We start from the raw sequence: 56,601 nt of genomic DNA, 5'->3' as shown, positions 1-56,601 counted from the left end.
ATTTGATCAATGGGGCCTCCGGGGGCCGCTTGAACGATCATGAAGTTAAGCAGCATGATGCCGAACAGAGTCGGAATCATCAGTAGCAGTCGGCGTAAGGTGTAGCGTGCCACAGTGCGCTCCATGAGTAAGTGCAGGCCATGAAAAACGGCTAGCCAAGCGTTAGTGTAGATAAGCCATTAGTTAATAAGCAGTCTCAGGTTTTCAACGGCGACGATTACGACGCTGCAACGCTGCTTCACGTTCGGCATCTACCCACCAAGCGTCTAGATCCATGGCATAAGCTGGAAACGGCTCTGGATAGCCAAATTTATCCCACACGGCAATCCGTGTCTCGCCTGAATGATAATGAGGGATGACATAAAAGCCCCAACGCAGTACTCGATCAAGCGCTTTTGCAATGGTGTCCAGCGTTTCGCGGTCGTTAGCACGAATGAGCTGCTCCACTAGTGCATCAACAGCAGGGTGGGCAAGAGCCATGCGATTACGACTTTGTGGCGCCTCTGCGGCAGCACTGGTCCAGTAGTCGCGCTGCTCATTACCAGGGTTGTTAGACTGCGGGAAGTGGCTGATGACCATATCGTAATCGTAGCTGCGTACCCGGTTAAGATACTGATTGATATCGACAATGCGTAGCGACGTTTGAACCCCAAGACGCGCCATATTGCGCAGCATGGGTTGCACAACACGCTCAAGTCCTGAGTCGTATAGCAGTACTTCTAGTGTAAGAGGTCGGCCTGTCTCGCTGTTCACTAGCACACCATTTTCTATGCGATAGCCAGCATCACGCAGCAGATCAAGCGCAAGCCGCAAACGCTCACGTAGGTCGGTAGGGTGTTCGATGGGCAGCGGGTCAGTGAATAGTCGTTCTGAATGATGGGAGTCAATCAACGCTTCACGGAACGGTTCGAGCAGCGCAAGCTCTTCCTCTGACGGTGTTCCAATCGCTTCCATTTCAGAGTTTTGAAAGAAACTTTCCGTGCGCCGATAGGTATCATAGAAAATGTTAGTGTTAAGCCAGGGAAAATCGAACGTAAGGCTCAGTGCTTCTCGGACCCTTGGGTCTTGAAATTTTTCTTTACGTAAGTTGAAGACAAACGCCTGCATCATGGATGGGTTAACATCGGGTACAGTAATTCGCTTTATCAAACCGTCACGATAAGCTGGGAAATTATAGCCAATCGCCCAAGTGGCGGCGCGTGCATCTGTCCGATAGTCGGTAAGTCCTGCTTTGAAGGCTTCCCAAGCAATATCCCGGTCACGGTAATACTCGTACACAACACGGTCAATATTGTAACGGCCAACATTGACGGGTAAGTGCTTACCCCAATAGTTGTCATCTCGCTGATAGACAATGCGCCGCCCAGGATCTACTTCGCTAATGCGATAAGGCCCAGACCCCGGGTGAGCCTCTAAGGTGGGAGACGTGAAATCGCGCGGTTCCCAGTAGTGGCGAGGTAAAATAGGGAGTTGTGCAACAATCAGTGGCAACTCACGTGATTCTGTGTCGTTAAATTCAAAACGGACCAAATGATCGTTTAAGGCGACAACTCTCTCGACACCTGAATAGTAGCTGCTGTAGAAGGGGTTACCTTCTTCACGTAACAAATTTAGAGAGAATACTACGTCATAGGCAGTTACTGGTTCACCGTCCTGAAAGCGTGCCTCTGGACGCAAATCAAACTCTATCCACTGGCGATCTGGGGCTAAGCGAACGCCTTCAGCCAGCAGACCGTACAAACTGAAGGGCTCGCCAGGATTACTCGCCATCAGCGAGTCGTAAATCTGAAAAATGCCGGTAACAGGCGTGCCACGAATAATAAACGGGTTGGTAGAGTCGAAGCTGCCGCCCACAGCGGTATGTGTAATTGTTCCACCCTTGGGGGCGGAAGGGTTCACGTGGGGGAAGTAGGCAAAGTCGGGAGGAAGCTGTGGGCTATTGTAAAGAGATAGCCCGTGCACAGTCTCAACGGGTGTAGAAGTGTTGTTGTCGGCGACGTTTTCAGAAGCCAACAGCGACAGGCTTAGCAGCAAGCCGCTGGTTAACAAAAGTGCTTTGGTAAACAACACACTACGTAGCATTGGTAACTTCCTGTAACAACAAAGGCTTAGTAGTTGAGTCTTGGTAGTTGAGTCTTAGTAGCCTAGTCTTAATAACTGGCCTTAGAAACTGAGGCGCAGCTGATAAGACAATGTTATGGCGATGATAATAACTGAGACATAGCCACAAAAGACTAATAAAGACTACTTTTAAACCTAGTTAACAAAGCCTGGTTGGTTTCCCCATGTTACCGTCCTGAAAGCGACAGCAGTTGGCCTGGCTTCAGAGCCTCTGGGCGTTCGATAGCATTCCATCTGATTAAGTCTTGCTGAGCGACATTATAGCGGGCTGCAATCACAGAAAGGTTATCGCCACTTTCAACGCGGTGAACGTCAGGCGTGTTGGTCGATGCTAATGAGGTGCTGCTTGATTGCGAAAGCTGAGCTAATACCTGAGTGTCAACTTCTTCAGGCACAAGTAACGTCTGCGCGCTGCGTGGGTCAAGGCTGCCATTTAGCAGGCCAGGGTTTAGCTCGGCCAGCGCGGTTTGGCTGACATCAAGAAGCTGAGAGGCTTGCGCTAGGCTAACTGGTTGCTCCAGCTGAACTTTGGCAAAAGCGGGATCAGGGTGAATGTCGGGCAGTGCAACGCCATACTGTTCTGGATCATTGATGATCGTCGCAATTGCTTTAAGTTTAGGAACATAATGCATCGTTTCGTGGGGTAGGGATAGTTCCCAGTAGTCGCCTGCAAGGCCTTGGCCCTGAGCTTGGCGTTGCGCACGGTTAACGGTGCCAGCACCGGCGTTGTAAGCGGCCAGCGAGAGCATCAGGTCGCCCTCGTACCACTCATCAGCCTGCATTTCCAGGTAATCAAGCGCTGCTGCAGTAGACGTTACTACGTCTAAACGACCATCGTAATTGCCGTTGCGAACCAAGCCTAATGCATCTCCTGTACCTGGCATGAACTGCCAAAGCCCAGCGGCTCCTCGATGGCTTCGGGCGCTTGGATCGAAAGAACTCTCAACAAACGGAATCAGTGCAATTTCACCAGGAAGACCGCGTTCGGTTACTTGCTGGGTTATCCAAGCAAGCCAGGGCGTCGCGCGCTCAGTGATAGCGGCAATATTTTGCGGGCTGGAACGATAGTGCTCTATCCATTTATCGACACGTGCTTGCGCATCGGCAGGTAACTGTTTTTCCTGCCACTGGAAGCTGTCACGTAGTGTGCTCCACGCATCTTGGGGTTGCAGTTCTAGTGCTTCCCAGAAGTGATGCTGAAAGGCAGTGGGGCGGAAGTTGGGTGAAGCAGGCGCGTCCATAAGGGCGCTTTCAGATTGGTATGCTTCGGTAGTAGAGGCTTGAGAGCTGGCCGCTGCGGCTAAAAATAGGCTCACAATAACAGTGCTTCCAGCGCTTAGTAATAAGCGCTGGCGAATCGTTCGATAAGTCATAGTCGGTTCGTTTTACTCGATAGCGTTTTTAAAAACGGTTCTTCCACTCACGTAACGTGGAGAACGTGGCGAGATCATCATCATTGGCCCCTTGGGTACCTACTGCTTGACGCACACTATTGGTGCTCACGCGCAAGTAGGGGTTGATCTTCAGCTCGCGTCCTATCGTGCTGGGTAAGGTAGGTCGGTCTAATGCCCGAGCCTTCTCACACTCCTGCAATGCATATTTAACGTCTTCGTTATCAGGGTCTGCAGCACGAGCAAAGGTTAGATTCGCTTGCGTATATTCATGCGCTGCAAAGACCAGCGTATCCTCTGGGAGTTCCGCTAATGTTTGAAGAGATGCAAACATTTGCTCTGGCGACCCTTCAAACAGCCGACCACATCCACCACAAAATAGGGTGTCGCCGCAGAAAAGTAGCGCAGGAATGCCTGGGGTGAAGTAGCTCACATGATCTAATGTATGCCCTGGCGTTGCTATAACTTCAAACAGACGGCCCATGATACGTACTTCATCGCCATGTCCTACCTGTTCATCAATGCCTTCAATGGTCGGGTTGGAGGGGCCAATCACCCGGGGCGAGAAGCGTTTAATCAGCTCTGCAAGGCCACCGGTATGATCATGATGATGGTGAGTGATTAAAATCGTATCAAGCGTTAAGGATTCTCGCTCAAGAAGCTCAATCACAGGCGTTGCTTCACCGGGATCCACCACGCAAACGCTTTGACTGGTATCCTGTCTTAATAGCCAAATGTAGTTATCGCTAAGTGCGGGAATCGGTGTCACGCTCATCATGGGCGAGATCCTTTGAAGTTCAAAATAGACGCTTAATGAAACGCTTTTCTGTGCGCCAATGCTGGCGCTCAAAACGTTAAAAAGCAGTTACTGTGGAGGGAAGCGCTGTTCATGTCAACTTCGTCAATGGCAACCCGGCTCGCCCAGCAGATGGCAGAAAGCCAAGCGTACTGGCAAACAGAAGCAGGCCGTTCGCTATGGGAAACGCAGCGAGCGTGTTTGGGGCCGCTGGTTGAAGGGCGCAAAGGTGGCCACAGTTTAGAGATGAGCATGGGGCCCACATTGATGACGATGTCGGCCATTCCGCATGTCATTCGCTGGTCGCCGACGAGAGCAGCGGCAGAGTCCTCGTCTACGTTAGTCTGTCCACCAGATCACCTTGCCTTACCAGATCGCAGTTTGGAGGTGGTGGTTATTCATCACTGGCTAGAGCATCTGTCAGACGCCCATCATGTCTTACAAGAAGCCGCTCGGGTAACATCAGACAATGGTGTGTTAGTGCTTTTTGGGTTTAACCCAATCGGATTGAACGGGTTAACCCAGCGTTGGCGTAAGCAGCAGGCAAACTACCCCTGGAGCGGCCAGTGGCGTACTGCTAGTCGTTTGCGTGACTGGTTGGCATTTGTCGATTTTGACGTGGAACGCGTAGACTATTGCTGCTTTCGGGGGCCGATGAGCACCACCTGTGGAGAGCGCTGGGAAGCATTGGGACGTAGGCACAATTTACCGTTGGGTGAAAGTTATATGATTCAAGCGCAGCGGCGGCAGCGTCATGCGCCGATAGAGCGTCTTAAATTTGGGTTGCGCGCACCGGTTACATCCTCCTCTTTGGGAGCCACACGAACCGGTGTTTCTGCGCGATACCACTCAGGTCAACGTCGTTTAGAAAAGGATAGTGAAAGTGAGTAAGCAAGCAACCGATGGGTTGCCTCGCGTTACGGTGTATACCGATGGGGCCTGCCGAGGAAATCCAGGCCCAGGCGGCTGGGGAGTTGTGCTGTCAAGCGGGCAGCACGAGAAGACATTAAAAGGCTTTGAAGCAGATACCACCAATAACCGCATGGAGTTAATAGCGGCGATTATGGCATTGCGTACCTTGAACAAGCCTTGTGAAGTAGCTCTCTGGACTGATTCTCAGTATGTGCGCCAGGGAATTACTCAATGGATTCATAATTGGATTAAGCGAGGCTGGAAGACAGCGGCCAAACAACCGGTTAAAAACGCTGAGCTTTGGAAGACTCTCCACGAGGAAACGCAGCGACATCGTGTCGAGTGGCATTGGGTGAAGGGGCATAGCGGGCACCCCGGCAATGAGCGCGCCGATGCGTTGGCCAACGAAGCTATTGATGAGCATAACAGGAGAGCAGCATGCGCCAAGTAATCTTGGATACTGAAACAACTGGTATTGACCCAAAAGATGGCCACCGATTAGTGGAAATTGGCGCCGTCGAAATGATCAACCGGCGGTTTACAGGGCGCTCCTATCATCAATATATCAATCCTGAACGGCATATTGATGCTGAAGTCGTGGCGGTTCACGGTATTGATGACGCCAAGGTGGCTAATGAGCCGGTGTTTGCCGATATAGCGGATGACTTCTGGGCATTTATAGCAGGGGCCGAGCTGGTGATTCATAACGCCCCCTTTGATGTGGGGTTTATTGATCATGAGTTAACCATGTTAAACCAGCGGCGACGGTCACCCGCATTAGGCCCTGTTAGTGAGCATTGCCGTATTCTTGATACGCTGGTGATGGCCCGTCAGATGCACCCCGGCCAGCGTAATAGCCTCGATGCGTTATGCAAGCGCTACGATATTGATAATGGCCATCGTGTGTTGCACGGCGCATTGCTTGATGCTGAGATCTTAGCCGACGTCTATCTGGCGATGACCGGCGGACAAACGGCGCTGACGCTTGATTCAGAATCATCGTCCGGTGAGCAGCAAAGTAATCAAGCCAATGAAGGGCTATCGGTACAGCGTTTAGCGCTGACGCCAGGGCAGTTGAGGGTCGTCCGGCCTAGTGAAGAAGAGCGCGCAGCCCACCAAGCTAAGTGCCAAGCACATCAGTTACATTGGTTCGAGGGTGGTTTGACTGAAGGTAATCGTGGCGATGCTTAGACGTGAAATTCCTCATTATGCGCGAGAAGGTCGTGTTATTCGTGTGTCCCGAAGTCATCTAGCGCCAGCACCGATGGCTGAAAGCGGCGAGTTGACGCCGTTACAACCGACTCAACCATGGGATGAACGGATGCAGCCGCTGTGCTATTGGCACGATGAGCCGGTGGCGCTCTTTGTGGAAAGTAAGCCGGGTGAGGACTGGATAGATGGACGACAGTGGCTAGGGGAGTTGCCTGCTTCCTGGTTTAGCCTGCTATCGACGGCACTTCAAGTCGGTGCTTGGTTAGAGAACCATCGTTTTTGTGGGCGTTGCGGCGAGAAGGCCACCAAGTTGGAAGCTGAGTTTGCTATGCACTGCCATGCTTGCGGGCATCGCAACTATCCGCGTATTTCTCCCTGCATTATTACGCTAGTCACCAGTGGAGAGGCGATGTTGTTAGCACGAAGCCCAAGATTTCCACCCGGACGTTACTCGACGCTTGCGGGCTTTATTGAGCCTGGAGAGTCTGCTGAAGAAGCGGTGCATCGTGAGATATACGAAGAGGTAGGCGTGCATGTGGAAAAGCTTCGTTATCATCAAAGCCAAGCGTGGCCATTTCCGCATTCGCTAATGTTTGGTTTTTTTGCCGAAGCGACGACGCGGCGCATTCATATTGATGGTGTGGAAATTAGCGATGCCGCTTGGTTTTCGCCAAGGCAATTGCCTTCGCTGCCGCCACCGTACTCTATTTCACGTGAACTTATCGAAACACATCTCGCCCGCTGGCGGTAACAGCACGCGGGCGAGGATGGGCGTTATTTGCTGGGAAACAGGCTGGTCAGTTTAGTGGCCAGCATGACATTGCCAGTCGCTTTTAGCTTACCTGTCATGAAGGCTGTCATACCATTGATATCGCCACTCATAATGCCTTTTAGCGTATCTGTGGTCATGCTTAGGCTGACTGATGGGTCATCATGTTCTCCTTCGTGTACACCTAGTGTTCCATCTTGAATATTCAGGTAATGGCTGCCTGCATCAGAAAAATGGAATTGAAACACCTCATTCATGCCCTTGGCGGCTTCTGGGCTGAAGCGGGATTGCAGCTTATCTAACGTATTCGATGACATAATAAATTCTCAAAAATTATTTGGTCGTTAGCCCAGCGTAGGCAAGGCGTTAGGTGAGGTTCTCACAATGCGACAAACGAGGTTATTTTAAACAAGTGTTTTAATCAAGCGAGTTTGTCAATCTTAATGACTTAAACCGTCATTTGGCAAAACGTTAATCGGTATAAACGTTTAAAAACAGTGACAGGAGAGAACGTATGAGTGAGTGGTTGATAGAGATGGGCACATTTTTGATTCAAACCGTCTTGCTAATGGCGATTGTTGGCATGGTGCTGGCAATAGTGTTACGCAATAAAGAGAGTGAAGAACATAGCCTTAAACTGACCGTAGAGTCTCTCAACGACCAGCGACGCTCACGTGACCGCAAACTGCGTGTTACCACCACCGAACATGGCGCGCGCAAAAAATTGGTAAAAGCGTTTCGCCAGGAAGAGAAGGCAAAACACAAAGCTGCTAAGCAAGGTAAAGGAAAAGCTCAGGCTGTCCAGAAGGTATGGGTATTGGATTTTCACGGTGATCTTAAAGCATCACAAACTGAGAAATTTGCTCAGGAAGTGTCTGCCATTATTGATGTTGCCGCTGCGGAAGATGAAGTTGTTGTGCGATTAGAGTCAGCGGGCGGGCTTGTTCATGCCTATGGGTTAGCGGCAGCACAGCTTGATCGGCTTCAAACTGCAGGCTTAACTACCACCGTGTGCATCGACAAAGTTGCTGCTAGCGGTGGTTATATGATGGCGTGTACAGCTAACCATATCAAAGCTGCACCTTTTGCTGTGATTGGTTCTATTGGCGTGGTGGCGCAGGTGCCTAACATTCATCGACTACTGAAACGCAATGATATTGATGTTGAGCTACTGACAGCTGGTAAGTACAAGCGGACCCTGACAGTGTTGGGGAAAAACACCGAAGAGGGCCGCGAAAAATTCATAGACGACTTAGAAAATACCCACCGGTTGTTTAAACAGTACGTTTCTCAACATCGGCCGGAAATGGATATTGATGCGTTAGCAACAGGCGAAATCTGGTATGGCAGTGAAGCATTAGAACAAAAGTTAACAGATAGCGTAGGCACCAGCGAAGCATATTTGGTGGAGCGCATGGCACAAGCCCACGTGTATAGCGTGAGGCTTGAGCCACCAAAAACTTTCAGCCGCAAGGTCGGGTTGGCTGTATCAGCAGGTATTGAGCAAGCCATTGTGAAAGGACTTGGTTTAATCGAAGCGGCGGGTTGGCAGCGTCGATAGTGGTTAGCCAACATTAGCAACTTATGTTGATAAATGCATAACGGTTAAGCAGCGTAGTGATGCGCCAGGGTGTCAATAATTGCCTTGGCGCTTTCGCTGCTTAACGAGTAGTAAATAGTTTGCGATTCACGGCGGGTATCGACCAACTGATCGCGGCGCAAAATAGCTAAGTGTTGGCTTAATGCTGACTGGCTAAGCGCAAGTTCCTGGTTAATTTGAGTAACTGAGAGTTCTTTTTCAGCCAGAAGGCAGAGTATTTGAAGGCGTTTTTCATTTGCTAAGGCTTTCAACAGATTGGTACCCGCCTCAATGGCGTGACAATCATGTTCTAGCAAACGAGCAGCGGCGCTAGTAGAAGCAGACATGAGAATCTCCTTGCCCACGCTGTTATGACAGCGTTGTTATAGGTTTATTTAGGCATCGTCGCGTCGCGAGGATCAGTTGTTGAATGATCAGTAATTTAGCGGAGTTTGTCCAAACGCTGCTTTAACGATCTATCAATGGTAGTGAAGCTCTTTTTTGTCGACAATGTTGCTGGGCATATAGCGCTTTAGTCGCGATTTATCCCATAGTATGAGGGTATGAAGGCCATTTACTTTATAAAGTGTCAACAATTGGCTACTTTCACTGACACAATAAAAGGCATGTCGACCATGAGCCTCCAACAAAAGAGCTATCAAGAGACCTATCAGCAATCGATTGAGCATCCCGAAATGTTCTGGGCTGAGCAGGCCCAGCGTCTACCTTGGTACAAATTCCCCTCCACCATCCTTAGCTACGACGATCAGCAGCATGCGCGTTGGTTTGGAGATGGCGAGTTAAATATTTGTTATGCGGCGATTGATTATCACGTAGAACAAGGCAGGGGCGAGCAGCCAGCCATTTTCTGGGACTCTCCCGTTACTCAATCGAAACAAACCATTACTTATCAGGCGCTGCGTGATCGCGTTGCGCATTTTGCTGGTGGGCTTTCTCGTCTGGGTGTGACGAAAGGCGACCGAGTCGTCATTTATATGCCGATGGTGCCAGAGGCGCTCATTGCCATGTATGCCTGTGCTCGCTTGGGGGCAGTACATTCGGTGGTTTTTGGTGGATTCGCACCCCACGAGCTAGCTGTGCGTATTGAGGATGCTGAGCCAAAAGTAGTGATCGCTGCTTCTTGTGGCATTGAAGTAGATAAAGTCCTTCCCTATAAGCCTATTGTTGACCAGGCTATTGCGCTTAGTAGTTTTAAGCCGGATGCCTGTGTTGTTTTTCAGCGTGATGCTCATCGCGCGGAACTTCACGAAGGCGATCATGATTGGCAGGCGTTGGTAGCGGATGCTCCTTTTGCTGATTGTGTGCCCGTAAAAGCGACCGACCCACTTTATGTTCTATATACCTCTGGGACGACCGGCAAACCTAAGGGGGTAATGCGCGATACCGGTGGCTATGCCGTGGCGTTAGCCTACTCAATGGAAGCAATTTATGCCTTAAATCCTGGCGATGTGATGTTCACAGCGTCAGATGTAGGTTGGGTGGTAGGGCACTCTTATATTGTGTATGCGCCGCTATTAAGAGGGTGTACTACTGTAGTGTACGAGGGAAAACCTGTTAGAACACCGGATGCTGGTGGTTTTTGGCGGTTAATTGACGAGTACAAAGTAAAAAGCTTTTTCACTGCCCCTACGGCCTTCCGGGCGATCAAAAAAGAGGATCCTGATGCGAAGCTCTTGGCTAATTATGACATCAGCAGCCTTGAGCACTTATATGTAGCAGGCGAGCGTTTAGATCCTCCAACCTTTCATTGGCTTGATGATTTGTTAGATGTGCCGGTGATTGATCATTGGTGGCAAACAGAAACGGGCTGGCCGATTGCGGCAAACTTGCCTGGTATTGAATCTGCGCCTACTAAAGCGGGCTCGGCTACTTTTCCAGTACCTGGCTTTAATGTACAAATTTTGGATCGTGATGGTGAAGAAACAGCGTCAATGCATCAGGGCAGTGTGGTTATAAAACAACCACTTCCACCTGGCTGTCTCACTGGTATTTGGCGTGATCCTCAGCGTTTTCATAGTGCCTATATGGCTGCCTATCCAGGTTATTATCTCACTGGCGATGGTGGCTACTTTGATGAAGAGGGGTATTTGTTCATCATGGGTAGAACCGATGACGTGATCAACGTTGCTGGGCATCGTCTTTCTACCGGCGAAATGGAAGAGATCGTCGGTGCGCACCCTGCAGTGGCTGAGTGTGCTGTGATTGGTATTCATGATGAGCTAAAAGGTCAACTGCCTATTGGGCTGGTGATTACCAAAGATGGTTTCGATGGCGATGAAGCGATGCTGGAAGAAGAGCTTATCAGCCGCGTGCGAGAACACATTGGGCCAATTGCTTGCTTTAAGCAGGTGTTGGTCGTCAATCGATTGCCTAAAACCCGTTCTGGTAAAATATTGCGTAAGTTGCTGCGTAATATTGCTGACGGTAAATCGTTCGGTATTCCTTCAACCATTGATGATCCGACCAGCTTAGAAGATGTGCATGCCGCGATGCGTGATCGCTCTGTCGGGGCAGCGGATCAAGCTAAGTCGCTAGACGCTTAGGTTAAAACATAGCTAATAGCGTGATGAATGGAGTCGCCCAGGCAGGTGGGCGACTTTAATTACCCAACGGAAGGCGTATAATGCGCGCCCCAGTGGCGTTAACCGCGCTTAAATGAGGGTTCCCTAACCCCTCGGACTTGCAAAAAAAGGCCAACCTGCATGTTTGCATTAACCGACACCCAGCACCGCCGTTGCCTCCTGGTAATGGTTGCATTTCATATTGGTATAATTGCCGCCAGTAATTATCTGGTTCAGTTGCCATTTACCTTGTTTGGTTTTCATACCACTTGGGGCGCGTTCAGTTTCCCCTTTATTTTCCTGGCAACTGACTTAACGGTTCGTTTGTTCGGTAAAGGGCCTGCTCGCTCCATTATATTGCGCGTTATGTTTCCAGCGCTGGTGATTTCCTACGTTGTTTCGGTAATTTTTCCGCGGGGAAGTTTTGCCGGTATCGAAGCCTTAGGTGAGTGGAACTTATTTGTTGCCCGTATTGCGTTAGCTAGCTTCCTTGCTTACGTGCTAGGCCAGTTACTCGATGTTCAAGTGTTTGATCGGCTGCGTCAGTGGGCGTGGTGGGTAGCTCCCGTGTGTTCTACCGTGCTAGGCAACCTAGCGGATACGTTTGCTTTCTTTTCTACCGCGTTTTACAACAGTCCAGACCCTTTTATGGCGGAACATTGGGTAGAAATAGCAGTGGTTGACTACGCCATTAAGCTCGGCATTAGTCTCTTGTTCTTCCTGCCATTATATGGCTTGTTGCTCGCGTGGTTAACGCGTCGACTAGTGGTGTGGACAGGGCAAACTGACGCATCGCCCCGGACCGCATAATGGCTAGGTTGAGCGACCAAGCATAAAAATCAAGCGTAACGACTGAGGAGCCTGCATGACTGATGATGCCCGTGTTGATCTTTATATTATCGATTTGCCCGACGAATCAGGTAGCGACGATCAACTACCTATTGTGGTGATCCACGGTTTATTGGGTAGTGCCGATAACTGGCGTTCGCATTTAAAGGTTTGGCAGCGCAGTAGGCGGGTCATTGCTGTGGATCTTCGTAACCACGGCCGTTCACCTCATGCAGAAGGTATGAGCTATACCGCTATGAGCCAAGATGTGTTGGCGGCGCTCGATAAGCTTGGGATCGAACGCGCGCATGTACTGGGTCACTCCATGGGCGGGAAGGTGGCTATTACGCTGGCGCGTATGAACCCTGAACGCTGTGCGTCACTGATGGTGGCAGATATCGCCCCGGTAGCTTATCAGCATGGCCACGACGATGTATTTGCTGCACTCGAACGGGTAAAAGCGGGTAAGCCCACTAATCGCCGTGAAGCTGACGCCTTGTTGGCTGAGCATGTCGACTCCCGTCCAACTCGACTGTTTCTTGCCACCAATTTAGTGCGCAATGAGCAAGGTGAGATGGAGGTGCGGGTTGGGTTAGATGAAATTCAACGTGGTTATGAAGCGATTATTGGCAAACCTGATGGTGACCGCGCTTTTGAAGGGCCGACACTGGTACTTAAAGGCGCTGATTCGCACTACGTGGCTGATGATATGTTGCCAGCGCTGCGCGAAGTACTGCCCCGCGCAAGAGTAGTGGCACTTAAAAACGCTGGGCATTGGCTTCACGCTGATCAGCCAGAGGCGTTTCAGCAAGCCGTTGATACGTTTATTGCTGCCCACTCGTAGCGGGGGCAGGCAAAGTTAGAGCGGCGATATTGTCAGGTTGTGTCGCTCTGGTTCACGTAAAAAGCGGTTTAGAATGCGATAGGTATCTACATCAAATTTGGCAGCGACGCCTTTTAGCCCAAGGGCACGCTGTTTGGTTGTGGCGCTGCCTAAATAGCACCAGTGGTCGATTACATGATGGCTGGTTGGGCCGTTTTTACGGCTTTTCTCGCGAATAATAATGCGGCCTGGCCAAGGCCATGTGTTGACTTGAAAAGATGCTAGTGCTTCTTGGGCGCGCTGTGAGTGGCTTTCAAGGGGCTCCTGTCCACAGCAGGCGCCTCTACATTTGCCTAACTGGTTAGCAAAACACCGTCCTGTTCCTTTATCTATTCTTAGCACTTGCGGGCAAAGCTGATGTGTTTCGGCAATACTGCGTAGCGCAGCTTTAGCTTCTTTGGCGCTGCGAAACAGCCCAAACAGCTTTCCCGACTGAGGCTGGCTGATCGCCTTGCCGCTGACCAGCGTTGGGCAAGGTTGGTCAGTTGGCCAGTACCATGTTTTTAAATGCCCCTGACGGCGCAGTTGGCGATTCATAATCGGCATCAGCTCTTTAACCAGTTCAGCTTCTCTTAGCTGGGCGCTTAAGTCGCCAGCGGTTTCCTCCCATTCAATATGCTGTATTTGCTGGACAAGGCGCATTTCTTTGTCGTCTTGGTGGTCGCGTTGGAAATGGCCAAGAACTCGGCTGCGTAAATTAATGCTTTTGCCAACGTACAGCGGAAGGCGGTTGTGGCCATAAAACAAATAAACCCCAGGCGAGGCAGGCAGCCCAGTTAGCTGTTCGCTGGCTAAGTGGGCGGGTAGGCTGCGGTGGCGTTGTTCATCAGCAAGGGCGGCTTGCCAACTGGCAGCGTCAAATTGCTGCTGCCAGACTTTCCACAGCTGCCAAAGGGCAGTGGCATCATCCTCTGCTCGGTGCTGGCGGGCTTGATGAATATTGAAGTGAGCCAATAAGCTTCGGAGATTGTGCTTAGGCAGTTCAGGCATTAAACGGCGGGAAATGCGCAGTGTGCAGCGCAGCTGCGGCTGGTAGTTGATACCGACACGTTTGAATTCGTTGCGCAAAAAGCTGGCGTCAAATCGCGCATTGTGGGCTACCAAGCAATCTTCACCAAGCCATTCGCGCAAGCTGGGAGCAATGGTATAAAACGAGGGTGCATCAATTAGCATGTCATCATAAATGCCGGTGAGTTGGCAGATGTGAGAGGGCACGCTAGTGCCAGGATTAATCAGGCTGACCCAGCGATCCGTTATGTGACCGTCCACTACCTTGAAGGCCGCAATTTCGGTTATTCGATCCCTCGTCGCACGAGTGCCTGTTGTCTCGATATCAATAAAAATCAGCGGCATATTTCTCATTGTGCATATGCATTGTGCTTTCGTCAGCGTATATCGATCAACGCATGGGGGTTAACGGCCAGTCGTGATATCGGCAGTGCCGTTTCGGTAATACCTGACTGTTGAAGATAGCGCTCGAAAGCTGCATAACGCCGGGCATCAAGTGCTGCCGGACTAATGGCTATACGTCGCATTAGATCGTCCCAGGCGGCTTCGTTAATTGCATTATCCAGTACAGGGTGGCTGCTAATTAGCAGTGACCACGCGGCTTCTGGGTTTTCAATAATCCAATTGCTGGCTTCTTCCAGGGCAATAAGTACCCTTGACCAAGTGGCTGCTCGTCTTGTGACTGTGTCGCTATTTGCCAGCAGTATCAAGCCGTCATGACGTGGCACATCAATATCGTGATAACGCACGGTGTGGGTGACAATGCCCTCTGACGCCAGTTGTTGTGGCAGCGTGAGATAAAAGCCATCGGCAATGGCATTAACGCGCCCTTCGCGTAGGGCACTGGCAGCATCGAAATGGACACTTTCAGGCGGGTTAAAATCGTCGATTTGGCGAAGTGAGGTAGGCACCAGTTGATCCACTAGCACATCACGCCCTTCGCGGGTAGAAAAGCCATAGTGCAAGCCTGCAAGTTGGTCGGTAGTTTCATTTGTTGGGACATCTCCCGCCACGATGACAGCATTTAGCGGTGTCTCAATCAGCGTTCCTATGCGGGTAATAGCAGCGCCATCGTGAGCGTGTAAATGCAACAACGGCTGGCGCGTTAACGCCAGATCGACCTCTCCCGCAGTCAATAGCTTGATCGCAATGGAGGGGTCTGCAGGCGTTAATAATTCAAGCTCGAGACCTTGGGCAGCAAACAAACCGCGCTGCTTTGCCACAATTAAGGCAGCGTGTTGCGGGCTAACATACCAATCTAGCATTAAAAGGAGCTGCTTTAAGGGCGGTGGGTCCAATGGCGGAGGTGGTGCAAGAGCCATACTGGGCGCCTCTTCCTGTTGTTCTCCTTGTTCTCCTTGTTCTCCTTGTTCTCCTTGTTCGCCTATTTCCGCTGCTGTTTCATTGTCAGAGTGTGTCCACAGCTCAGGGGGCAGAGATATTTCGCCATCAAGCGTTAATGGTTCACTGTTATTAACCGACTCGTTTTCTGTGTTTGCGTAAGTGGCTGAAATTGAAAATAATAAAAAGAAGCTCAATGTAATAAATACTAGTGAACGGACACGCCAAAAAGCGTTCAACATAACCTTAACTCCCCATGGTATGACGGCGGAGTTTAGCGTTGAGGTGAAGGATCTGGCTAGCCCCCGTAAGCGACAAGCCTAACAAGCTCAGTAAATTTTACGGTGGCATGCAATAATAGAACGGCATTGATGGTGAGATGGAGAGACATGGACGCAATTTACACGTTCTTCTTAGTAGGCGGTTCCTTGATGGCGCTCAGTATTCTTGCGAGTCGCCTTTCCTCCATGATGGGTGTTCCGCTACTACTGATTTTCCTAGGGCTTGGCATGCTAGCGGGGGAAGAGGGCCTGCTAGGAGTCGAGTTTGACGATTACTCCATGGCGTTCACGATTGGTCATCTGGCGCTTGCCATGATTTTGCTAGATGGCGGCCTTCGTACCCGATTAAAAACCTTTCGCGTCGGCTTTAGGCCAGCACTCTCATTAGCCACCTTTGGCGTCTTTATCACCAGCGCTATTGTTGGTGTTATTGCTATGTGGGTGTTTGATCTCTCTTTAGCGCAAGGGTTACTTGTTGGTGCGATTGTCGGTTCTACCGATGCTGCAGCCGTGTTCTCAATGTTGAGTGGCCGTGGGGTCAACCTTAACGAGCGGGTAGGGGCCACGCTCGAAATTGAATCGGGTACCAACGACCCGATGGCTATTTTCCTTACGCTGATGTTGGTCGAACTGTTGGTTGGTGATATTGGCGGCATTGCTGAAACACTGCTGTTCTTCATTTCCCAGTTTGGTATTGGTTTAGTGGTTGGTATTGGCGGTGGCTGGCTAAGCGCTAAGCTGCTGCGTTGGTTAGATCTAGCCCCCGGTCTTTATGCCATGCTAGCGCTGGCGCTTGGGTTTAGTGTATTTGGATTAACCAGTGTGCTTGGTGGCAGCGGCTTCCTAGCAATTTATTTAGCAGGGTTGATGATTGGTAATCAGCCTGGGCGGCACCTTAACTTTATTCTTCCGGTACACGATGGATTGGCCTGGTTGAGCCAGATTGGTTTATTCCTGGTGTTGGGCTTACTCGTTACGCCAAGCCAGCTCTGGGAAGTGGCCTTGCCAGCAGGGCTAGTCGCGCTAGCTCTGATTTTTGTTGCACGGCCGCTGGCGGTATTGATCACCATTAAGCCGTTTTTCAAATTCCGCTGGCGAGAGACTTTCTTTATTGCCTGGGTTGGTTTGCGCGGTGCGGTGCCTATCGTGCTGGCTATCTTCCCTTTAATCGGCGGGGTAGAGAATGCGTCGTTGTACTTTAACGTGGCGTTCGCGGTGGTACTTATGTCGCTGCTTATCCAGGGCGGCTCGCTAACCTTTATGGCGCGGTGGTTAAAAGTAGAAGTGCCTATAGGCACGACGCCAAATCGCCGAGGTCCTCTTGGCATACTGCCAGATAACGATTTTGAGATGTTTGTCTATGTGGTCGAAAATGAAGACTTAGAAGACGTTCCCATTCGGCTACTGCGTTTCCCCTCAGGCGCGTTGATTTCGGCACTATTTCGCAACCACGTTATGCTCCACCCGAAAGGAAGCACGCGACTGAAGTTAAATGACGTCATTTGCGTTATTGGCCGTACTGAAGATCTCGTCGCGCTTAATCGCTTATTTAATGGAGATGCAAAGCTCAAACAAGAGCGAGCCTTCTTCGGCACCTTCACTTTAGATGGCGAGGCGCAAATGCAAGATATTGCCCAAGCCTATGGTTTAACCTTAAGCCCAGGCGAGCAAGACATGACGCTTGCAGAATTTATCTCGCTACGTGTCGGCGGTCACCCTGTGGTTGGTGACGATGTCGACTGGCATGGCATTCACTGGGTGGTAAGTGAAATGGAAGGCGGGAACATTACCCGTGTCGGCTTAAGGCTCTACTAATTAACCGTAAAGGCGTTGACTTCCAAGGGAAAGCTGTTATTATACGCACCCATAAGCCGGAGGGATGGCAGAGCGGTTGAATGCACCGGTCTTGAAAACCGGCATAGGTTAATAGCCTATCCAGGGTTCGAATCCCTGTCCCTCCGCCAAGTATTACGAATAAGCCGCTGATTTCAGCGGCTTTTTTGTGTCTGTAATTTAGCCATTGCTGTGAAACATCGAAGGTGCTCGGTTGGCGGCACAGATGTGTATGATAGTACCCATTAATTTTCACTAAATTTGGGGAAGCCTCCGTGAACACGGAAAGTCACTCTCAGCTTGCTACTTTGATCTAGTCGGTCGCTGCCCTATTACGCGGCGATTGACCTAAGCCCCGCGCAAGTTAGCAACCACAGCATGGGCGGCATCTTTGAAGAACTGATTCGCAAGTTCGCCGAAAGCTCCAACGAAACCGCCGGGGAGTACTTCACGCCTCGCGATATCGTCCACCTGACGACCTCACTAGTGCTGACAGGCCAGGAAGAAAAGCTCAAGCCCAATAGCATTGTTACCGTGTATGACCCAACGGCGGGCACTGGCGGGTCTCTTAAAGCGACGAGTACGTTCAGTAGGTCAGCGTGGGTGTGACGGTCTCGCTGCATGGGCAAGAGCTGAACCCCGAGACCTACGCCATCTGCAAGGGCGATATGCTGGTTAAAGCAATACGCTTTCCGACGACCAGCTGGCGGGCGCTTTGACTACATGCTTTCCAATCCGCCGTCTGGTGTGGAGTGGAAGAAGGTACAGAAGCAAGTCACCGACGAGTTCTGAATGCTTTTAGGCGCTGCCTTAAACAGCGCCTAAATGTGACAAGTGCTGGTATTTGCCACGTAGCTTTTCCAATGTCGTTCTTATGCCGCTCAGCGTTGAGCACCTCTGAGGTACGTGTGGCCGTCAGTATCAAAAACTGAAGTATTTTTAATGACATACTGTTGTAAAGCTGAACAGAACCTATAAATGTCGCTACCTGGTCATAAGGCATAGCAGGGTGGTGGTTCACCTTTTGGATCCTTGACAGCTTAGCGAGCAATTTGTCGAGATGGCGACGCCAGCGGGCAGGGTTAAGCGGGTCGCTATATTCATGTGCCTTTCCTGCATCTAGTGCTGAATATTAGATAGCCTTTGAAAAGCTCTAGCTGAAGTGAATGGCGCTAATCCAGTAGCGATTCGCCCGAACGTGTCAGCAGTGCTTTTAGGCTCGGTGATTCAAATCGCCGTTGAATAGTAATCGCGTAAAACTCCTCCCAAACGCCGGGTAGTGCGCCGTAATCGGTTAGCGTGCCGTTATGCAGTTCATCGCGTACAACAACCGGCGGCATGATGGCAATGTGCTGGGTGTCTCTGGCCAATAGTCGCATCATGGCCATGTCGTCTACCTCGGCAGCAATCTTAGGTGAAACCCGGTAATGGCTACAGAGCTGGTCAAAGGCGTGGCGGGTGGCATTTTCAACGCCTGGCAGAATAAAAGCATGTTCCTTTAGACCGCTAGGAAATACCGGTGGCGGCGAGAGGTGGGGCGATGCAATTAAACTCACTGGCTGGCGCGCCAAGCGCTGCGAGCGCCAAGGGTGCTCGCTATCGCCACGTACAGGCTGGTTCGAGAGCACTACGTCTAGCTTATGGGCGGAAAGCCTCCGCAGTAGATCATCTAGCCCACCGCTTTGCAGTATTAAGTCCAAGTCGTCTCGGCCCAATAGCGGCCGTACAAAACCCTCTTGAAAATTACGTGACAGCGTCGCTACTGCTCCCACTCGCACTACCTCTCGGTGGGCGTGACCACCTTCAGCAAACAGCGCGCTTAGCTCTTCGCCTTGGGTGAAGATAGTGTCGGCATAATCAAACGCTAGTCTGCCCGCTTCTGAAAGATGTAGCTGCCGACCCTCGCGTAAAAAAAGAGGTTGTCCTAGACGCTCTTCCAGCTGGCGAATTTGTTGTGAGAGCGATGACTGAGACACATGTAGCGCATTGGCAGTACGGGTCAGGTGGCCTGATTTAGCAACTTGCCAGAAATAGTAAAGATGGTGGTAATTGAGCTTCATGGAGGTGTGCCTTCAGCAGCGGTTTAGCCTTTCGTTCTTTTTTAAAGAACGTTTTATCAGAAATAAACTATTTTTTATATGATGACGAGAGGGGCATAGTCGTTGGCAAACGATTAGGGGGGAAAGGCTATGCCAAATGTCGTCGATATAACGGTGTTTTCATTGCTGTTGCTATGGTTGCTGGTCCCGATATCGCTACTGCTGATGGCGGGGATTAGCGCACGCGCCAGCACGTCAGAATCGCTGCAGCGCGCTTGGAAAATCAGCCGCTGGTTAACGGCAAGTGCTTTGGCTGCCAGCCTAGCGGTGGGTGTGCTGCTGTTGCTCGATGCACAGGGTGTGCCCACAGGCCTGCCTGAAGCGGCCCAGCCACTGGGGCTATATCCTGATGGCTTGGCGGTGTGGATGGCGCTGTTGATTAGCTTGTTAGGGACGGTGTTGTTGCGTTTTGCAGAGAACTACTTAAAGGGCGACCGCGGCGAACGTCGTTTCTTGCCCTGGTGTTTGGTGGTGTTAGCGAGCGTTATGTTGCTGGTCTTTACCCACCATTTGGTCGTTATGTTGATTGCCTGGGTAGGCATTAGCGTGGCGCTGCATCATCTACTCACCCTTTACCCAGAGCGGGTGGAAGCGCAGCGGGCGGCATGGCAAAAATTCATAGTAAGCCGCTTGGGGGATGCCGCGCTGATCGTCGCGGTGGCGCTGCTATACGCTCGTTTCGGTACTTTTCAATTACCTGAGCTGTTTGCCGCGGCGGCCTTAACTCCTGGCGGCTGGCAAGTCGAAGCAGCCTCGGTGGCATTAGCTATTGCTGCGCTGTGCAAATGTGCTCAGGTGCCGATGCATGGCTGGTTAATCAAAGTAATGGAAGCGCCTACGCCGGTCTCCGCACTGCTTCATGCGGGGGTGATTAACCTGGGAGGCTTTGTGTGGCTGCGGCTGTTTCCGGTCTTCGATGGTCTGACGCTTGGGCACTATCTGCTGATTGTCATCGGTGGCTTCACTGCGTTGGTAGCCGTCATGACGATGTTGACCCAAGCCTCTGTAAAGCATGCCCTTGCATGGTCAACCTGTGCGCAGATGGGCTTTATGCTGTTCGAGATTGGCGTTGGAGCGTATACCTTGGCGCTGGCCCATTTGCTGGCGCACTCGCTCTACAAAGCGCACTCCTTCCTGGCCTCTGGGCGTACTGTTAGAGCATCGCGCTGTGTACGTTTGCCGCTTGCGTCGCTGCGTCAGCGGCTCTCTCTGGCGCTACCCGCTGCAGCACTAGCGGCGGGGGTTTTGGTCGTTTGGCCTGCGCTCGTCAGCCACAACCCGCTGTTAGGTGCGCTACTGAGCTTAGCAGTAGGCAGTACGCTGCTGGGCATGCCGCTAGGTACCGCCAAACTTAATCGCTTGGGAATGTTTGTCATGGCGCTGGCCTTGGTGCCCTTGTATGCCTTGCTACATAGCTTACTAGCGCCTGCGCTGCCAAGCGCTTACACCCCTTTAACTTTCTCGGCAGGCCTGCTTGGTGGCATGGTGCTGGTAAGCATGGTGCTAGTCGCTGGATTGGTCACGCTCTTTCCTCAAGCGGCGTGGGTTGCCCGTTGGCGCGTCCACTTTAGTCAAGGGTTGTATCTTGCGCTGCCGTTTCAGCGCGTGGTGGACGCAGTTGCCCCCATTCGTGCTTGGCGGCGTGCCTCATCGCCTGCGCCAGATTTAAAAGGAGAGTGGTCATGAGAGCGACTATGAGAGAGTCCATGAAGCAATTTATGGGAGAGCCCGCTGCAATGGATGCGACTACCTCTACAAGCCAACAGTCTTTTCAGTATCGTGACGCACTAAAGCGGGCGACCGATGCTATTGCACCCGTTTGGCCGCTTGATCAGTGGATTGCGGTGAATCCTTGGTGGGGCTTGAAACATCAGCCCATCGAACAGGTCAGCCATGATCTGAATCGTCGGGCTGGGCAGCCGATGACCATGCCTGCTCAGTTTTATCGTCATGCTTGGGAAACCGGTCGGATTACACCGCATGACTTGCGCCAGGCCCTGCGCCAGGGTAGTTACGCCTTTAGTGAGCAGCGCTTAGTGGATTACTTGGCATTGCCCGCTAAACCTATTACGTCGCTATGTAGCGCTTGGGACATTCTAGAAGCGCAGACGGGATTTGACCCTATTGCGGAGAGCTGCGCTAGCTACTTCGATCAACATCAGCAGCGCTGGGCAAGCTGTTCTGTGCCTTCACTTTATTATGCTTGGAAAAAAACGGTACAACACGATTTGCGCTGGTCAACAGAGCAGCGATGCTCGTTGCAGTCGCTGCCAGATAACGCCGCTGCAGCTAGTGAGCAGGTAGCAGCGGATTGGGAATTAACTCCCGATGCATTTGAAGTGTTAGCTCATACGCTACTGTTACGGGTGAATGGCTGGGCCTCATGGTGTCAAGGAATTAGCTGGCACACGCCTGAACAGCAGAAGGAGGCTGGCATTAGCCAGCTGGTGGCAATGGTGTTGGCTTGGGAGTGGCTAGGGGTTCGCCAGCTTAATCAACAACAGAAAAGTGAATGGTTTGCCCAGTGGCAAGCAGCGGATGCTGCTTTGACCACTCATTATGATCATGAAGCGCTATGGTGTTGGCAACACGCCTACGAAGTGGGTTATCAGCGGATGTTAGCCGCTACATTGACTGCGCCTAGTACGTCGTCACCTCCGGCTGCGCAGGTGCAGGCAGCGTTTTGCATTGATGTGCGTTCTGAGCGGTTTCGTCGCCATTTAGAACAAGCTGCCCCCACTGTGGCAACGCTTGGGGTGGCGGGTTTTTTTGCTATGCCGGTAACCGATGCCGCGATCGGACCTGAGCGCGCTCTTCCCCGTGTGCCTGGTTTGTTAAAGCCCACCTATCGGGTAGGGGCTACACAGCCTCAGCAGCAGGGTGTCAAGCGCTATCAGAAAGAGAGCCAGCGCCAAAGCGTACGGCATGCGAAGTACGCGCCGCTTTCAACCTTTACTCTGGTCGAGACTACTGGCATTGCCTGGGGCTGGAAGCTGATTAAGGATAGCCTGCGCAAGCAAGCACCGGTGGCACAGTGCGATGCGCCTGCTGGGTTGTTCCATACTTACGATGGGGAGCCAATCGCGCGTCACGAAAAAATAGCGCTAGCCAAAAACCTACTCACCCTGCTTGGCAACCTCACTGCACCGCTGCTGGTGCTAGTGGGTCATGACTCTCAAAGTGAAAATAACCCACACCACGCCGGGCTAACTTGCGGTGCGTGTGGCGGGCAGGGCGGCGGAATGAATGCTCGGGTAGCCGCTGCGCTACTGAATGATCCGGACGTGCAGCAATCTGTTCAACAAATGGGCATTTCATTACCTAGTGCGTTTTATGTACTGGCGGCGACCCACTGCACCCTAACGGATAGGGTACATATTTATCGGGATAAGCAAATGCCTGTGGGGCTAGAGGCTGCACTCACTACGTTTGAAAGCGGTGTGCAACGTGCTGGCGAAGCCACTCGGCTTGAGCGTGCTTCGGCATTGGGCGTGGATGAAACTACTCACGTTGCGCGCCTGAAAACCCTGGCAATGCGCGGTGCCGATTGGTCGCAGCCTCGGCCAGAGTGGGGGCTGGTGAATAATGCTGCCTTGATTTTAGCTCCGCGGTCTCTTACCCAAGGAAAAATGCTCGAAGGGCGTGCATTTTTGCATGACTACCACCCTTCCGAAGACCCCGATGGCAAGGTATTAGAACGGCTGATGATGGCGCCCATGCTAGTGGCTAGCTGGATCAATCTGCAGTACTACGCATCCACTGTGGTGCCAGAGCTGTATGGCGCAGGCAACAAGCTGCTGCATTCAGTCGTGGGAGGGCATGTTGGTGTCATTGAAGGTAACTCGCCACAGTTGCGGATTGGGTTGCCCGAGCAGTCGCTTCGCGATGGTGAAAAATTGCATCATGAGCCGTTGCGCTTAACCGTGGTGATCGATGCGCCTAAAGAGCGTATTGAAGCAATTTTGAAGCGCCAGCCCGTGGTGGCTGATTTGATAAACCACCGTTGGTTGTGGCTAACACGGATAGGTGATGAGGGCGTAGAGTGCTATACGCCGCAGGGCTGGCAGCCTGTGCTTGCCGATTGAAACCCCGTCACTTATTAAATGAAGTAATTTTCAAGTAGCTTACGAGGTGAATAGTGGCAACGCGACATTAGTCTTTTAGTGAGCATGCTAATATTTAACCAGAGTTAATACGTCAATAGATCAAGAAATGTCGATATTCTTTGGTAAATAGAAGAATTTTTGTAGTAGCTAAACAGTTTTTCATAGTATTTTGCGGCATCGTCACGTTATTGACTGTCAGCAGGATCGTTTTATGCCCCGGAAGTTGGTTGGATTCAGCCTAGTGCTAGGCTGGGGTACGTTTATTGTGATTGCTTTTTGGCTATTTACTTACAAAAATCTTCGCCTGTTTGCTGACGAACAAGACGTATTAGCTCAATTTCCGGCGGATGTTGCTCAATCCATGACGAGCATTGGTCCTTTGCCAACTCAATCTATCGGGCGTCTTATTCATTTTTGGAATCCCGCCTGTCGTTGCAGTCGCTTTAGCCAAAGCCATGTTGAAGAAATCATAACGAGCTACGAAAAACAGGGCATTGATTTTGTCGTGGCAGTGCCAAACCAGAGCTTAGTTGATAGAGCGTTAACTACGTTCCCAAGGGTATCTGATGTAATTGTTATTAATAATCTAGAGGGGCTTAGCAGTCCCTCGGCGGTTATCTTTGATTCACAAAATACGTTGGTCTATTTCGGTCCTTATAGCGATGGTGCCTTCTGTTCAAGTGATGGAAGCACTCCCGTTGAGCAGGTGCTAGATGGCGCCATTACCCAGCAAAGCGTGACACCGTGGCTTAATTTGTCCACTTTTGGCTGTTATTGCGATTGGCCTAATTAAAAATCATTAATAAGCTAATCATTAACCCCCATATCTACCTAACGACAGGGACACTTCTTTCATGCAGTTGAATAGACTCGATAAGGATCTTTTTCATGAGCAGTGGCAAGATGCGAGCCTCCTCATGTTTAAAATCCTCATTGCCCAGGGAGTGCTAGCGCTGGCACTTGCTAGTTGGTATTCCACTTGGCTGGAGGCGCTCATTATTGGCGTGCCGACAGTAATACTAGGTGGTTACTTAACCTATTCACAAGGAAGTGACTTACTAACGCGTCTTTACATGGGCGCAGCATTTATGGTGATGACTGGGCTGCATATCCACCAAGCCCATGGGCTTATTGAAGTACACTTTGGATTGTTTGTGCTGTTAGCAATCCTTCTTTATTACCGCGACTGGCGTGTCATTGCTGCGGCTGCTGTTGTGGCGCTTATCCATCACCTTTCTTTTCATGTCTTACAAAGCATGGATATAGGCATTTATGTCATGCCTGAAGCGAGTCTGAAGATGGTCCTTGTTCATGGTGGTTATTTAGCATTTGAAGCGGCTGTGCTCGTGGTACTTGCTAACATTATGGCGGGTGAATTTATTCGTTCGCAAGATGCACTTAATGAAAGCGATCGCCTGGGAAGTGAGTTGCAACGCCAGCGTGCGGCATTATTAAGTGAAGTTGAGCAAGCCATTAATAATATGGCAGGCCTCTCAAGCCGAGTCTCGTCGGCCTCTGAAAGCCTATCATCAGCGACTACACAGCAGGCGGCTAGCGTTGAACAGACAACGGCATCACTGGATGAATTAAGTGCCACTGTTGCGCAAAATGCTGAAAACGCCGTAGAAACAGAAAGTGTTGCTAATCAAGCCGCTAGGGATGCAAGTGACGGAAGTGCTGCCGTTTTACAGACTATTCAAGCCATGCGTGATATTGCCAGTAAAGTCAAAATCATTGATGACATTGCGTTTCAGACGAACTTACTGGCTCTTAATGCCTCGGTGGAGGCGGCAAGGGCAGGGGAGCACGGTCGTGGTTTTGCTGTCGTAGCCTCTGAAGTGCGTAAGCTGGCAGAAGGAAGTCGGCTGGCTGCTCAGGACATTGGTGCAACTTCTACCCAGTCGGTAATTACGGCAGAACAAGCAGGCGAGCGTATTAAGGGATTAGTACCTGCCATCGAACGGACTGCTCAATTAGTGCGCGATATTGCCAGCAGCAGCCAGGAACAGTCGTTAGGTATCGAGCAGATCAATAAGGCGACTTACGAGCTGTACCAAGGCGCGCAAGATATTTCAAAACTTGCAGAACAGTTGACGAGCACGTCGCTTGAAATGGAAGAAACTGCGACCTCTTTGCAACGCGAAGCGTCTGTTTAAGATCTGCTTGTTTTTTATCTACCGTGTTTTTGTGCTGTGTTTTGCACTGAGTATTTTTCCATAAAGCTAGCCGCGTCTAATGACGCGGCATCATCGGAAAATGCACGGTTAAAAGGTTGTTTAGACTCGCTTCTTTGATAACAGAGTTTAGCAACCTAAGAGCTTAGTCATCTAAGAGCTTAGTCATCTAAGGGCTTAGTCATCTAAGGGCTTAGCAACCGAGAAGCGAGCTGTCGTACAACCAAGTGCAGTATGTCTTCAAGTACTGTTGGTTAGTGTTGTGCAGCACTAAAGGTCGTACTGTTCCCGGGCATAGCCCCCAAGGCCAATAGCATCTAGGCGAGATAGGGGGGCAAGGAAAGTCACTTGTATCACGCCCGGTGCACGGCCAATTTCTATAGCACCGTTAATGGTGGCTCGATTACGGATTTCAGCGACACTCATATTAAGTAGGGTAGCCGCTCGCTGAAGGCCGTTTTCAATTGCCTCATTGAGGTTAGCAGCGGTTCCAATCACCGAGATTGGCGCTAGCGGCTCAATGTTTTCTACTCCCCATTTTTCTGCCAATTGCTGGCCTTTGGCCTTTTCAGATGCACTAAACGGTTTGGCTAATGGTGGCAGATCTTCCAGCAGCGGGAATAAAACGGGGCCGTCCAGTGGGTAGTTTTTCACGACTTCTACCTGAAGCGTGACGCTTCCTGCTACATCCATAGTGTGCCCAGCAATTTCGCCATCACCCTGGCCTGCATGCATATCTCCCATATAAACCCCTGCGCCTGGCACCTTAACAGGGGCAATAAGGATGGCGCCGGCACGAACAGCATCAATATCCATGTGTCCGTCGGTTTTGTGCGTAGCTAATTGCTCGGGCGTAATAGCATACTCATGTGGCGCCCCGATCAAGAAAGCACCAAAATCACCAGCGTTGTGGCTGTCTGGCATTGGCATTGACGGGCAAGTACCAAGCTGCCCCATAAACGGCCGTGTGCGAATTAGCGTTCCAGGCATATCTGATGGTGCATAGTTAAGAATAGAGTGCTGTCGGCTGCCTGGGGGTAAAGCTGAGTAATGGTCAGCGCGTTGGGCAATGGTAGTTGCCACATTGCTAGGTACGGTAAGCCCGATTGTTCTGTCATCGTCAAAGGTGACGGTGTAGCCATGGACTATTTCGAAGGGTTTTACAGGGTTATTGCAGGCATCACACTTTACGGCATCTTGCCCGATGCCATCGATATGGGTCTCGGGCCACAGTGTGTCACAAACAGGGCAGCGAGCGGCAACGTAGGGGTCGCCAAGGCAAAATCCTTCGGGCGAGCTATCATGTCCAGACGCGGTCGCGATAGAGGTAACGGCAATATCGCGAATACGGATGGCAACACCATCACCTACTTCTGCGCCCTCAATAAACACGGGAGTAGTCACCTCATGTCCGCCGCGAAGACGTGGGGTAATCATCGGTCCCCAACAGCCAGGTGCAGTGTTGGCTGTGATGGTTCCCCCATTTTTAACTGGTCCCAACATGGGGGCATTGGGGTCTAGCACACTGTTAGTAAATTCTTGCACAACAACGTGTTGCTGAACGGTTGATGACTTATCTATGGTATGTTGCATGGGAGGTATCCTTTTGTTTTTTATGCATTTTTATACAATCGACCGCTGCCTATCACATGCTTAACCCTAAAGAGTCTTTATAGGTGGCTGTTGTTAGGGCGACGCTTTTGAATTTATCATTATTTTATTTTTTTAAACCTGAAAACTTCATTGGTATAGGATGTGTAGAGGTTATTCAGGCAAGCTATTCAGACAAGTTATCCAGAGTAGCGCTTCGTCCTGCGTGACTGACTAGGTCATTTTCTGTCTCTTTACCACTACTTCTTTAATTATTCTGAGGTGACTGATGCACACAACACGTATCGCTATTGTCGGCGGTGGGTTAGCAGGTCTTTACGCCGCTTACCTGTTAGAGCAGCAGGGAATTAGTGACTTTGTATTGTTAGAAGGGCGTGACGAGCTAGGTGGTCGTATTGCATCAGTAACGCCAGAAGGCAAGTCGGCGCCAGGACAACAACCTGAGGCATTTGATATGGGGCCTTCGTGGTTTTGGCCAGGCTTTCAGCATGCTCTTGGTGCATTGGTGGAGTCTCTGGGTATCGTTTCTTTTGCCCAGTTTGAAACGGGGGATATGTTGGTTGAACGTACGCTTAATGGAACCCCAGTTCGCATGCAGGGGTTTGTGAATACGCCGCCTTCAATGCGTTTAAAGGGTGGCATGAGCGTGTTAATTGAAGCTTTGCGCCAGCGTGTCGATGCTCAGAGGATAGTGACAGGTCAAACGGTTGAGCGTTTGTCGTTCAATGGTGAGGCAGTTGAACTACTAAGTGAAGATAAAGGTGGGCTTATACAACGCTATTACGCAGATCATGTTCTTCTGGCGGTACCGCCAAGACTTGCTGAGCAACGTATTACGTTCTCGCCAGCGTTACCAGTAAGTCTTGCCCATCAATGGCGGCACACAGCAACATGGATGGCCCCACACGCTAAATATGTCGCTCTTTTCCCAACACCTTTCTGGCGTGAACATGGTCTTTCTGGCGAGGCACGTAGTTTGATTGGCCCATTAGGTGAAATACACGATGCGTCCGATCCCAGTGGTCATGGGGCGCTCTTTGGCTTTTTTAGCGTGCCTGCAAGCGCGAGAAAAAATAGTAGAGAAAACGTCTTGCGGCAACGCTGCCGTGATCAATTGATCAGGTTATTTGGCCCGCAGGCAGGTACGCCTGTTATCGATATTATTAAGGATTGGGCTGTAGAGCCGTTAACGGCGACAGCCTCAGATTGCCAACTCGGTGAGCATAGTACGCCGCCGCCCGCGAGCGCTTTAGAAGGGCCTTGGCAGCATCGTTTAACAGGCATTGGTAGTGAATGGGGGCAGCAGTACCCTGGCTATTTAGCAGGCGCTATTGAAGCAGCAGAGCGCGGCGTAAGCGGTCTGCTAGCGTCAGGTCAGCTCTTCAGTGCCGATCGTTAGTGGATAGACCCTAAAGTTTAAGCACTTTCACACCGTAGTCCAACGGGTTGACGATACCTTCTAGATGGCCAAGTTGAGAGATGTCGCTTTGAGAAATAATGCTGCTTATATTCGTGTCAGGAAAGCGCAGGTTTTTGACGATGTGAACCTGGTTCGGCATCCCTTTAGCATCGACATCCATTACCCAGGCAAGAAAATTGCCAGAATACTTAGCCAAGCAGCCAATCGGGTAAAGTCCGTATACTTGCATGTATTCTACAAGCACCGTTTTGTCATAGGCTGTGTTGGCATTACTAACAACCCGATAGGCATCAAGGGGAGAGTGAGCAGGTTCTCCATTACGTGAATGTAAGTACTTATTGATCACTTTGATGACGGCTATTAGCCGAATGAGTGTTGATAACTGATAGTCGCGTTTTGATGCGGGATAGCCAGAACCGTCTAATCGTTCATTAGCATTCTCAATCACATCTCGGCAGGTTGGGCTTGGCTCCCAGCCTAATGTGTTCAGTTTTTTGAGCAGCTCTTCTACATGGCCACTCAGCATCAGCTTTTGCACAGGGTTCATATTCACGTTCAACGACGGTAACGCTTCGCTGACGAGCAATGGTTTGCCTGCGGTATGTAGCATTACGCCGAGCATCGCCTCACGTACCTGAGGGTCATGTGGGTCGCGTAGCAGTAGTAAGTCAGCCAGCAAACCTGTTACCTGAACGGCATGCCTGACCCAATCCGGTTCTTCTCTTAGAAATGCTAGGGCATACAGAAAGGCTTTACGGTCCTGTTCGACTAGATAGCGAAGCGTATCGACGCAATCGTATAAAATCTCGCTAGGAAACACGTTGCGGTTTTTCATATACATCAGCGCCACCTGAAGTTGATGGGCGACATCCAACACACCGCGTTCCATCGGTGGCTGGCGAGACCGCTTGTCACGCTCTAGGGTTTCTTGCTGCAAAATTTTCTTCTCCTTAAGACCTGGAATAAAAAGGGAAGAGTGATATGCCAGCTTATCGTTGGAGCCACTACGGTAGGCGGCTTCTCTTTCGGACTCGTTGACGAATTGAAATAGTATTTCAGCTTGTGAGGTTGATAGATTGGTGAACTCCACGCCCACTGCCGCATAGCCATGATTACCAAAAGGACGCATATGACGGATTTTGCCCTCAGCGAAAAAGCTGTCGCCGTTAGGAAACTCGAGCATCACACCAGGAATATCCTGGTTTACCCCGATGGCGATGCTATCCGCTAGATGAATATCGACCATACAGCCACCGATCGACAAGTTGCGCAATCGGCCTGACACGTTAAGCGTATTTGGGTAAACATCCAGGCCGACGCGGGCTAGCATACCGAGAATAAAGGGTATGCGAACGGCGCCTCTATTTTCTTGCACAAATACTGACTCAGGAAGCAAACACTCTAAACGATAGTGAGTGCTATCTGATTTCTGCAGTTTGGCAGTGACATTGCTAAGACTGTACGTTTCACGCTCAATGGTGTGAGCGCCTTTTAGTGCCTCCAGATCGAAGCTTATGCTGCCGTTGGTAACATAGCGCTCAATATCCAATCCTGCGTATTCGATTTCCAATACCATGTGCCCTGTGCTCAGATCTAGCTCTGCCACCTCTGCTGTTAAGGCATAGGGCATATCTTTACAGTAGACAGAAAGCTCATTCGTGTGCTGTAGCAACGAGCGAATTATATTGGCTGAAGGATTCTGGTGCTGGGCGGGGGGGAGCATCTGAAATACCTGCCTATGTGAGTCGTTTTTATTTGCCCAGGTCAAGGCACTGTTTTTAGTTGTTATAAGTGCAAACTCTACACATTAATTAGCAGTGTCATCAATTTAATCAGTGTTTTTTGCTATTAAATTGCCTCGAAATAAGATGAATATAAGATTATTTAGCTACTTATTAGGCTAGCACTCAGAAGAACGGCCCGCCAGCACCGCTGCTTTTAGATAATGAATTCGCTAAAGGCGGAGTACTATAAAAGCAGTAACCAAGAGCAGCAAACGGCTTTTATTGTCGTCGGTCTTGGTTAATAGCCAGTCATTTCTAAGTAGCCTACACCAATCTGTTGTTGGGTGGACGTGTTGCGCACCACTACATCACCTTCCCAATAGGGCACGGTGGTGGGCATCCAGCGATTGGGGTGCCGCGCTTCTATGGTGAGTTCAAGATTGGCGTCGGGGAGCGTTAACTGCCATTGGGTGGGAATGTCTCTTTCTGCTACACGTTCAGTGGCAAGAGGTAAGAGCATAACGCTGTCTGGCCCGATCAGTTCTGTCTGGCCATCTGCGTTAAACAGGTGTGCAAAGCGATAGTCCGAGCCATTTTCGCCACCGCCGCGCAACCGGTAAGCCATCAGCTTGCGGCCATCATCCAGGTGCAGGGAAAACCAATCCCAGCCCGTTTGTTCGGCGTTGAGTAGCTGGCTGCTCCATTCCCTGTCTAACCAACCGCTGCCTTGCACGTGCCGGGATTCACCCTTTAGGGTGACGCTTCCTTCAATGTGTAAAAACGGCTGGCTGTAGTAGTGAGAACCCTGGCCCTGAACTGTTTTGGCGTTAAACCCGTTTTCACCATGCCACACCAAAGGGCCTTCCGCGCTAAGTGTGAGATCGTAGCCAAACCGTTCGTTTCCGTGACCACTATAAGCGCTTAGAGTAAAACGTTCGAAGTTAGCCTCTAACGGGCTTCTAAAGAACCAATCATCAATCCACGCATGAAAAGGAGTAGCCACCACACCCGCTTGCCCCCGTTGCTGAACAAGTTTGGAAGACGATTCACCACTGTGGCTACGGGCAAAGCGCTCGGCAGCAACATGGGTTGCGTGCTGAGAGATGCCCATATGAGCCATCCAAACTTGATCGGTGGCCCAGAGGGCAGGAGTCGGGCGTTGCTGTGGTGGCATAAGGGCCTGCCGGAACAGGGTCCATTGAAGGCCTAGCGGTTCACCTTGGCTATCTTCAAGGTTAGCTGTGAGATACCACCATTCAATGCGGTAGTCTGGATGGGGGCCGTGATCATGTGGAAACACCAAAGACACGGAAGCATCTGCTTGAGCAAATCCTTGTGCCTGCGCGCCCAGGCCCGCAAAGCCGTTGTGTGATGGCTGTTGAGTCTGTGTGCTTTCAGTGGACGGCGCGTCACTGCAGGACGCAAGCCCAAGGCCGATAGCGATAGCTGCGAATGCGTTAACCCAACCGTAGATCATTGGGCACCTTCGTTAAGCAACGCACGAGGCGATGTTCGCCAAAGCTGCAGGGCCGGTAACGCCGCAGCGACAAGGGCAACGCTAAATGCGGTAAACAGCATGACCAGTATATCCAGGGGAAATAGCTGAAGTGGTAGCCGCCAGCCAAAAGCGGCGACATTAATTACGGCCACCAGGAGCCAGGTGATTGAGATGCCAAGCGGTACAGCCAGTAAGCCAGTAAGTAACGCCAGCCCACCCAACTGAACCAGTGGCAGCAGCGCAAGGGTGGCACGCGGTACGCCTAGCGCCCACAGTGTAGCAAGTTGCCGCTGTCGATGTTGCGCTTGGGCCAGTAGTGTTGCCAGAAGTGCGAGTGCAGCCACAGCCAGCGTTAAGCCATTCAATGCCCGGGTGATGCTGAAGGTACGCTCAAAAATTTGTGTGGCTACCTTCTTCACCTCATGTTGGTTTATTAAGGCATCAGGTGAAAGGTCAAATGTCGTGATTAACGCTTGGCGAAATGTATCTGCATCGGCCTCATCATGTAATGCGATGCCTGTTGATGCTAGTTCGCCTTCAAAGCGCTGTGTAAGCGTATCAACAGTAACCAATAGCTGCTGCTGTGGGTTACCGTAATCAGGGTAAATGGCCGCTACCGTCAACCATTCAGCGCCTTGTAGTGTTTCAAGAAGAACGCTGTCGCCAGGTTGAAGTTTTCGGGCTACCGCCATTTGTTCATTGATGAATACGCTTTGATTGTTCAGGGCTTCCCAAGCTTGCGGTGCCCCATTAAGTGTCTTTAGCAACGGCCACTGGGAGGTTAGTGTTGGCACCGTGCTGATACCAAAAAGGGCAAGGGACCCAAGCGATGCCATTTGAGTCGAGATGTTTTCGTGAGACGAAGAATTAATAGCCAGCAACTCAGTGTTACCGCGCGCGGTAGGTAAGGTTTCCAGCACCTCTGGCTGTGAGATTAGCCACTCATTGAGAGTAATGAGCGTTGCTGGTGTTGCATTGATGTATAGCGGTGCTACTAATCGCTGGTCTAGCCATTCTAAAAACGTTAGCCGGAAACCTCCTACCATACTGCTAACGCCCAAATTAGTTGCCAATGCAATGAATAAGGCCATCATCGCGAGGGATAAACGGGGCAGCTGTTGTTGCATATCCGCAGTTGCCCATTGACCCAGCGGGTAGCGCTGCAATCGCCGTTGCAACAACCGTAGTAAGGTATTGAGAGCTGGTGGTAGACACAGTGCACAGCTGAAAAGTAACGCAGCGACTAAGCTGAAACTGACCACTAACCCCTCGCCGGCTGGAAGCATCTTCAACCAATCGGCTAACCCTAACGTTAACACTCCGGCTAATCCGCCCGCTTGCAGCATGCGCACTAGCTGGCGCTGATAGCTGTATCGCCAGGCGTAAGACTGCCCAAGGGCCAAGACTTGTAGCTTGGAAGCACGCCACAGCACGCCACTACCTGCTAATAGCAAACCACCCAAAGTGACGGCTACACTGCCAAGCCAATAATGCCAGGGCAGTGCTAGCGAGTGCTGAACGTCAGTCTGATACAGCGAGGTAAGTGTGCTGGCCACATCAGGTAGCAGCTTGCCGGCCAGCCATAGGCCGCTGATGAGTCCAAGCACAGCGCCAACCAGACCAAAGATCAGTAGCTCTATAAGAATGGCGAGAGTGATTGTTTTGCCGGGCACGCCGATGGCTCGCAATGTGCGTAGAGTCGCCATACGCTGTTCCATAGCTAGCCCTAAGGCGGCTTGGACAATAAACATCCCAACCACCAGCGAAAGCAGCGCTAGTGCCGTCAAGTTGAGATGAAAGCTATCGGTGAGCTGTTCAGGCGAAGCAAGATTGGCCGCGCGAGTAAGGCGATAGCCTTCTGGCGGCTGAGTCAATGCTCCTGCTGCGGTGACCAAACTGAGTGTGGACTGATCGCCAAAAAGTGCAGATACAGCGGCGATATCCATTACCAGTGTGTTAGGGGGAAGGTCGTTGCGGAGTGCTAACGGTGGTAGCCGCTGATTACCAATAGCAGGGGTAGCGCCGGTAGCCTGTTGACGGTTTAGTTTGAAGACTTCTAACGTATCTGGAGCGAGCTGAGTTTGCCAAGGTGGCGATAAAAACTGGGTCAGTGAACCTCCGTTTCCATTGGCACGGTTGCTTTCATTTGAAGAGGGTAGTGTTAATGGGTCGATGCCAAGTACCGTCACCTGAGTATTTCTTATTGTCAGTGAGCTCTCCAGTAGCGGTGATACGGGGAGACCTGCGTGACGGAGTGATAAGTAGTCATCGATGCTAAGGGCGTTGCCATCGCGACGGGTAAGCTGGTCGGTTTCTACGCTCAGCAGCGCGTTAGAACGGGCATAGCTCTCTTTGGCGGTGGCGTTAATGGCTTGCACGCTACTCCAAAGGGCACTGGCAACCCAAAGGCCTACCAACAGCATAGCAAGCTGGCCAGGGTGACGTCGGTAATGAGCCAACAGAGTCATTAACACCCGCAGTATCATTGCCTTGTTTCCTTCAGCTGCCCTAAGTGAAGGCGAAACGTGCGGTTCAATGGGGCTGCTACCCGTGCGCTATGGGTAACCATCAGCAGTGCGCATTGAGTCTCTTTGACTAAATCCAGCAATAAAGTTAGCACGGTATCGGCACTTTGTTCGTCAAGGTTACCGGTCGGTTCGTCGGCAAGTAATAAGGCTGGGCGTACTGCTAGGGCACGGCCAATTGCTAAACGTTGTTGCTGGCCGCCTGATAGCTGCTCGGGGTAGTGCTCTTCACGACCAGAAAGCCCTAGCCGATCAAGCAAATACGCACTCCATTCAGTATTTTCAGTGCGTGCAAGCCGAGCTTGCAGCGAGAGGTTATCGATGACGTTGAGACTTGGCACAAGGTGAAATTGCTGAAAAATAAGCCCCAATTGCTGGCGGCGAAGTCTCGCTCGGGCTGGTTCGTTGAGCGATGACAAAGCTTGCCCAGCGATAGCGACCTCTCCCTGATTAGGCATTTCTAGTCCTGCAGCGATGTGTAGCAAGGTAGATTTACCACTGCCCGACTCGCCCATCAACGCAAGGCTTTCTCCTTGGGAAAGGGTGAGATTTATCTCGTTGAGCACGTGTAGTGAGCCTTGCGGAGTGCTGAAGGTTTTGCTTATCTGATGCAGGGCTAACAGGGGGGGTAACATAAGTATCTCCCAGCATTAATGCTCACTATCTTGGTGATTGTTACTATACCAACTTGTTGATTGCTTGTACGAATCTTGTAGTTGATTTTGTTTTTGTATATTTATTTTTTAACTATAGTGATTGTCTGTTCTAGATGTTTAGGAAAACAATCTCTCTTGAGGGTGTGCCATGCCGATCTATACCAGCATTGAAGATCTTCGTCGCCATTATGTTCGCCGTACGCCAAAAATGTTCTACGACTATGCCGAGTCGGGTAGCTGGACAGAACAAACCTTTCGCGAAAATACCAGCGACTTCCAGCATATTCATTTGAAACAGCGCGTGGCGGTCGATATGTCAGGGCGCTCTACCCGAAGTTCTATGATTGGCGAAGATGTTGCAATGCCGGTTGCGCTGGCGCCAGTGGGTCTAACGGGAATGCAGTCGGCGGATGGTGAAATTAAAGCAGCGCGCGCCGCTGAAAAATTCGGTGTGCCGTTTACACTTTCGACCATGTCGATTTGTTCGATTGAGGATGTTGCAGAACACACCACGCAACCTTTCTGGTTCCAAGTGTATACCTTAAAAGACGATGACTTTATGCGTCGCTTGTTTGAGCGCGCAAAAGCGGCTAACTGTTCTGCTGTGGTGGTCACTGTCGATTTGCAAGTCCTGGGGCAACGTCACAAAGATCTTAAAAATGGGTTATCTGCACCGCCTAAATTGACTGCAAAATCAATCGCTAATATGGCGACGAAAATTCCTTGGGGGTTGGAGATGTTGAAAACCAAACGTCGATCGTTTGGTAATATTGTTGGGCATGCAAAAGGTGTTACCGACCCTTCTTCATTATCAGCATGGACAGCAGAGGCATTTGATGTATCGCTAGACTGGAAGCGGATTGCTCAATTTAAAGAGTGGTGGGGTGGCAAGTTGATTGTGAAGGGGATTATGACCCCGGAAGATGCGCGCTGCGCCGTAGAAATTGGTGCCGATGCCATTATTGTTTCTAATCATGGTGGTCGTCAGCTGGATGGCGCAATGAGTTCAATTCGTATGCTGCCAAGTATTATGGACGAGGTAGGCAATGAGATTGAAGTGCATCTCGATTCTGGTATTCGTTCAGGCCAGGATGTACTCAAAGCATTGGCGCTGGGTGCCAAGGGGACCTACATTGGACGCGCTTTCACCTATGGTTTAGGGGCTGCTGGCGAAGAGGGAGTGACCAAGGCGCTCCAGATTATTCATAAAGAGCTTGATACCACTATGGCGCTGTGCGGTGAAACAGACGTCAGCCGTTTAGGCCCTCATAACCTTTATGTGCCGAATGGCTTTGCTGACCCTACCGTCAAGCTTTAAGCCTCCTTCATTTAGGCCTGTTTTATTGCTGATACATTTAGCTTAATTGATATATTCGCTTTCGATGTTGTATCAAAAAGGGGTGCCATGTAGGCACCCCTTTTTATCGTGAAAAAGCAGTCAATAGGCTAAATAGTGACGCTTCAGTGATATCCTTCGCCTACTTTTACCTTGCCACGGAACACCCAGTAGGTCCAAGCGGTGTATGCCAGCACAATAGGGATAACAAACAGCACGCCGACTAATAAAAATAGCTGTGACTCAGGTGCCGATGCGGCATCCCAAATCGTATAGTTAGGCGGTACGATAACCGGCCATTTGCTAGCGATTAGGCCCAGGTAGGTAAAGATAAATAGGCCCAGCGTTGCGACAAAAGGTAAACCTTCCTGCTGGCGTTTTACTGCGCGATAAAGAGCTCCAGCGCACACCATTGCAAGAATCGGGAAGAACCAAATTAAGTGAATCTGGTTCATCCAGCGGTCGCGCACTTCGGGGCTAACCAGTGGTGTCCATAAGCTAACAATACCGAATACTACCAGTACTGCTAAAAGCAGTTTTGGTGTAATACGATAAGCCCACTGTTGGACATGACCTTCAGACTTCAAGATTAGCCAAGTAGAGCCAAGCAGCGCATAGCCTGCCATTAGTCCAAGCCCTGTCAGTATAGTAAAGGGTGTCAGCCAATCCAGTGCACCACCGACATAGCGGAAATCTTCAACAGCAAATCCTTGAATATAAGCACCAACTACTGCGCCTTGTGCGAAGGTGGCTATGGCAGAGCCCCAACAGAAAGCACGGTTCCACCAGCGGCGATTTTTCTTAGACTTGAAACGAAACTCAAACGAGATCCCGCGAAAAATTAACCCAGCTAACATCAGAAAAACACCGATATAGAGCGCGGGTAAAAACACAGAATAAACCAGGGGAAACGCGCCAAGTAGACCCGCTCCGCCCAACACCAGCCACGTCTCATTGCCATCCCACACAGGGGCAACAGAGTTCATCATGACATCACGTGACTCTTCATCAGGTGCGAAGGGAAACAAAATGCCTAACCCTAGATCAAAGCCATCCATTAAGACGTACATAATGACGCCGAAACCAATGATGGCAGCCCAAATGAGCGAAAGATCAATACTCATGCGTTGGCTCCTTCCAAATCATCGTCAAAGGGAGTGTGTGCAGCGGACAACGGACGTTTCGGGCGTTCAACTTCGCCTTCCACTTCTATTTGCTCTTCGTGCATACCGTTGCGTACAACACGCGTGAGGTAATAAATCCCTGTTAAAAACACTACGCTGTAAACAGCGATGTAGCCAATTAAAGTAAATAGAGCCATACCACCTGTCAGTGAAGGCGTTAACCCTTCTGCATGGGTCATAACGCCATACACCAACCATGGGGCGCGTCCGGATTCAGTAACGATCCAGCCACCCAGAACTGCTAGGAAGGGGGAAATAATCATGACAGTCAGCGTTTTTAGGAACAGGCGGTTTTCATAGACACGGCCCTTACGACGTAGCAACAAGCCTACTAGTGCAACAGCAATCATCAGTAAGCCAATACCTACCATGACGCGGAACGACCAAAAAACAATCGCTACCGGTGGCTGCTCTTCTACCGGGACTGCGTTAAGCCCAGGAACTTCACCATCAGCACGGTGAGTTAGAATTAAGCTAGCCAAGTTAGGAATACCAATTTCAAAGTGGTTGGTTTGTGATTCTTGATCAGGAATCGCGAATAGTAGCAGCGGTACGTTGGTTTGCGTTTCCCAGTTACCTTCCATGGCAGCTACTTTAGTTGGTTGATGCTCTAGCGTGTTTAAGCCGTGAAAATCCCCTACCACTGCCTGTGCAGGCGCTAAGATCAATAATAACCATAAGCACATGGATAATGCTTTTTTGTTGGCTTCTACATCACGCTTGCGTAGTAAGAACCAAGCGCTAACGCCCGCAACCACGAACCCACCGGTGAGGAAAGACGCCATGCCCATGTGAACGAAGCGGTACCAGAAGGAGGGGTTAAAGAGTGCTTCCATCCAGGAAGTGATATGAAAGCGACCATCAATTAGCTCAAAACCTGCCGGTGTTTGCATCCAGCTGTTAGCGGAAAGTATCCAGAAAGAAGAGATGAACGTGCCAACTGCGACCATGATGGCGGCAAACAAGTGCACGCCTTCAGGCACTTTATTGCGGCCAAACAAGAGCACGCCTAAAAAAGCAGCTTCTAAGAAAAAGGCCGTTACTACTTCATAGCTGAGTACTGGGCCTAAGAAGTTAGACGTCGCGTAGGCAAAGTTGCTCCAGTTGGTACCAAACTGAAATGACATAACAATGCCTGATACCACACCCATGCCAAATACGACGGCAAACACTTTTGTCCAGAAGAGCGCCAAGCGATCCCAAGCAGGGTTTTCCGTTTTGTAGAACAAGCCATGCAGCAGCGCAATGTAGGAAGCCAAACCGATAGTAAACACCGGGAAAATGGCGTGAAAAGAAACAACAAAGGCGAACTGCAGCCTTGAAAGTAACAGAGGATCTAATTCCATGGCGACCTCCTAGATCGTGTGACATGAAAATTTGACAGGCATTGATTGTCGCAGAAGCTATATTCTTAAAAGCTATGGTTATATTTCTTTCTTGATTCATGATAGTTGAAACTGCTTTACGCCGTAAGTTGAAAGTACCCTATGACGCATGGCGTATTGTCGCATCTTTATCAATGGTAAATATTCTCATTATTATACGCTTTTACTTCTATTTTAGATTTGAGGGTGCTAAATTGGTTTTCGTAATCAGATGAATGATGAAGAAGTGATCAATTCGCCAATTTTTAATGGCCAATGCTTGATACGTTAACGTTTGAAAAGGAACTCTCGATGAAACGAACTGCTTCACTTTTATTGGCCGGTCTATTGAGCAGTGGACTCGTGGTGGCCAGTGACAATGAACGTCTGGATCATTTTGAAGGGAAAGCTTCCGATACCTTGGAACAGGCTTTTGCAAATTTGACCGAAGGGAATCAGCAGCTAGCAGAATTACTTTCACAAGATGAGATCACAGATGCGCAAATGAGTGATATTCATATGCTCACGTACACGCTAGAAAATGCTTTGCAGAAAGTCGATGAAGAAGTCAGTGCTATGGCTGTGCTGCTGGAGGAAGTCCATCTAGGGTCGGAAACACTCGATCAGGAGCGTGTAGCAAGCCACGGTGAACGTTATCTGGAAGCCTCTTCACTGTTAATTGAATAAAGAAGCTGAAAAATTCTGAAAGAGCACCACTAACGTGGCGTGGTAAACAAGGCTTGTCTATTTTAGGCGAGCCTTGCTTGTGTCTGTGTAAGATGCATTAGTTAAAACAAGCCATTACCAGCCCCAGGGCGGGTAGTTCTTCTAGAGCAAACGGCCTAAAAATTTTGCTAAGCTAGCCAGCTGTTTTTTGCTGGCACTTTCCCTCTATGATCCCGTTTCGATCCGCATTCCCATTTCGTGCTTCGCGCTGGTTGCCTGGCGGACATTTGCAAACGCTTTACAGTCCTTTATGTCGCAAGCCGCCTCAATTGCGCCGTCAGCGAGAGCGGTTAACGCTGGAAGACGGCGATTTTATCGACATGGATTGGTATGGGCCTGAGGGAGCATCGGGCCATTGCGTGCTGCTGCTCCATGGGCTAACCGGCAGTTCTTCTTCTTTGTATATCCTAGGGCAGCAGCAGGCATTAGCGGCGTATGGTTGGCAAAGCGTGGCCGTTAATTGGCGCGGTTGCTCTGGTGAGCCAAACCAGCGTGCGAGGGGGTACCACTCAGGGGCGAGTGATGACTTGGCAGAAGTGGTTAATCAACTGACCTCACGCTACCCCACTAAACTATTTACCGCCGTGGGTTATTCACTAGGCGGGAACGTGCTGCTTAAGTATTTAGGTGAGGAGGGTAGTAATACACCGCTGAGGGCGGCAGTAGCGGTATCGGTGCCGTTTCGGCTAGATCACTGTGCAGATCGAATAAACAAAGGGGTGTCCAAGATTTATCAAGCACGTTTCCTGCGTGACCTACGCCATTATGTTCAAAGCAAACAGCGCGCACTTTCACATCAAGGCCGTCATAAGGAGCTGGCGCATTTAGCGGCGCTGGAAACGCTAGATGGTATGAAAACATTTTGGGATTTTGATGGCCGTGTAACTGCGCCACTACACGGCTTTGAAAGTGCCGATGACTATTATCGCCGCTGTAGCAGTGCCTTTTTTGTTGAGCGCCTACGTATTCCAACGCTCATGGTGCATGCACAAGATGACCCCTTTATCTATCCTCACAGTATTCCTGATGCTAAGGCCCTGCCAAGTTATGTCACCCTGGAGTTGCATGCTTCTGGGGGGCATGTGGGGTTTGTCGAAGGCCCTCCTTGGCGGCCGCGTTATTATCTTGAGCACCGCTTGCCCGACTGGCTACGTTCGCAGGTTTTCAATCTTAGTGAAGCGGATAACACTGAAGGGTTATTATTCTAACTAAAGACAATCACTTAGAGGTTGCTATGTCTGCGTTTTTTGACCGATTAAATGATGTTTCATCTCCTCGTATTGGCCTGGGGTGTATGAACCTTTCTCATGGCTATGGACAGTATGTGCCAGAAAAGGAGGCGCTTCAGGTGTTAGAAGAAGCCTTTGAGATGGGGTACCGCCATTTTGATACGGCGACACTCTATGGTGGAACCGCTAATGAACGCCTGTTAGGGCTTGCCTTAAAGACAAAGCGACATCAACTGCTTCTTGCCAGTAAATGTGGTATGGCATTGGACGCTGAAACGGGAAATCGCGTGATCGATGGACGGCCTAATACGCTGCGCCGTCAGTGTGAGGAGAGCCTAAAACGACTGAAAACGGATCATCTAGACATCTATTATCTACATCGCTTAGATCGTAATGTTGCCATCGAAGAGAGTGTGGGTGCGATTGGCCGACTCGTCGAAGAGGGTAAAGTCGGTGCGGTTGGTTTATCTGAGATATCAGCAGAAACACTTCGCAAGGGCAATGCGGAGTATCCTATAGCAGCAGTTCAGTCAGAGTACTCACTCTGGACACGTAATCCCGAGATTGCTCTTAAGGAGGTATGTCTAGAATTAGGTGTAGCCTTGGTTGCGTTTAGCCCCTTAGGGCGTGGCTTTTTGACGGGGTTAATGGAGGAAAATACGGAGTTTTCAACGGGTGACATGCGCGCAGGAATGCCCCGGTTTAGCAAAGAAAACTTACCTAATAATCTATCTTTATTAACTGACTTCAAGGCACTGGCTACTCGTTTGGAGGTGTCTCCTGCACAGCTGGCGTTGGCATGGTTAAACGCCCAAGGGAATCATATTATCCCCATACCAGGAACCCGTTTAGTAACGCATATGCGCGAGAATTTAAGCGCTGAAACGATCAAGTTAGAAGATGCAACCGTGGTTCAGCTCAATGGAATGATGTTACCGAATCAAGTGGCTGGTGCTCGTTATAATGATGCGCAACAAGCTGATATTGATACCGAAGAATTTGCAGGTTAATAGGTGAGCGATGACTTATAAAAGGTCTTAAAAGCGTGGGGGAAAAGGATCAGGTGATGACAGGGTAAATTATTTTTCAACCCCCATTGCTTTCTTTCAGCTCAGGGCTATTATTCGCTACTAACGACAATGTTGTTAGCCTACTAAGGAATGCTGCCATGTTGAAAGGCCTTATTATTTGTTTCGCAGTGCTATTTGCACAGTTGGCGGTGTTGAGCGTACTTGATGCGCGGCTTTACAACGCTCAGGATGTGCGTCAGGCAGCGACAACACAGCATTTGCCTCACAACAGAGAAGACGATGACGATAACGTTTCACTGACATAGAAAATAAGCGGCGATGGATAGCGATTTTAGCTGCCGCCGCCGTTGTTTTCTAAACGTTTTACAGCCTTCCATTTCACCACTGTTTGAATTTTTCAAAGAGCGCTTGCTTGCAAGTTGTCGTTCCTTAGTTTCAATGCTGCCCCCGCCGTGAATGATTAGCACGCTGCCTTTTGTATTCTCGCCAGCAGATATAAAGTAGCCTCGTTAGGATCGACAACCATTTCGTAGCGAATATCTTCATTTCCAATGCCGCAGCCTTCGGTAGAGATGAAGACAATCAAGCTAAATGTGTTGACGGTCAGGGGAATTCCATAGGGCATTTTCATGTCCAAAACAGCGTAAAATGTTAAGCATAGTCAACGCTGGGGGAGCGACTGCCCCAAAAAGCAGTTATTTACGTGGAAGACAAATACTTGCGTCTGGAACTTGGTAACGGCATTCTTGTCCGTTGTTAGTATTACTATTAGGGAGCATAGAAAAATGGCTTTTAACGATTCGAGCACGGCGAGAGCGCAAACGCGCAGCGGAGTAAGCAGTGTTAGCGCTAATAAAGTGTTGCGTAACACCTATGCACTGTTGGCCATGACACTGCTATTTTCTGCGGTCACTGCGGGTGCTTCTGTCGCAATGGGCATCCAACAAATGAACATTTTTGTGTTCTTTATCGGCGCGTATGGGCTGATGTTCCTGGTACACAAGACGGCTAATTCTGCTGTTGGTTTATTGTCTACTTTTGCATTCACCGGTTTTATGGGCTTTACGCTTGGCCCTATCATCTCCGCTTATCTTACGTTGCCTAACGGTGGCGCTTTGATTATGAATGCGTTGGCAATGACAGGGCTGACGTTCATTGGTCTTTCTGCAATTGCATTAACCACCAAGAAAGATTTCAGCTTTTTAGGCAATTTCCTAATGGCAGGTGCCATTGTGCTGATTTTGGCCATGGTCGCTGGCCTGATCTTTAATATTCCTGCGCTTTCTTTAATGGTTTCCGCTGGTTTTGTGCTATTTGCGTCAGCAGCGATTCTTTATCAAACCAGTGAAATCGTTCACCGGGCAGGAGAAACTAACTACATTCTCGCGACTGTCACACTCTACGTATCTATCTATAACTTGTTTGTCAGTCTGCTTGCGATATTGGGCATCATGAGCAACGACTGATTAAATCAGTAGTACGTTTCATAGCAGGCCCTACTTGGTAGGGTCTGTTTTTTTATGACAACCATGTACGAGATGACTGCGATGCAGTACGGCTTATTGATCATGGGGGCACCGTATAGTAGTTCAGCTCCTCATTCTGCGCTGCGCTTTGCTCAAGCGGTTCTAAATAAAGGGCATCAAATTAAGGGTGTTTTTTTCTACCAGGATGGCGTTCAGAATGCCTCTCAACTGATGGCTCCTCCGCAAGATGAGCTTAATATGCGAGACGCATGGGTAGAATTGCATCGCCAACATGGAGTGGCTCTAGACGTCTGTATCGCAGCGGCATTACGCCGTGGTGTAATGAGTGAATCAGAAGCTAAGCGGCACGGGCAGGTGAATTTCAACCTTGAGGCCCCCTTTGAACTAACCGGGCTAGGGCAGTTGCTTGAGTTACAGCAGTGCTGTGATCGGTTGATTACATTTGCATAGGGATTACAAATGGCTAGAGCAAATGAGCAGCTCATTGTTATACGGCATGCACCCTATAGCTCAAACGCATTGCGAGAAGGGCTGGATGTAGCGCTAGTGGCCGCTGCTTTTGGGCAGTCTGTTAGCCTGCTATTTCTAGGGCAGGGCGTACTTGCGTTGCTTAAAGAACAGAAGTCCGGCGCTCCGGGCCAAAAAGCGACACTGCCGACGATTGATATGTTAGAGATGTATGATATAGAAAATATTCTAGTGCCCTTAGAGACACTGATGGCTTTTAACATAAGGGCTGAGCAGCTGGTCGAGGGAGTTACCTTAGTAACAACCGCAGAGATACCGGAACTATTTCAGCGTTATCCTTATGTACTCAATTTTTAATAGAGTAGTCAAACATGCTGCATATTTTGAATAAACCTCCTTATAGCGATTCAGCGCTACAAATGCTTAATGCCCTCAGCAGTGGCGATGCTGTTGTGCTGATTGAGGATGGTGTTCAGGCAGCGTTTTATCCTGAATGGCAAGGCTGGCTAGTAAGTACAGTTTCGATTTACTTATTAGCGGAAGATGCTATTTCAAGGGGGGTGCATACCATTGCTGCTATTCATGAGATGCCTTTGATAGAGGTTGATGGTTTTGTTGCGCTAACTGAGCAAAATGAACAGATTATTTCTTGGCACTAAACATGAGCAATCAAAAATTATACCGTTATCTTGATTCATCTGAAAAAATTAAGTTAGACCCTGAAGGGTATCTTGTTAATCAACAGCAATGGAACATTGAAATTGCTAATTTACTTGCTGAAGACGAAGGGCTAACCCTCACAGAAAAGCACTGGGAAATTATTCAGTTAGTACGCGATTTCTATAACCGATATGAGATGGCACCCGCGATGCGCCCATTGGTCAAAGCAACTAAACAGACCCTGGGTGACGATAAAGGAAATTCGATTTATTTAATGACGCTGTTCCCAGGTAGCCCACCAAAACGTATTGCTCGTATTGCTGGCTTGCCTAAGCCAACAAATTGTTTGTAGTGCTGCTTGCTTTAAGCAGCCTACACTAAGTCGCCCCGGGTACAAACGGAAAGCACGACTGCATCTTCTGGGCTGGTAGACACAAGGGCATGGCCCATATCACTATCAAAATAAATACTATCGCCTTCGGCTAACACCAGCGGGGCATAAAACTCCGTGTAAAGCATGATGTCACCCTGCAAAATCATTAGGAATTCTTCGCCATCGTGGCGTACCCACTGATGATACTCATCAAAACTGCGTGCTCTGACAATAGTTTTAAAGGGAATCATGCGCTTTTGAGCAAGCTGATGCCCTAGTAATTCATGTTCGTACGTTGGGGTGGGGTGTAGCTGACCTTTACCTTTACGGGTAAGGTCTCTACGCCCCATGGTATAGCGTTCACGCTTTGGCGGAGTAAAAAGCTGGGGCAAATCGATGTTCAGCCCTGTAATTAGCTTTTGAACCACACTGAATGTTGGCGACACCTGATCATTTTCGATCTTAGAAAGCGTTGACCGTGCTAAGCCTGTGCGCTGGCTAACGTCCTCCAGTGTCCACTGGTTAGCAAGGCGAATCTGTTTTAATCGTTCACCCAACCGTAAAGGTTCGACAAAGGGCTTACGCCCTGAGGCTATGCGCAGCGCAGCATGCTCTTCAGAAGTAGCGGTCATAAAAGTCACGTGAGTAAACGTCAATAGAGCCGCATGTTATCACACTCGTCCAGTTTTAAGGTGGCACAGTTTTCAAGCAATACAGTGCAACGAGCTGCTGTAGTTGTTGGTACCCTTTATGGAACATCCATAAAGGGTAAACCCAATAAAGCTTTTAAGTGGGCTTCTGCACCGCTGGCAAGCGTCTTAGGGTTATAGCCTCCTTCAAGCACAGAAACCACGCGGTTTTCTGCATAAAGGGCCGCAATCTCCATTGCTAAGTGCGTTACCCAATAGAAATCTTCATCTTCTAAACAAATGTCTCCCATTGGATCGTCACGGTGGGCATCGAAACCAGCAGAAAGCATCACCAAATCTGGTTTGAACGCATGAAGAGCAGGAAGCCACTGTCGTTCTATAATGCGCCTAAACTCAGTACTGTCAGTGCCTACTTCTAGCGGTGTATTAACTACGTTTTGCCATTCACTGCGTAAATAGCGCCATGGGTAAAATGGATATTGGAAGCTGGTGCATATCAATACCTCAGGATCGTTTTTGAAAATATCGATAGTGCCGTTACATTGATGGACATCAAAATCGAGGATTGCAATACGCCTAGCGCCATATTTAGCTTTAGCGTGGGCAGCACCAACGGCAACGTTGTTATAAAAGCAAAATCCCATTGCATCAGCTGCTTCTGCATGATGACCAGGTGGTCGTACTGCACAAAAAACATTATCTGCTTGGCGTTTAAAAACCTGATCAACACCACGGATAACGGCGCCTGCGGCTACTTTTGCCGCTTTTAAGCTATCGGGGTTCATCATTGTGTCGCTATCGAGCGTAACAATGCCTTCATCGGGAACGCACTTCTTGAGTGCGTTAAGATGCCTGACCGGATGCACTCTTGCTAATGCGTCGTCACACGCTTCTTTGGCATCTGCTTGCATGGTTTGTTGAAGAAGTCCCGCTAGGGATAGGCGCGCGCGTATCGCCTCAAGCCGCTGCGGACTTTCAGGATGTTCAGGCCCCATATGATGCAATGAGCAGTCGGGGTGGGTAAGGTAGGCAGTAATCATGCAAGTGCTCCGAAGACAATATCGACACCTTAATCGTCTCGGGGGCTTGCGCGACAGTGTCAATAAGTCGTACATAGTGGCTATTAATTTCAGGGGAGACGCATTCGTGAGTACACGCTTTTTGCATCATTTTTTCGAACCGCGCACAGTGGCCGTGTTCGGTGCCTCTGAAAAGCCAGCGTCGTTAGGGGGGTTAGTGCTTAATAACCTTCAGGAGGGCGGGTTCAAAGGAAAAATATGGGCAGTCAATCTTAAAGGGTATGACAAGGTTTTTGGCGTAAATTGTTTCCGTACGGTAAATGAGCTGCCTGAAATTCCTGATCTAGCAGTTATTTGTTCTCCTATTGATGGCGTTCCTAGCCTTATCAAAAAGCTTGGCCAGTTTGGTGTAAAAGCAGCTCTGGTACTATCAGGTGGTGCTTACCTTGATCGTGAAACGGGTAATAAAGGGTCTATCCGGCAGCGTATGCTGCAATCAGCGATAGAGTCCGGTATTCGTGTGTTAGGGCCAGAGTGCATGGGCTTGATTGTGCCTGGCAAAAAGCTGAATGCCTCCTATGCTAGTCAGCCTGTAAAAGCGGGCAGAGTGGCTTATTTAGGGCAGTCGGGGATGCTAGCCAATGCCATGATCGATTGGGCGGCTGGTCGTGACGTTGGGTTTTCGCACCTAATAACGGTAGGCGACAGTGTCGATGTATTGCTGCCAGATTTAATTGACTACGTAAATCAGTTCTCTCCAGCGCAAGCCATTTTGCTACACCTCGAGCGAGTAATGGACGCTCAACATTTTATGACCTCGGTACGTGATGCCTCGCGTAACCGCTTGGTTGTCGCTATTAAAAGCGGTCGAACGCCACAATCTGATATTTCTGGCATGGCGCCAACCCCGGGTATTGCTAATCGTGACGTGGTGTTTGACGCGGCTTTTGCCCGCGCGGGTGTTGTTCGTGTTAATGACTATGATGAGCTGCTGGATGCGCTTGAAACTTTATCGCGAATGAAACCGCTACGCGGTGATCGCTTGGCAATTGTCTCTAATGGGTTAGGGCCTGCCATGCTAGCAATCGATAAACTGATTAGCGCTGGTGGGAAGCTGGCAGAGTTTACCGAAGAGACTCAGCGCGCTCTGCATAAAAGTCAGGTAGATATGAGCAAACCCGGTGAAAACCCGGTGGATCTAGGAGGCAATGCGACGCCAGAGCGGTTTGTTGAAGCGCTAAAAATTGTTACTGCGGATCCTCATGTAGATGCAGTTCTGGTGGTACATGCGCCTACCCGTTTAGCCCCCTCATTGGCCACCGCCCAGGCGTTAATTGATCACCGAAAGTCGTTTAAGCGCAATTTGCTGACAAGCTGGATGGGGCTGAAAGAAGCATTGAACGCCCGGCATATTTGCAATTTGGCTGGTATTCCTACCTATACGTCGCCAGAAAAGACGGTGAAAGCATTTATGCATATGGTGGACTACCAGCGTGTTCAAGCGCTACTGCATGAAATTCCGCCTAGCTTACCCTTTTCCACCAGCGTAGAGATTCGTGCGGAGTGTCGCGCACTGATTAAAAACGCCAAAGCGGAGGGGCGACAAACGTTGACCCATTCCGAAACGGCTCAGGTATTAGAAGCCTACGGCATTCCTGCTGCGCCTAGTGTCTACCTGGCAAACCCTGAAGAAGCATTGGCAATGGCGGATCATTTTCCTGGGCCTAAGGCACTAAAAGTCATTCACGAAGGTAACTGTCGACCTTATCGTTATCGCAAACATCCTCATAAAATTTCCGCAGGGTTGCTCCAGGATTTAGAAACGCCGGAACAAATTGCGGAAGGTATCCGCCAGCTAGGCGACAAGGTTCGCGAGAAATTTCCCGAATATGCCATTCGCGAATACTGTTTACAGCCCATGCAACGTGGTAAACATTCAATGCAGATTTGTGCGGGTATTACTCGTGATCCTGTATTTGGTCCACTTATTGTGTTTGGCATTGGTGGTTACAAAGTGAATGTGTTGGCAGATCGTCAGGTAGCATTGCCACCACTGAACATGAGCTTGGCCGCTGACGTAGTAGGCAGAACCCATGCGGCTTCATTGATTCGCGAGCATTCGGCTGATCCTGAGCGGGATATTCAACGGCTATGTCAGCTGTTGGTCAAGCTGTCACAGATGGCGTCCGACTTAGGCGACTTGAGAGGACTGGAGCTCAATCCACTACTGCTGAACCGTGATGGGATGTTAGCAGTAGATTTTGCGATGGATCTAGGCACACCTGCGCGATTTGCCATCATGCCTTACCCTGAAGAGTTACGTGAGTGGGTAACGCTTAAAAATGGATGGCGTGTAGAGGTTCGCCCCATCCGCGCGGAAGACGCGCCCCTAATTACAACGTTTCACCAACAGTTGTCAGAGGAGAGCATTCGTTTTCGCTACTTCCACAATAAATCTAATTTAACCCAGCGTGATTTGTCGATTCTGTCACATATTAACTACGATCGTCAGATGGCTTTTATTGCTGAACATCAACACGATGACGGTAGCAAAGAGATGTTAGGCGTTGTACGTGTGTGGAACGACCCCGACAATATTCGTACGGAATTTTCGGTCATCATCCGTGACGATTTACAGGGGCTGGGCATCGGTAGTCTGTTGATGAAAAAGATGATCGACTACTGCACCAACATTGGCACGCTCGAAATGATCGGCAAAATTATGGTCGATAATCATCCCATGCGCGCTTTGATGAAACACTTGGGCTTTAGATGCCGTTACAACATGGAAGAGCAGGTCATTGATGCTGTACTGAGGCTTAACGAACCGGAAAGTGAATGGCAGAGACATCGGTTGGAGAGTCTGCCTGATTAGATTACATGCTGACATGATTAGGCCCGCCTCTTTTGAGGCGGGCCTAATCATGAAATGGCAACAGCGCTACATCAAAGGGCTAAATTAAGGAGCTAAGCGAAAGCGGCTCCAATCGCCGCCGTCACGCCGTTCAAAGCGGAGGCGGTCGTGAAGACGACTGGGTTGCCCTTGCCAGAACTCAATCATTTCCGGATTAACTCGATAACCACCCCAATGATTCGGACGCGGTATATCTTGGCCTTCGTAGGCTTGTTCAAAGCGTTTTTGACGCTCTTCAATCCAGTTGCGATCGGGGATTACTACGCTTTGTGTGGCAATCCAAGCGCCGAGTTGGCTGCCGCGTGGGCGGCTCGAAAAGTAGTCATCAGACTCTTCATGGCTTACTTGCTCGACAGGCCCCTCAATACGGATCTGGCGCGACAGCGAAGGCCACCAAAAAGTCATTGCTGCATAAGGTACATTGCTTAGCTCGCTGCCTTTATGGCTGTGATAGTTGGTGAAAAATACCATGCCGCGCTCATCAAATCCTTTTAGTAGCACAACCCGGGCATGAGGACGGCCCTGGCTATCTACAGTAGAAAGGGTCATCGCGTTGCCATCTTTTCCTTCTGTTTCTAGCGCTAGGCTAAACCACTCATCAAACAGAACAAAAGGGTTGTCGGGGGCCTGATCTTCGTCAAGGCGGCCACCTTCATAATCGCGCCTAATGTCAGCTATATTGCGTGTCATTGAATGCTGCTCCCTTTAAGTTTTGTTCATATTCGCTGGTCTTTTTGCAAAGCTCAAGCTCTGTCTCGTGGCCCTGCTTAGAAGCCTTAATCAGAGGATGAAGATACATGACCAACCTTAAGCTGTTTGATTGTATAACGCGTTGACCACCTTCTGTAATGCGTTCTATCAGAAACATAGAAGAAATGAGAAAATGTATGAACTACAGACAAAGGGCAATTTAATGCAGCACGATAGAAAACAGGTAGCCGTTTGGGATGTCTTTGTACGTTTATTTCATTGGTGTCTGGTGGTGGCCGTAGCCGTTTCTTTCTACACCACAAAAACTGACGGCATTCCGTTTTTGTTTCCCATTGAGGTGCATGCCCAAGCCGGCTACCTCATTATTGGTTTGCTGATTTTTCGCATCATTTGGGGCGTCTTAGGCACTACTTATGCGCGCTTTAGCACCTTTGTATACGGGCCTAGAGACACGGCAGTGTATACCAAGGCGCTGTTCAAGCGCCGTGCGCCACGCTATGCAAGCCACAACCCACTAGGTGGCTGGATGGTAGTGCTTTTATTACTCTCACTGAGCTTTCAAGCGGTGAGTGGGCTGTTTCTTAGTGACGATATCTTTTTTCAGGGACCGCTTTACGGTTTGCTAGGCCGAGACATAAGTGGCGAACTAGCCAGCTTGCATGCACTCAATAGCGATGTATTGCTTATTCTCATAGGGCTTCATCTTGTGGGTGTCGTGGTGCATGCTCTGCAGGGAGAGAATTTAGTAGCGGCGATGGTGACGGGCATCAAACGTTTTACGAGTGAACCGGTTGATATAAAACAGACCCACCGAACTAAACACCACCTGTTTGCGCTAGGTGCTTTTTTAGTAGCGGCAGGCATATGTGGCTGGTTATGGTTTTATCCCTACTAGCGCATCTCTTTTACTCTTAGCGCTCGCTAAGCTTACCCTTGGCGCTGTTGGCGGCTGCGAAAACGTGCGTACGCCATGCAACCAGTGAACAGCGCCAGCGAGATAACCGCCTCAAGTACACCGCGCATACCTTGCCCAGGCAAGGTGGCTAACATGACGCCTTGGGTAAAGTAGAGCAGGCTGACAAACGCTAACCAAGCATGACCCCTAGCACGCTGACCAATGATAGAGGGGAGAAATAGTAACAATGGCAATACAAAAGCGACCACAGGACGCCAGTTAAAGGTGTCTCCTTGGATAAAAAAGCCTCGGTAAATAACCAGTAGCAGTAAAATAACAAAGCTGACCAGGACTAACTGCCTTGCTTGCCGTGTGAGCTTATCTAGTCCGTGTTGGGCTTCTAGACCTTCTAACCACTGCCTCATGCAGATTCCTCCTGACGCATTGCATGTAGCGCAAGCGCCAATTTAGCTAACCGTTTACCTTGGGCAAGACATAAGGCGCGCTCGTGTTCATCGACAGAACGGTCGCTTCGCGAACCAGCGACATGGCTAGCCCCATAGGGTGTGCCTCCCGTTTTGGTATTCAGCAGGGCGGTTTCATTATAAGGGATGCCTGCGTAGACCATGCCATGGTGCAGCAGTGGAATAAGCATAGTGAGTAATGTACTTTCCTGGCCGCCGTGAAGGCTTGAAGTGGACGTAAACGCACAGGCAGGTTTGTCGATTAATGCCCCATTCATCCACAGACTACTTGTAGTATCAAGGAAGTATTTAAGCGGCGCGGCCATATTGCCAAAGCGTGTAGGGCTGCCCAATGCTAAAGCACTGCAGTGGCGCAAATCATCAAGATCTGCATAAACGGCTCCTTCTTCCGGAATCTCAGGGGCAACAGCTTCACAGGTAGTGGAGACAGGCGGCACAGTGCGGAGGCGGGCTTCTATGCCGGGCATGCTTTCGACACCCGCCGCTATTTGGCGTGCCATATCCGCAGTGGCTCCGGAGCGCGAATAATAAAGAATCAGAACAAACGGCGTCGAATCACTCATGAGATATCCCAGGGGTAAGGGCTAAAAAGGCATTACTGTAATGGTTGTCTATGTTATCAGAGCTGCTTGTTGGACAGGAGAGGTCAATTGACTCAGCGTTGGCAATCGAACATAAACCCAAACCCTTGAACCATCGGATAAGGTTTGCTTTATCCGCTCATAACGGATGCCCAAACGCTCATATCGGTCTAAACGCGCTAACTGATCGGCGGTGACTGCTAACCGTAAACCCTCTACAACGCTATTGGCATCGGGAGCCAGATCAAGGCCCTCTTTTGTAAAGCCTTCAAGCCGAGCTGGCTGTGGGTTACCTGAGCTGCCCATCACCACCCAGCGCACTGGCGAGTAGCGCAATGTACCGTACACAAACACATGGTGGGTACGTTGTTCGATGACCGGTAGGTGAGCGGGGCGTTCATAAAACCATGGGCTGAGCATGGTTAACCATAACCAGCCCGCGCTACCAACGGTAAGTAATATACCGAGTGCCGCTAATCGTTTTAACCACTTCATATAACCTCCTTCCATTGGGCTGGCGATCCGCGTCGTGTCAGATGTTAATGAAAACAAGTCTTAAGCAATGTCAGTGGGTTTGCTAGGATAGGCAGTAGACGCTTAGGCATTAGACCCTACCGGAGGAGCCTGTTATGAACCAGTCACTTCATGGCGATATGGATTTCCGTGCGTTAGTTGGTGATGTTAAACCACTAACCAAGCGTAACCGCGCAGACACAGGCACTCAGCGTCATCAGCCGTCTGAGGCTCAGCTAGCTCGCCGTGACAGCGCCCAAGAGCAGCTAGAAGAGCGCAATTTCTTATCTGACGATTTTGTTGATCTTTTGCCGCCTTTTGATCCAATGGAATTCCGCCGGGAAGGTATTCAACAAGGGGTTGTCGATAAACTGAAACACGGAGGTTACAGTGTTCAGGCGCAGCTGCATCTTTTACGAAGGCCGTTGTCAGAGTGCCGCAGAATGCTTTTTCCGTTTATTCAAGAAGCTTACGCCCATGACCTTCGTTCTGTGCTAATTGTGCATGGGAGAGGGCGAGAGGTAGACAGCCCTGCAAATGTCCTACGCTCTTACCTAGCCAAGTGGCTTAGTCAGTTTGATGAAGTACAAGCGTATGTCTCTGCGCAGCCTTCAGAGGGCGGCCTGGGGGCTACCTGGGTCATGTTGCGTAAAAGCGATCGGGCTAAAATGAATAATCGTGAGCGCCAGCAAAAACGTCGCGGTTAATAAACTCGTTATTATTAAGCAAAAGGGCAGCTGTGGCTGCCCTTTTGTTGCTAGCTCTGTCTTTGCGTCGACCTATGCATTGACAGCGTTATTGCTTGTTACTATTCACTGGCCAATAAGCGGCGTTCGAACAGTGCTTGGCGCTGTTCAACGTCAGTTTGATAGCGAACGCTGAACATATTAAGCGCACGGATAGCATCATCAGGGTGCTGGTCATCACGCAAGGCCATAGCGGTAAAACCACAGCGGCGCATGTAATCCAACTGATCGACTAAAACATCACCGACAGCACGTATTTCACCGGTATAGCCATAGCGTTCGCGCAGCAAACGGGCCAGGGTATAGCCACGTCCGTCAGTGAATGCTGGGAAATCAACGGCAATAGCGTTGATTCCGCTCAGCTGCTGGCCAAGTTCAGTGGTTAACTCGGTATCACTTGAAAGCAGCGGTGCTAGCTCGACATCGTCTTGGTTCGCTTGCCAGAGTGCCAACGGCACAAAGGCAGGACGCTGTTCAGGAAGTGTTTCTGTGTCATAAGAGACACACCAAGCATTTTCGGCGGCCAGCTCACCATCAGCGATCAGATGGTCGACATGTACTGGCGTAAGCTCAACCGCGTCAGTTTGAGTGTCATTGCTGGGCATAAACACGCTCCTTAAAGGGTTTTAAGCCAATACGGCGATAGGTGTCGAGGAATCGCTCGTCTTCATGGCGTTCGGCCACATAGACTTGAAGTACTTTATCGACCACGTCTGGTACATCTTCGCGGAAGAAGGAGGGCCCAAGGATTTTGCCTAATGACGCATCGTCTGTTGAGTTACCGCCAATTGAGATCTGGTAATACTCTTCGCCTTTTTTATCAACGCCAAGTATGCCGATGTGACCAACATGGTGGTGCCCACAGGCGTTCATGCAGCCTGAGATGTTGAGATCCAAGGGACCGAGATCGTAGAGAAAATCCAGGTCTTCAAACCGCTCCTGTAGTGCTTGAGCGATAGGAATGGAGACCGCATTAGCCAAGCCGCAGTAGTCGCCACCAGGGCAGCAGATAATATCGTTCAGCGTACCCACTGTTGGGTTAGCCATGCCCAGTGCATCAAGCTCTTTCCAAAGTGCTTCCAGTTCGTCGACGGGAACGTCAGACAGCACCAGATTCTGTTCGTGGGTCACGCGGACTTCACCAAAGCTATAGCGATCTGCCAAGTCGGCGACGGCTTCCATCTGGTCTGCAGTGACGTCGCCAGGCGCGTGCTCGCGGCGCTTAAGCGAAAGGGTCACGGCTTTATAGCCCGAAACTTTGTGGTCGGTGACGTTATTTGTCACAAAGCGAGCTAAGCTGCGATTTTCGCCGCGAAGTCGTTCGAATTCGGCAATGGCGCTATCAGTAACCGGACGACGCGCTGGCTCGGGGAAATGGATCTTGGCCGCATCAACCGCTGCTTGGTTGAGTGTTTGTGGGCCATCTTTAAGGTGCGCCCACTCTTCATCAACGCGACGACGGAACTCTTCAATACCGAGCGCTTTGACCAGTATTTTAATACGTGCTTTAAACTTGTTATCGCGACGACCAAATTGGTTATAAACGCGAACACACGCTTCCAAATATGTTAGCAAATGCTGCCAGGGCAAGTCCTCGCGCACTACGTCGCCAATCATCGGCGTACGGCCAAGACCACCACCGGCTAACACTTTAATGCGTACTTCACCGTCTGCGTTATGCCATAACCGTAGGCCGATATCATGAACTTGGATGGCTGCACGATCCTGTGCGGCACCGCTGACGGCAATTTTAAATTTGCGCGGCAGATAGGCAAACTCAGGATGTAACGTCGACCATTGGCGAATTAACTCACACCAAGGGCGTGGATCTTCGACTTCATCACCCGCGATACCGGCAAATTGGTCACTGGTGGTATTACGGATACAGTTGCCACTGGTTTGAATGGCGTGCATTTGTACTTTGGCTAGGTCTGCCAAAATATCGGGCACATCTTCCAAGGCGGGCCAGTTCAACTGCAAGTTTTGCCGAGTCGTGAAGTGACCATAACCACGGTCATAACGACGGGTAATGTCCGCTAATGCACGAAGCTGTTTGCCTGCCAACATGCCGTAAGGAATGGCAATACGTAGCATGGGCGCATGCTTCTGAATATAGAGGCCGTTCTGGAGTCGCAATGGGCGAAACTCTTCTTCTCCCAAACGCCCGGCGCGGTAGCGGTCCATCTGGTCACGAAACTGAGCAACACGCTCGTCAACCAACGTTTGGTCGTGAATATCATAACGGTACATGTGGCACGATCCTGCTAAAAGCGAAATGGTCACGTCGAGACGGACGGTAATGTGCCGCCACCTTAACGCGGGCGTCATATTCTACAAAAGAATATATAATTATCTTTTTATCGCTAAATGGTATTTATGGTTCATAAGTCATAGCGCTTGAGCTAACCAGCGTCGACGCTGCCAAACCCATAAGAAGCTGCCGGAATTGAGCGAGCGGTAAAAGAGTTGCACTAACCAGACACCGAGTAGCCCATAGCCCAGTTCAATACCTACCCACCAAGCCATTGGTAAGAATACCAACCACTGTATACCCAAAGTAAGCAGCATCACTGTTCGCTGGGCTCCGGCGCCCATTAATGCCTGAGCCAGCACCAGGGCGGCTGCATCTAGCACAATCATAAGGCCAGTAATTTGTAACGGTAGAGTACCCAGCTGAATGAGCGAAGGGTCTTCGAAGAAAATAGTCAGAACCGCTGCAGGGAACAAGAGCATGGGGAGTGCCAACACGGTTAGCATCACGCCAGCGACACTTAAAGCGTCGATCCCCCAGCGGTGAGCCGCCTGTAGATCATCTCGGCCTAATGCTTCTCCCACCAAACTCATCGCTGCGATGCCAACACCGACCCCAGGTAAAATAAG

General features: G+C 50.1%; 54 protein-coding genes and 1 tRNA gene (2 of these 55 cut by a window edge). 29 read left to right on the top strand and 26 right to left on the bottom strand.

Annotated elements, in window-relative coordinates; genetic code table 11:
- The 4 genes from M0220_RS16810 to gloB all read right to left on the bottom strand — a co-directional run.
- Positions 1-113, bottom strand: partial view of a microcin C ABC transporter permease YejB gene (locus tag M0220_RS16810; RefSeq protein ID WP_030073102.1) — the beginning only. 961 nt of this gene lie to the left of the window's left edge; 113 of the gene's 1,074 nt are visible here — the first part of the coding sequence; the start codon lies at positions 111-113; the stop codon falls past the left edge of the window.
- Positions 114-204: 91 nt separating this feature from the next.
- Positions 205-2,082, bottom strand: a complete 1,878-nt coding sequence (locus tag M0220_RS16805; RefSeq protein ID WP_030073100.1) for an extracellular solute-binding protein — start codon at positions 2,080-2,082, stop codon at positions 205-207.
- A 206-nt stretch (positions 2,083-2,288) separates the two neighbouring features.
- The gene (locus M0220_RS16800; RefSeq protein WP_264018280.1) at positions 2,289-3,494 is read right to left on the bottom strand and encodes a transglycosylase SLT domain-containing protein; all 1,206 of its coding nucleotides are present in this window, start codon (positions 3,492-3,494) and stop codon (positions 2,289-2,291) included.
- 28 nt (positions 3,495-3,522) lie between these two features.
- A complete protein-coding gene (gloB, locus tag M0220_RS16795) occupies positions 3,523-4,290 on the bottom strand; it encodes a hydroxyacylglutathione hydrolase (protein ID WP_264018279.1) in 768 nt (255 codons plus the stop codon).
- 111 nt (positions 4,291-4,401) lie between these two features.
- Here gloB and M0220_RS16790 point away from each other — a divergent pair, with 111 nt between their 5' ends.
- From M0220_RS16790 to nudC, 4 genes are read left to right on the top strand one after another with little or no spacing between them, the layout of a single operon-like run.
- Positions 4,402-5,199 (top strand): class I SAM-dependent methyltransferase, encoded by a 798-nt coding sequence (locus M0220_RS16790; RefSeq protein ID WP_264018278.1) that lies wholly within the window; start codon positions 4,402-4,404, stop codon positions 5,197-5,199.
- Positions 5,192-5,671, top strand: coding sequence for a ribonuclease HI (rnhA, locus tag M0220_RS16785; protein ID WP_030073094.1), 480 nt, complete (start codon positions 5,192-5,194; stop codon positions 5,669-5,671). Before M0220_RS16790 ends, rnhA begins: the two co-directional genes overlap by 8 nt.
- Positions 5,659-6,411, top strand: a complete 753-nt coding sequence (gene dnaQ, locus M0220_RS16780; RefSeq protein WP_264018277.1) for a DNA polymerase III subunit epsilon — start codon at positions 5,659-5,661, stop codon at positions 6,409-6,411. Before rnhA ends, dnaQ begins: the two co-directional genes overlap by 13 nt.
- Positions 6,404-7,183 carry an NAD(+) diphosphatase gene (gene nudC, locus M0220_RS16775; RefSeq protein WP_264018276.1) on the top strand — a complete coding sequence of 260 codons (780 nt, stop codon included), beginning with the start codon at positions 6,404-6,406 and terminating at the stop codon, positions 7,181-7,183. Before dnaQ ends, nudC begins: the two co-directional genes overlap by 8 nt.
- 23 nt (positions 7,184-7,206) lie before the next feature.
- On the opposite strand, the gene M0220_RS16770 is transcribed toward nudC, so the two are convergent.
- Positions 7,207-7,518 (bottom strand): SCP2 sterol-binding domain-containing protein, encoded by a 312-nt coding sequence (locus M0220_RS16770; RefSeq protein ID WP_030073088.1) that lies wholly within the window; start codon positions 7,516-7,518, stop codon positions 7,207-7,209.
- A gap of 197 nt (positions 7,519-7,715) precedes the next feature.
- On the opposite strand from M0220_RS16770, the gene sohB reads away from it, so the two are divergent.
- Entirely contained in the window at positions 7,716-8,762 is a 1,047-nt protein-coding gene (sohB, locus tag M0220_RS16765) for a protease SohB (protein ID WP_264018275.1), read from the top strand.
- 44 nt (positions 8,763-8,806) lie between these two features.
- Here the strand turns inward: sohB and M0220_RS16760 are convergent, their stop codons facing one another.
- A complete protein-coding gene (locus M0220_RS16760; RefSeq protein ID WP_030073084.1) occupies positions 8,807-9,127 on the bottom strand; it encodes an ArsR/SmtB family transcription factor in 321 nt (106 codons plus the stop codon).
- 288 nt (positions 9,128-9,415) lie between these two features.
- Between M0220_RS16760 and M0220_RS16755 the strand changes: the two genes are divergently transcribed.
- The 3 genes from M0220_RS16755 to M0220_RS16745 all read left to right on the top strand — a co-directional run bounded on the left by M0220_RS16755 (position 9,416) and on the right by M0220_RS16745 (position 13,034).
- Positions 9,416-11,344, top strand: a complete 1,929-nt coding sequence (locus M0220_RS16755) for a propionyl-CoA synthetase (protein ID WP_264018274.1) — start codon at positions 9,416-9,418, stop codon at positions 11,342-11,344.
- Between the two features lie 159 nt (positions 11,345-11,503).
- A complete protein-coding gene (locus tag M0220_RS16750; protein ID WP_030073079.1) occupies positions 11,504-12,172 on the top strand; it encodes a 7-cyano-7-deazaguanine/7-aminomethyl-7-deazaguanine transporter in 669 nt (222 codons plus the stop codon).
- 55 nt (positions 12,173-12,227) lie between these two features.
- Positions 12,228-13,034 carry an alpha/beta fold hydrolase gene (locus tag M0220_RS16745; RefSeq protein ID WP_030073078.1) on the top strand — a complete coding sequence of 269 codons (807 nt, stop codon included), beginning with the start codon at positions 12,228-12,230 and terminating at the stop codon, positions 13,032-13,034.
- Between the two features lie 15 nt (positions 13,035-13,049).
- Here the strand turns inward: M0220_RS16745 and M0220_RS16740 are convergent, their stop codons facing one another.
- Both M0220_RS16740 and M0220_RS16735 read right to left on the bottom strand, forming a co-directional pair.
- Complete coding sequence (locus M0220_RS16740; RefSeq protein WP_264018273.1) at positions 13,050-14,435, bottom strand: 3'-5' exonuclease family protein; 1,386 nt, start codon at positions 14,433-14,435, stop codon at positions 13,050-13,052.
- A gap of 23 nt (positions 14,436-14,458) precedes the next feature.
- On the bottom strand, positions 14,459-15,664 hold the full coding sequence (locus tag M0220_RS16735; RefSeq protein WP_264018272.1) for an ABC transporter substrate-binding protein: 1,206 nt from the start codon (positions 15,662-15,664) through the stop codon (positions 14,459-14,461).
- Between the two features lie 147 nt (positions 15,665-15,811).
- Here M0220_RS16735 and M0220_RS16730 point away from each other — a divergent pair, with 147 nt between their 5' ends.
- The 3 genes from M0220_RS16730 (at position 15,812) to M0220_RS16720 (ending at position 18,145) form a co-directional block, all read left to right on the top strand.
- Positions 15,812-17,518, top strand: a complete 1,707-nt coding sequence (locus tag M0220_RS16730) for a potassium/proton antiporter (protein WP_030073072.1) — start codon at positions 15,812-15,814, stop codon at positions 17,516-17,518.
- Positions 17,519-17,576: 58 nt separating this feature from the next.
- Positions 17,577-17,667 (top strand) — tRNA-Ser (locus M0220_RS16725).
- 247 nt (positions 17,668-17,914) lie between these two features.
- The gene (locus M0220_RS16720; protein ID WP_264018271.1) at positions 17,915-18,145 is read left to right on the top strand and encodes an N-6 DNA methylase; all 231 of its coding nucleotides are present in this window, start codon (positions 17,915-17,917) and stop codon (positions 18,143-18,145) included.
- 563 nt (positions 18,146-18,708) lie between these two features.
- On the opposite strand, the gene M0220_RS16715 is transcribed toward M0220_RS16720, so the two are convergent.
- Positions 18,709-19,596: a LysR family transcriptional regulator gene (locus M0220_RS16715; RefSeq protein WP_030073069.1), complete on the bottom strand. Its 888-nt coding sequence runs from the start codon at positions 19,594-19,596 to the stop codon at positions 18,709-18,711.
- 129 nt (positions 19,597-19,725) lie between these two features.
- Between M0220_RS16715 and M0220_RS16710 the strand changes: the two genes are divergently transcribed.
- From M0220_RS16710 to M0220_RS17380, 4 genes are all read left to right on the top strand, one after another.
- The gene (locus M0220_RS16710; protein ID WP_051690169.1) at positions 19,726-21,321 is read left to right on the top strand and encodes an NADH-quinone oxidoreductase subunit L; all 1,596 of its coding nucleotides are present in this window, start codon (positions 19,726-19,728) and stop codon (positions 21,319-21,321) included.
- Positions 21,318-23,720, top strand: coding sequence for a DUF2309 domain-containing protein (locus tag M0220_RS16705; protein WP_264018270.1), 2,403 nt, complete (start codon positions 21,318-21,320; stop codon positions 23,718-23,720). Before M0220_RS16710 ends, M0220_RS16705 begins: the two co-directional genes overlap by 4 nt.
- Before the next feature lie 232 nt (positions 23,721-23,952).
- Positions 23,953-24,534, top strand: a complete 582-nt coding sequence (locus tag M0220_RS16700) for a DUF6436 domain-containing protein (RefSeq protein ID WP_030073063.1) — start codon at positions 23,953-23,955, stop codon at positions 24,532-24,534.
- Between the two features lie 124 nt (positions 24,535-24,658).
- Positions 24,659-25,897 (top strand): methyl-accepting chemotaxis protein, encoded by a 1,239-nt coding sequence (locus M0220_RS17380; RefSeq protein ID WP_318784688.1) that lies wholly within the window; start codon positions 24,659-24,661, stop codon positions 25,895-25,897.
- Positions 25,898-26,185: 288 nt separating this feature from the next.
- Here the strand turns inward: M0220_RS17380 and M0220_RS16690 are convergent, their stop codons facing one another.
- A complete protein-coding gene (locus M0220_RS16690; protein ID WP_264018269.1) occupies positions 26,186-27,508 on the bottom strand; it encodes an acetamidase/formamidase family protein in 1,323 nt (440 codons plus the stop codon).
- Between the two features lie 286 nt (positions 27,509-27,794).
- Between M0220_RS16690 and M0220_RS16685 the strand changes: the two genes are divergently transcribed.
- Positions 27,795-28,925 (top strand): flavin monoamine oxidase family protein, encoded by a 1,131-nt coding sequence (locus tag M0220_RS16685; protein ID WP_264018268.1) that lies wholly within the window; start codon positions 27,795-27,797, stop codon positions 28,923-28,925.
- Positions 28,926-28,935: 10 nt separating this feature from the next.
- Here M0220_RS16685 and M0220_RS16680 read toward each other — a convergent pair whose 3' ends face one another.
- The 4 genes from M0220_RS16680 to M0220_RS16665 all read right to left on the bottom strand — a co-directional run bounded on the left by M0220_RS16680 (position 28,936) and on the right by M0220_RS16665 (position 35,316).
- Positions 28,936-30,669 (bottom strand): PilZ domain-containing protein, encoded by a 1,734-nt coding sequence (locus M0220_RS16680; RefSeq protein ID WP_264018267.1) that lies wholly within the window; start codon positions 30,667-30,669, stop codon positions 28,936-28,938.
- A 299-nt stretch (positions 30,670-30,968) separates the two neighbouring features.
- Positions 30,969-32,147 carry a lipocalin-like domain-containing protein gene (locus M0220_RS16675; RefSeq protein WP_264018266.1) on the bottom strand — a complete coding sequence of 393 codons (1,179 nt, stop codon included), beginning with the start codon at positions 32,145-32,147 and terminating at the stop codon, positions 30,969-30,971.
- A complete protein-coding gene (locus tag M0220_RS16670; RefSeq protein ID WP_264018265.1) occupies positions 32,144-34,654 on the bottom strand; it encodes an FtsX-like permease family protein in 2,511 nt (836 codons plus the stop codon). Before M0220_RS16670 ends, M0220_RS16675 begins: the two co-directional genes overlap by 4 nt.
- Positions 34,651-35,316 (bottom strand): ABC transporter ATP-binding protein, encoded by a 666-nt coding sequence (locus tag M0220_RS16665; protein ID WP_264019242.1) that lies wholly within the window; start codon positions 35,314-35,316, stop codon positions 34,651-34,653. The genes M0220_RS16670 and M0220_RS16665 overlap by 4 nt, the downstream gene beginning before the upstream one ends.
- A gap of 181 nt (positions 35,317-35,497) precedes the next feature.
- Between M0220_RS16665 and M0220_RS16660 the strand changes: the two genes are divergently transcribed.
- A complete protein-coding gene (locus M0220_RS16660; protein ID WP_030073048.1) occupies positions 35,498-36,667 on the top strand; it encodes an alpha-hydroxy acid oxidase in 1,170 nt (389 codons plus the stop codon).
- Positions 36,668-36,810: 143 nt separating this feature from the next.
- Here M0220_RS16660 and cydB read toward each other — a convergent pair whose 3' ends face one another.
- Positions 36,811-37,809, bottom strand: coding sequence for a cytochrome d ubiquinol oxidase subunit II (cydB, locus tag M0220_RS16655; protein ID WP_030073046.1), 999 nt, complete (start codon positions 37,807-37,809; stop codon positions 36,811-36,813).
- On the bottom strand, positions 37,806-39,215 hold the full coding sequence (locus M0220_RS16650; RefSeq protein WP_264018264.1) for a cytochrome ubiquinol oxidase subunit I: 1,410 nt from the start codon (positions 39,213-39,215) through the stop codon (positions 37,806-37,808). Before M0220_RS16650 ends, cydB begins: the two co-directional genes overlap by 4 nt.
- A gap of 330 nt (positions 39,216-39,545) precedes the next feature.
- Between M0220_RS16650 and M0220_RS16645 the strand changes: the two genes are divergently transcribed.
- From M0220_RS16645 to M0220_RS16630, 4 genes are all read left to right on the top strand, one after another.
- The gene (locus M0220_RS16645; protein WP_030073042.1) at positions 39,546-39,920 is read left to right on the top strand and encodes a DUF6746 family protein; all 375 of its coding nucleotides are present in this window, start codon (positions 39,546-39,548) and stop codon (positions 39,918-39,920) included.
- Positions 39,921-40,126: 206 nt separating this feature from the next.
- Positions 40,127-41,167 carry a hydrolase gene (locus M0220_RS16640; protein WP_030073036.1) on the top strand — a complete coding sequence of 347 codons (1,041 nt, stop codon included), beginning with the start codon at positions 40,127-40,129 and terminating at the stop codon, positions 41,165-41,167.
- Between the two features lie 26 nt (positions 41,168-41,193).
- On the top strand, positions 41,194-42,198 hold the full coding sequence (locus M0220_RS16635; RefSeq protein WP_030073034.1) for an aldo/keto reductase: 1,005 nt from the start codon (positions 41,194-41,196) through the stop codon (positions 42,196-42,198).
- A 158-nt stretch (positions 42,199-42,356) separates the two neighbouring features.
- Entirely contained in the window at positions 42,357-42,524 is a 168-nt protein-coding gene (locus M0220_RS16630; RefSeq protein WP_198023720.1) for a hypothetical protein, read from the top strand.
- A gap of 155 nt (positions 42,525-42,679) precedes the next feature.
- Here M0220_RS16630 and M0220_RS16625 read toward each other — a convergent pair whose 3' ends face one another.
- Positions 42,680-42,844 (bottom strand): hypothetical protein, encoded by a 165-nt coding sequence (locus tag M0220_RS16625; RefSeq protein WP_264018262.1) that lies wholly within the window; start codon positions 42,842-42,844, stop codon positions 42,680-42,682.
- 160 nt (positions 42,845-43,004) lie between these two features.
- Between M0220_RS16625 and M0220_RS16620 the strand changes: the two genes are divergently transcribed.
- The 5 genes from M0220_RS16620 to M0220_RS16600 all read left to right on the top strand — a co-directional run bounded on the left by M0220_RS16620 (position 43,005) and on the right by M0220_RS16600 (position 45,186).
- Positions 43,005-43,685 carry a Bax inhibitor-1/YccA family protein gene (locus M0220_RS16620; RefSeq protein ID WP_264018261.1) on the top strand — a complete coding sequence of 227 codons (681 nt, stop codon included), beginning with the start codon at positions 43,005-43,007 and terminating at the stop codon, positions 43,683-43,685.
- An 81-nt stretch (positions 43,686-43,766) separates the two neighbouring features.
- Positions 43,767-44,156: a sulfurtransferase complex subunit TusD gene (tusD, locus tag M0220_RS16615; RefSeq protein ID WP_030073030.1), complete on the top strand. Its 390-nt coding sequence runs from the start codon at positions 43,767-43,769 to the stop codon at positions 44,154-44,156.
- 9 nt (positions 44,157-44,165) lie between these two features.
- Entirely contained in the window at positions 44,166-44,531 is a 366-nt protein-coding gene (tusC, locus tag M0220_RS16610; RefSeq protein WP_030073029.1) for a sulfurtransferase complex subunit TusC, read from the top strand.
- A 14-nt stretch (positions 44,532-44,545) separates the two neighbouring features.
- On the top strand, positions 44,546-44,833 hold the full coding sequence (tusB, locus tag M0220_RS16605; protein WP_030073027.1) for a sulfurtransferase complex subunit TusB: 288 nt from the start codon (positions 44,546-44,548) through the stop codon (positions 44,831-44,833).
- 2 nt (positions 44,834-44,835) lie between these two features.
- Positions 44,836-45,186, top strand: coding sequence for a TusE/DsrC/DsvC family sulfur relay protein (locus M0220_RS16600; protein ID WP_030073025.1), 351 nt, complete (start codon positions 44,836-44,838; stop codon positions 45,184-45,186).
- Between the two features lie 20 nt (positions 45,187-45,206).
- Here M0220_RS16600 and M0220_RS16595 read toward each other — a convergent pair whose 3' ends face one another.
- Positions 45,207-45,839, bottom strand: a complete 633-nt coding sequence (locus M0220_RS16595; protein ID WP_030073024.1) for a helix-turn-helix domain-containing protein — start codon at positions 45,837-45,839, stop codon at positions 45,207-45,209.
- A gap of 116 nt (positions 45,840-45,955) precedes the next feature.
- Positions 45,956-46,897 carry a histone deacetylase family protein gene (locus tag M0220_RS16590; RefSeq protein ID WP_264018260.1) on the bottom strand — a complete coding sequence of 314 codons (942 nt, stop codon included), beginning with the start codon at positions 46,895-46,897 and terminating at the stop codon, positions 45,956-45,958.
- A 106-nt stretch (positions 46,898-47,003) separates the two neighbouring features.
- Here M0220_RS16590 and M0220_RS16585 point away from each other — a divergent pair, with 106 nt between their 5' ends.
- Entirely contained in the window at positions 47,004-49,751 is a 2,748-nt protein-coding gene (locus M0220_RS16585; protein ID WP_264018258.1) for a bifunctional acetate--CoA ligase family protein/GNAT family N-acetyltransferase, read from the top strand.
- Between the two features lie 84 nt (positions 49,752-49,835).
- Here M0220_RS16585 and pdxH read toward each other — a convergent pair whose 3' ends face one another.
- Positions 49,836-50,480 carry a pyridoxamine 5'-phosphate oxidase gene (gene pdxH / locus M0220_RS16580; protein WP_030073019.1) on the bottom strand — a complete coding sequence of 215 codons (645 nt, stop codon included), beginning with the start codon at positions 50,478-50,480 and terminating at the stop codon, positions 49,836-49,838.
- Positions 50,481-50,703: 223 nt separating this feature from the next.
- Here pdxH and M0220_RS16575 point away from each other — a divergent pair, with 223 nt between their 5' ends.
- Entirely contained in the window at positions 50,704-51,396 is a 693-nt protein-coding gene (locus tag M0220_RS16575) for a cytochrome b/b6 domain-containing protein (RefSeq protein WP_264018256.1), read from the top strand.
- A gap of 32 nt (positions 51,397-51,428) precedes the next feature.
- Here M0220_RS16575 and M0220_RS16570 read toward each other — a convergent pair whose 3' ends face one another.
- Genes M0220_RS16570 through M0220_RS16560 form a run of 3 tightly spaced genes read right to left on the bottom strand, consistent with a single transcriptional unit; the run spans position 51,429 to position 52,957 of the window.
- On the bottom strand, positions 51,429-51,821 hold the full coding sequence (locus M0220_RS16570; RefSeq protein WP_030073016.1) for a DUF2069 domain-containing protein: 393 nt from the start codon (positions 51,819-51,821) through the stop codon (positions 51,429-51,431).
- Entirely contained in the window at positions 51,818-52,444 is a 627-nt protein-coding gene (gene wrbA / locus M0220_RS16565; RefSeq protein WP_264018255.1) for an NAD(P)H:quinone oxidoreductase, read from the bottom strand. Before wrbA ends, M0220_RS16570 begins: the two co-directional genes overlap by 4 nt.
- Before the next feature lie 48 nt (positions 52,445-52,492).
- Positions 52,493-52,957 carry a gamma-glutamylcyclotransferase family protein gene (locus M0220_RS16560; RefSeq protein WP_264018254.1) on the bottom strand — a complete coding sequence of 155 codons (465 nt, stop codon included), beginning with the start codon at positions 52,955-52,957 and terminating at the stop codon, positions 52,493-52,495.
- Positions 52,958-53,091: 134 nt separating this feature from the next.
- Between M0220_RS16560 and smrA the strand changes: the two genes are divergently transcribed.
- On the top strand, positions 53,092-53,682 hold the full coding sequence (gene smrA, locus M0220_RS16555; RefSeq protein ID WP_030073008.1) for a DNA endonuclease SmrA: 591 nt from the start codon (positions 53,092-53,094) through the stop codon (positions 53,680-53,682).
- 101 nt (positions 53,683-53,783) lie between these two features.
- Here the strand turns inward: smrA and M0220_RS16550 are convergent, their stop codons facing one another.
- The 3 genes from M0220_RS16550 to M0220_RS16540 all read right to left on the bottom strand — a co-directional run.
- The gene (locus M0220_RS16550) at positions 53,784-54,326 is read right to left on the bottom strand and encodes a DUF934 domain-containing protein (protein WP_264018253.1); all 543 of its coding nucleotides are present in this window, start codon (positions 54,324-54,326) and stop codon (positions 53,784-53,786) included.
- Positions 54,313-55,971, bottom strand: coding sequence for a nitrite/sulfite reductase (locus M0220_RS16545; protein ID WP_030073003.1), 1,659 nt, complete (start codon positions 55,969-55,971; stop codon positions 54,313-54,315). Before M0220_RS16545 ends, M0220_RS16550 begins: the two co-directional genes overlap by 14 nt.
- A gap of 138 nt (positions 55,972-56,109) precedes the next feature.
- Positions 56,110-56,601: the 3' end of an MATE family efflux transporter gene (locus M0220_RS16540; RefSeq protein WP_264018251.1), read on the bottom strand. 825 nt of this gene lie beyond the right edge of the window; 492 of the gene's 1,317 nt are visible here — the last part of the coding sequence; its start codon lies off the right edge, out of view — the gene reads right to left on this strand; it ends in the stop codon at positions 56,110-56,112.

Source organism: Halomonas qinghailakensis (assembly GCF_025820815.1).
In the GTDB taxonomy this organism is placed as follows: domain Bacteria; phylum Pseudomonadota; class Gammaproteobacteria; order Pseudomonadales; family Halomonadaceae; genus Vreelandella; species Vreelandella qaidamensis.
This window is presented reverse-complemented; position numbering and strand designations above follow the sequence as displayed.

What these genes read in the sequence shown, in the direction of transcription:
- M0220_RS16805 (WP_030073100.1), bottom strand. Translation starts at nt 2,082, where the DNA reads ATGCTACGTAGTGTGTTGTTTACCAAAGCACTTTTGTTAACCAGCGGC.
- M0220_RS16800 (WP_264018280.1), bottom strand. Translation starts at nt 3,494, where the DNA reads ATGACTTATCGAACGATTCGCCAGCGCTTATTACTAAGCGCTGGAAGC.
- gloB (WP_264018279.1), bottom strand. Translation starts at nt 4,290, where the DNA reads ATGATGAGCGTGACACCGATTCCCGCACTTAGCGATAACTACATTTGG.
- M0220_RS16790 (WP_264018278.1), top strand. Translation starts at nt 4,402, where the DNA reads ATGTCAACTTCGTCAATGGCAACCCGGCTCGCCCAGCAGATGGCAGAA.
- dnaQ (WP_264018277.1), top strand. Translation starts at nt 5,659, where the DNA reads ATGCGCCAAGTAATCTTGGATACTGAAACAACTGGTATTGACCCAAAA.
- nudC (WP_264018276.1), top strand. Translation starts at nt 6,404, where the DNA reads ATGCTTAGACGTGAAATTCCTCATTATGCGCGAGAAGGTCGTGTTATT.
- M0220_RS16770 (WP_030073088.1), bottom strand. Translation starts at nt 7,518, where the DNA reads ATGTCATCGAATACGTTAGATAAGCTGCAATCCCGCTTCAGCCCAGAA.
- sohB (WP_264018275.1), top strand. Translation starts at nt 7,716, where the DNA reads ATGAGTGAGTGGTTGATAGAGATGGGCACATTTTTGATTCAAACCGTC.
- M0220_RS16760 (WP_030073084.1), bottom strand. Translation starts at nt 9,127, where the DNA reads ATGTCTGCTTCTACTAGCGCCGCTGCTCGTTTGCTAGAACATGATTGT.
- M0220_RS16755 (WP_264018274.1), top strand. Translation starts at nt 9,416, where the DNA reads ATGAGCCTCCAACAAAAGAGCTATCAAGAGACCTATCAGCAATCGATT.
- M0220_RS16750 (WP_030073079.1), top strand. Translation starts at nt 11,504, where the DNA reads ATGTTTGCATTAACCGACACCCAGCACCGCCGTTGCCTCCTGGTAATG.
- M0220_RS16745 (WP_030073078.1), top strand. Translation starts at nt 12,228, where the DNA reads ATGACTGATGATGCCCGTGTTGATCTTTATATTATCGATTTGCCCGAC.
- M0220_RS16740 (WP_264018273.1), bottom strand. Translation starts at nt 14,435, where the DNA reads ATGAGAAATATGCCGCTGATTTTTATTGATATCGAGACAACAGGCACT.
- M0220_RS16735 (WP_264018272.1), bottom strand. Translation starts at nt 15,664, where the DNA reads ATGTTGAACGCTTTTTGGCGTGTCCGTTCACTAGTATTTATTACATTG.
- M0220_RS16730 (WP_030073072.1), top strand. Translation starts at nt 15,812, where the DNA reads ATGGACGCAATTTACACGTTCTTCTTAGTAGGCGGTTCCTTGATGGCG.
- M0220_RS16720 (WP_264018271.1), top strand. Translation starts at nt 17,915, where the DNA reads ATGGGCGGCATCTTTGAAGAACTGATTCGCAAGTTCGCCGAAAGCTCC.
- M0220_RS16715 (WP_030073069.1), bottom strand. Translation starts at nt 19,596, where the DNA reads ATGAAGCTCAATTACCACCATCTTTACTATTTCTGGCAAGTTGCTAAA.
- M0220_RS16710 (WP_051690169.1), top strand. Translation starts at nt 19,726, where the DNA reads ATGCCAAATGTCGTCGATATAACGGTGTTTTCATTGCTGTTGCTATGG.
- M0220_RS16705 (WP_264018270.1), top strand. Translation starts at nt 21,318, where the DNA reads ATGAGAGCGACTATGAGAGAGTCCATGAAGCAATTTATGGGAGAGCCC.
- M0220_RS16700 (WP_030073063.1), top strand. Translation starts at nt 23,953, where the DNA reads ATGCCCCGGAAGTTGGTTGGATTCAGCCTAGTGCTAGGCTGGGGTACG.
- M0220_RS17380 (WP_318784688.1), top strand. Translation starts at nt 24,659, where the DNA reads ATGTTTAAAATCCTCATTGCCCAGGGAGTGCTAGCGCTGGCACTTGCT.
- M0220_RS16690 (WP_264018269.1), bottom strand. Translation starts at nt 27,508, where the DNA reads ATGCAACATACCATAGATAAGTCATCAACCGTTCAGCAACACGTTGTT.
- M0220_RS16685 (WP_264018268.1), top strand. Translation starts at nt 27,795, where the DNA reads ATGCACACAACACGTATCGCTATTGTCGGCGGTGGGTTAGCAGGTCTT.
- M0220_RS16680 (WP_264018267.1), bottom strand. Translation starts at nt 30,669, where the DNA reads ATGCTCCCCCCCGCCCAGCACCAGAATCCTTCAGCCAATATAATTCGC.
- M0220_RS16675 (WP_264018266.1), bottom strand. Translation starts at nt 32,147, where the DNA reads ATGATCTACGGTTGGGTTAACGCATTCGCAGCTATCGCTATCGGCCTT.
- M0220_RS16670 (WP_264018265.1), bottom strand. Translation starts at nt 34,654, where the DNA reads ATGATACTGCGGGTGTTAATGACTCTGTTGGCTCATTACCGACGTCAC.
- M0220_RS16660 (WP_030073048.1), top strand. Translation starts at nt 35,498, where the DNA reads ATGCCGATCTATACCAGCATTGAAGATCTTCGTCGCCATTATGTTCGC.
- cydB (WP_030073046.1), bottom strand. Translation starts at nt 37,809, where the DNA reads ATGAGTATTGATCTTTCGCTCATTTGGGCTGCCATCATTGGTTTCGGC.
- M0220_RS16650 (WP_264018264.1), bottom strand. Translation starts at nt 39,215, where the DNA reads ATGGAATTAGATCCTCTGTTACTTTCAAGGCTGCAGTTCGCCTTTGTT.
- M0220_RS16645 (WP_030073042.1), top strand. Translation starts at nt 39,546, where the DNA reads ATGAAACGAACTGCTTCACTTTTATTGGCCGGTCTATTGAGCAGTGGA.
- M0220_RS16640 (WP_030073036.1), top strand. Translation starts at nt 40,127, where the DNA reads ATGATCCCGTTTCGATCCGCATTCCCATTTCGTGCTTCGCGCTGGTTG.
- M0220_RS16635 (WP_030073034.1), top strand. Translation starts at nt 41,194, where the DNA reads ATGTCTGCGTTTTTTGACCGATTAAATGATGTTTCATCTCCTCGTATT.
- M0220_RS16630 (WP_198023720.1), top strand. Translation starts at nt 42,357, where the DNA reads ATGTTGAAAGGCCTTATTATTTGTTTCGCAGTGCTATTTGCACAGTTG.
- M0220_RS16625 (WP_264018262.1), bottom strand. Translation starts at nt 42,844, where the DNA reads ATGCCCTATGGAATTCCCCTGACCGTCAACACATTTAGCTTGATTGTC.
- M0220_RS16620 (WP_264018261.1), top strand. Translation starts at nt 43,005, where the DNA reads ATGGCTTTTAACGATTCGAGCACGGCGAGAGCGCAAACGCGCAGCGGA.
- tusD (WP_030073030.1), top strand. Translation starts at nt 43,767, where the DNA reads ATGCAGTACGGCTTATTGATCATGGGGGCACCGTATAGTAGTTCAGCT.
- tusC (WP_030073029.1), top strand. Translation starts at nt 44,166, where the DNA reads ATGGCTAGAGCAAATGAGCAGCTCATTGTTATACGGCATGCACCCTAT.
- tusB (WP_030073027.1), top strand. Translation starts at nt 44,546, where the DNA reads ATGCTGCATATTTTGAATAAACCTCCTTATAGCGATTCAGCGCTACAA.
- M0220_RS16600 (WP_030073025.1), top strand. Translation starts at nt 44,836, where the DNA reads ATGAGCAATCAAAAATTATACCGTTATCTTGATTCATCTGAAAAAATT.
- M0220_RS16595 (WP_030073024.1), bottom strand. Translation starts at nt 45,839, where the DNA reads ATGACCGCTACTTCTGAAGAGCATGCTGCGCTGCGCATAGCCTCAGGG.
- M0220_RS16590 (WP_264018260.1), bottom strand. Translation starts at nt 46,897, where the DNA reads ATGATTACTGCCTACCTTACCCACCCCGACTGCTCATTGCATCATATG.
- pdxH (WP_030073019.1), bottom strand. Translation starts at nt 50,480, where the DNA reads ATGACACGCAATATAGCTGACATTAGGCGCGATTATGAAGGTGGCCGC.
- M0220_RS16575 (WP_264018256.1), top strand. Translation starts at nt 50,704, where the DNA reads ATGCAGCACGATAGAAAACAGGTAGCCGTTTGGGATGTCTTTGTACGT.
- M0220_RS16570 (WP_030073016.1), bottom strand. Translation starts at nt 51,821, where the DNA reads ATGAGGCAGTGGTTAGAAGGTCTAGAAGCCCAACACGGACTAGATAAG.
- wrbA (WP_264018255.1), bottom strand. Translation starts at nt 52,444, where the DNA reads ATGAGTGATTCGACGCCGTTTGTTCTGATTCTTTATTATTCGCGCTCC.
- M0220_RS16560 (WP_264018254.1), bottom strand. Translation starts at nt 52,957, where the DNA reads ATGAAGTGGTTAAAACGATTAGCGGCACTCGGTATATTACTTACCGTT.
- smrA (WP_030073008.1), top strand. Translation starts at nt 53,092, where the DNA reads ATGAACCAGTCACTTCATGGCGATATGGATTTCCGTGCGTTAGTTGGT.
- M0220_RS16550 (WP_264018253.1), bottom strand. Translation starts at nt 54,326, where the DNA reads ATGCCCAGCAATGACACTCAAACTGACGCGGTTGAGCTTACGCCAGTA.
- M0220_RS16545 (WP_030073003.1), bottom strand. Translation starts at nt 55,971, where the DNA reads ATGTACCGTTATGATATTCACGACCAAACGTTGGTTGACGAGCGTGTT.